This window comes from Bacillus sp. N5-665, from assembly GCF_022637375.2.
Lineage (GTDB): Bacteria > Bacillota > Bacilli > Bacillales > Bacillaceae_G > Bacillus_A > Bacillus_A wiedmannii.
On the sequence record NZ_CP093325.1, the window covers coordinates 2,479,405 to 2,537,075 of the forward strand.

The following is a 57,671-nucleotide window of genomic DNA, read 5'->3' on the forward strand; positions in this document are numbered from 1 at the left end:
TATTTCTTATATTTGCTGTCATAGCAGTGGGGTGCTATGGGGTTTCATGGATATTATCTATTCGTATCTATCAGAACAAGGCTCTTTAATAGCAAGTTCTAAAAGGAGGGTGGTTTAAATGACATCAAAAAAAGAGCGTCCTAGTCGAATACGAAATTGGCTGAAAACTATTGGAGCATTTTTCGTTATGCAACTAATTTTTATCATCCTTGATATGAATTCGTGGATACCGAACTTCAAGGAAGGAGGAGTTGGGGATCGTCTCGTTAATTCAGAGTTCTTTACGGAATGGTTCGCTCCTTATAAAACAAAGCAATTTAATGTACTAACGGCAGTTATGGCTATTTTATTATTCCTAAATGTATTAACAAGTGCAATAAAAGACGCTTTTTCTAGAAAAAGAATTAATTAGCACATAAGTTGACCTTGCGTCTTTTTAATAATGTCTTAACTATATTTAAAAACAACAGGAAAAAGATAAAAACTCCACTTATTGATGTTTCACTTTATCTTTTACAATGATTCCTTGAAAATTATTTGATTTTTCAGTTTTGTATATTGATAGAGATGCATTCGTCCCCCATAATGCTTCCAAAGTGTGCGCAGTAATTGTGACATATGTATTTATACTTGTGATGACAAATGATGTGTATCGTTTTTGGAAAGTTCGAAAATTATTGAACGAACTAGAGAAATTTAGTAATCTTATTTGTACAGCACATACATAATAGTTTTATAGCGATTTTTAAATAAAGTATAGGGGGCAATCGGTGTGGATCTAACATTTAAAGTTGAAGAAACATGTTTTAACTACCGCGTCGGAGCAATTTGTAAATATGATAATAAAATACTCATTCTGCAAGGTGACGGTGAAGATTTTTGGTACGTACCAGGCGGAAGAGTGAAAATGTTAGAAAATAGTGAAGATGCGTTAAAACGAGAACTTGCTGAAGAGTTAGCGGTTCCTATTGAGGTAAAGAGATTAATATGGTCGGTAGAAAATTTCTTTACACTTTCTGAACGAAAGTTTCATGAAATTAGTTTTTACTATAAAGTAGAGCTGAAACAATTACCTGCAAATGGGGCAGAGGAATATATTTTGGAAGAAGAAGGTAGAACATATTTCTTTAAGTGGGTACCTGTAGAAGAGTTAGATACATATAACTTGCAGCCAGCGTTTATAAAAGAGAAAGTAAAGGATGTATTAGTTCATACAGAGCATATCGTTTTACAAAAGTAAATGTATGCGGAGGAGAAAAGGGTGAAGGGGACTAAAAAAGAGGTACATATAAATGACAAAGTAATTCGTTACACACATATCGAAAAAGGTTCTAATACGGTTTGCTTTATGTTTTCAGGTTCAGGATACAATTATGATAAGCCGTTATTTTATTACGCGACAATGTTAATGCTTGAACATAAAATAGATGTTGTACATATTCATTATTCTTATGATGGACAATTAATGAATAAACCAATGGAAGAAGTAACGAAAGTAATGATGGATGATATTAATCCTGTAATAAATGAAGTATTAAAAGATGAGCAATACAACTATATTATGTTTTTAGGGAAATCACTCGGAACAATTCCGATTGCAAATGATTTAATGAAGAGAGAAGAGTTTTTACAGTCAAAAATGATACTACTTACACCTTTACTAACGTTTAGTTCCATTTTTGATTCGATTTTACATAGTCGTCACGAAGGGCTATTAGTAATTGGAGATAAAGATCACCAATATAATGCAGATCAAATCGATCGGTTACATAAAACGAATTTACAGATTGAAGTTGTCAAAAATGCAAATCATTCTGTAAATGTTGGGGAATATGAAACAGAGAATTCAATTGAAGCGATAGCAACAATAATAGAAAAACTTAAAGAAGTTGTTAGGACAAACTAACCTATCAATACATGCAAAAAGAGGTGCAATTTGCACCTCTTTTTTTACTTAATAAGCCCTAAGTACATGAAGCAAATAATCCTTACGATTCAGTGGATTATAATCAACACGCTTTCGAGTAGGGAAGGGGGCCTTCAGTTCTTTGTAACCAGATGACTTCGTTGTAAAAATGCCTTCTCCTTCAGTGAATGAATGAAGCATTCGCTTAAAATTATCTGTTTTCGCAACAGGTAATGAACCTGTTAAATGGTAGGAGTCATTATTGAATATAGGCTCGCTAAAAGTTGCTGGAATAGCAGCAAGCTTATACATTGCGGTACTAATTGCACGTTCTGGTACAGTTAATTCAAATGCGTTTACTGGTTCATATACACATGTTTCAGCTTGCTTTAAAGCATCCATTAAAACGAGTGGTGTTAAATTTCTAAAGTCACTCGCTGTTGTAACAGGGCTTGCATAACCAGTATGTGTTAACGTGACGATAATGTCCGTAACTTCCCATCCGTACAAACCTTGTTTTAACGTTTGAAATACTGTATCTTCAATCGCTTTATGAAATGCTAAAGGTAGTGAGCCGAGCTCAACACCTAATTTATATGTTATGCCAGAATTAAGTTCACCACGTTCGATTTTAAAGCCAATTGTTGCGTAAAATGGATTCGCTTTTTCGCCCATTACTTCAACGCTATTCCCTACACCAATTGGTTTCTCAATACATACAACTCGCGTATTTGAGAAAGTAACCTGCAAATTATATTTCTCAAAAAGTGTTGTTTCAATTACTTCTTTTTGTACTTCACCGAAAAGGCGAATATATAATTTATTATGAATATCATCTTTCCACACTTTAATGAGCGGATCTTCTTCACATAGTTCCATAAGAGCAGCGTATAAATCATGAATTTGCTCTTTTGGTAATGCTTCAATAGCAGCTTCCATTTGTGGTTCGGCAAAGTGAATGTCTTTTATATAATTCGTCCGTTCACCGATAATATCACCAATTTTAATATCATTCAGTCCCCACACTTTGCAAAATTCTCCGCTAGGAACGATAGAAGATTGAACAACATTCCCGTTATGAAATAGGCATGTTTTCTTAATCTTTTCTTTATGCCCCAGAACGTCCCCGCGCTGTATATCAACATATTTTCTTACGTGTAAACGACCAGAAAAAACTCTTACATAAGCAATCTTTTCTCCAGAAGGTTCACGTTCAATTTTAAACACAACACCGGATAATGTTTCGTTTTCTGCCGACTTATTAGCTGGAAATAAGGTTGAAGTATTTTCGAGCAGTTCAGTTACACCTATACCTGTCATGGCTGAACCGAAAAAGATTGGGTACACATTTGCTTGCTGTATTTGTTTTTCGAGTTCTTCTCTTAATAATACGTCCGGTACGATTTCATCATTTACATATGACGCAAGTAACGATTCATTATATGGTGCTAACAGTTCCATACAATCGTCATATGATTTGTATGGAATAATCCGGGCTTCTTTCGTTCCTTCGTTTTGGGCAGAGTAGAAAGGGAATGCTTCATTTGAAAGAATCTCTTTTATTTGTTTCATAACTTTTTCAGTATTTGCGCCATTACGATCAATTTTATTTACGAATAATATTGTTGGTATGTTTAGTTTCTGCAATGTCCGCATTAAAATTTTTGTTTGTGCTTGCACACCTTCAACGGCAGAAATAACTAAAATTGCACCGTCTAAAACGCGGAATGATCGCTCTACTTCAGCGATAAAATCAGCGTGTCCAGGTGTATCAATGACATTTACTTTTACATCATCAATAAAGAAAGATACAACAGATGCTTTAATCGTAATTCCGCGTTGTCTCTCTAATTCCATTGAGTCAGTTTGCGTACTTCCACTATCAACTCTGCCAATTTCTTTAATTACATTCGTTTCATAAAGAATACGCTCAGTCAAACTCGTCTTGCCAGCGTCTACGTGCGCGACAATCCCTATATTTATTGTTGTCATTTGTGAATATCCTCATTTCATTTTCCATTTTTAATTCCTCATTTCTATTTGTGTATTGCCGCATTACAATCACTCTCCAGTCATTTAAATTAGTACTATTATAGTGCAATTAACATTATTTGTAACGCGACAAAGCGCCTTAATTTGGAAAAAATAAAATGAAAACAAAATGCTTGCATTCTAAATCGATATAGATTATATTAATTGACATATCAACTATTGATACATCAAACGTTTTTGAATTGGATGTAAAGGAGGGGTAATTTGACAAGTTCATGCTCAAAAGAAGCGATTATTTTATATAAATTACACTTTCTAAATAAAGAAGTAAGTTCGAAGTTTGAAGGGTGTACGGGTATGAGCCAGTCTCGATTAGAGCTTATACTTCAGTTATATGAAGTAGGTGAAATTAGTCAAAAAGCACTTCAGCAAGAAGTGAATATTGATAATGCTGCGATAACAAGGCATTTAAAGCAGCTTGAGGCCAATGAAATGATTGTAAGACGTAAAAATCCAGATGATAACAGAATTACGTTAGTTTCTCTTACTGAAGAGGGAAGAAATAAAATTCAAGCGTTTCAAGAGGAAAAAGAACGTTTTGCAGCTTCTGCATTTAAAGGATTAAGTGAGGAAGAACGCGATAATCTTTTAAATATGTTAAATCACATTCAAGAAAACATAAAAGAATTATAAAAAAGGGAGAATACAACTATGACTAACTCAGTAAAAACAAATGATTTTAACGAAATTTTAACAGGACGCCGTTCTATTCGTAAGTACGACACGTCAGTGAAAATTAGCAAAGAAGAAATGACAGAAATTCTTACAGAAGCAACACTAGCACCATCATCTGTAAACATGCAACCATGGAGATTTTTAGTGATTGAAAGTGACGAAGCGAAAGCAACACTTGCGCCACTAGCGAAATTCAATCAATCTCAAGTAGAAACATCTTCAGCAATGATTGCTGTATTTGGTGATTTAAACAACTTTGATAACGCAGAAGAAATTTACGGTACAGCTGTAGAGCGCGGTTTAATGCCAGCAGAAGTAAAAGAAGATCAAATGAAAAAACTTTCAGCTTACTTCTCAATGGTTACACCAGAAGTCATGAAAGATACAGTACTAATTGACGGTGGTCTTGTAGCAATGCAATTTATGCTAGCAGCTCGTGCTCACGGCTATGATACTTGTCCAATTGGCGGATTTGAAAAAGACCAAATCGCAGAAGCATTCGGATTAGATAAAGAACGTCACGTACCAGTTATGTTAATCTCAATCGGAAAAGCTGCTGACAGTGGTTACCAATCAGTTCGTCTTCCAATTGAAAAAGTTGCTGAGTGGAAGTAATTTCAAAGAAATAAGTGGAATATGAGAGGGGAAACACCATGATTATTATTCACGCAATATTTCAAGTAGATCCAGCAAAACAACAATCATTTTTAGAAGAAATTCGTCCGCTGATTCATAGTTCAAGAGAAGAAAGTGGAAATGTATCTTATGACTTATATAAAGATACAGAAAATGAAAATGTATATACGATGGTAGAAGTATGGAAAGATGAAGAGGCAGTTGCGAGTCATAATACGAGTGAACACTTTACATCTTTCGTTAGTAAAGCAGCACAGTTTTTAACTGCTCCACTTAATATAAAAGCTTATAATGGAGAGTTAGTGAAATAATAAGGTAGAAAAAGATGACTTTAGCGTATAGCTGAGGTCATCTTTTTTGTATAAGTAGAACCTACTTCCGACACAGTTATGTTGAAAGGTAAGTGTTGTTCTTACCTTTAGTAACGGTGATTAATTATGTGTTAAATTCGAACATTCGGTTTATTAGAATATTTTTCCGTGGTATAATTTCTTTGTAAATAAATGGTAGAGAGGAGTAAGTGATGGGAGAATTTCAGAGTAATTTGCATAGGGCAACGCAACTTGCAACGAAAATGAGAAATGCTTCAGATAGAATGCAAAGCGCCACTAGTCGCTCTATAAATAAGGCAACGCGTACGACACTGTCTGTGAACTTTAAAGCACAAGAAGCAAATCAACAAAATATACAGATTACGAAACAATTTTGTGCGGCTTTTCAACAAACAATTGATAATATCCATTCCGTAGCAAATGAATTTGAGAAAATGGATACCGGACTTCAAAAGACTTTTCAATAATGTAACAGCCTACGTAAAGGGGAAAAGGTAGGGGGAAAAGATGAGTCAAGAAATTGAAACGAGAATCAGTCAATGTAATCAAAAATTACGAATTATATTTGAAGAACAAAATGAAAACCGAATGGCGCTGCAAAATCAAGAACGAGCTGAGGCTAGTTTTCATGAATGGAAAAATAGAAATAATCGTTTATTTAACAGAATACTAGAAACTTGGTATGGTGACAAAGAAGCATTTCACCTTTTTACGAATATGCGGCAAGAGATCGGACAGTATGAAAGAAAACTTACATTCGAATTAGAAAACGAAAAAGAGACGTTGCTTAAAGAAAAACGGCATCTCAGTGAGAAAGAAAACGACCTTTCCTATGAACAGCAGCAACTACAAAGGGAGGCCAATACATGAGTTTAAACATGTATTTGGGAGAAGTACAAAGTCAAACTCAAAGTATGAACGCTATATGTAATGCTACGATTCAAAGTATGGAACAAGCTATTCAATCTATTGATGCCTTTGCGATAGACACAGTATTACAAGGACAAACATACAGTAGTGCAAAAGCCTACCTTGTCCAAACATTTCGGCCATTAGCACAAGGAATCATATGCTTATGTGAAGAATTAATACGCCAAAACGAAGCATTTCCAAACGATTTTCAAGCAAAAGTTGCTTCAACAGATGTTATCGAACATGAAATAAGACAACAAATACAAGAAATCAATCAATCCATTGCAAGTATAGAAGCAATAGAAGTACTTACACCAATGCCTGGAGTAGACGCAATTATTGCAGTCTTAATTGCAATGAGAAAAAAACTAGAAGAAAAGCTAGAGCGTCTATATGAATTCAATCATTCATCCAGCAACAACTACAGCACCGCCCTCCAATTAGCCGCTAGCATCACAGCCGGACTCGCTGAAGTACAAAGCGGGAAAGGATTTAGTCCTGTGAGTGGGACGTTTCATAGTGAAAAGTTAAATATGGAATGGGCAAAGCAAATTCAAATAATTATAGAAGAGAAAATACGGAAATCTGACAATGGTATTGGAAAAAGTGTAGACTTAGAGCACAATGTGTATAACGACATTGAAGGAATAAGTAGCGAAAGTAAATCTATCAACAATAGATTTACAAAAGAAGAGATAGAAGCGACACAAAAATACCTTGAAGGAATTAAAAATGGTACAATAAAAGGGAATATAGGTGAGGATTTCCAAGTTGAAACCGATGATTATGAAATGGAGCATAACATTTTTGGCCAGCCAGTCGGTGGTAAAAGACCAGTACTCGATCCTTTTTTAATCGGTGTGGCGAAGTTTGGGTTCGATTTTCTATTTGGTGATCTTTTCACACTCTTTGACCCAGAAGCTACCTATGGTGAAAAACTCCTAGCAGTTGGGATGATGACTCCATATGGGAAAGGTGTAAAAATAGTTGATAAACTTCATGATTTAAAAAAGGTTGGAGATGTGAAGAAAGCAACGTCTGGGAGTGCGGGGGTTGCTAAGGGTACGGGTGATCTAGGAATATCTAAAATAACTCAAAATTCGCCTAAAAATGTTATTTTTGGTGAATTGGATAACCTGGGTCGACCAACTGGAGTAACAGCTACAATTACACAGGACATGATTGGTACTGGTAGTAAAGCTAGCCAATCAATTAAACCTCCTGGTTTCTTAGGTGGTGGACCAGGGAGTCCAGGTCATGCCCGAGGGCATTTATTAGGTAACCAGTTAGGTGGATCTGGAAAAGATGCTCGAAATTTAGTCACGCTTTATCAGACACCTGTAAACTCACCTGTTATGAGAGATTTTGAGAGTTCTGTCCGAGCAGCTGTTGAAAAAGGTGAAGTTGTAAGATATCAATCAATTCCGATCTATGGGGGCAATAATTTAATGCCTAAAGGTGTTACGTTAAAAGCAAGGGGAACAAATGATTTTTCTTTAGATGTTACAATAATAAATAAAAAATAGGAGTCGATTTATTTGGATAAATTAATTAAAATACTCCCTCCTCCAAAATTTCCACAAAAAACTGGGGATAAAGAACAATGGGGGGAATTTTTCGGTATTCTTGGTACGGGTCTGCCTACAGACTATGTAAAATTTATTGAAACTTATGGTACAGGTGGTATTGACAATTTCTTGTGGATATTAACTCCTTTTGTAAACGATGAAAATGTAAATTATCTTGGTAGGCAGAAGGAAATGATGAATTCATATATACAATCTAAGAAAAGTTTTCCACAATATTATAAACATAATGTTTACCCTTCAAGTGGGGGGATACTTCCATGGGCATACACTGATAATGGTGACGAATTGTACTGGTTAACAGATGGAAAACCTGACGAGTGGAAAATTGTGGTATATGAATCGAGATCACCAGAGAATTATACTTACTCACTTACGATGGTAGAATTTTTATATCAAATAATAACGAAAGAATTAATATGCAATGCATTTCCTGATGATTTTCCAAGTGATGAAACTACATTTGTTTCAGTAAATGTTGAGTAGTTATTTAACCTTGATTGGCTATGTGCCTTTCAAGGTTTTTTAGTAAACTAAAAGGTTTTATTCTTTGAGAAATTTCACGTGTGAATCAAAAAATTATGATAGTAAATTGATATTCAAATATAGCGACAAACCTTACAGGAAAATAGTTATCTGTTAAAAGAAATCACAATTCATAAGTGTTGATTTCTTTTTATGGATTTGAATAACAAATATTATATCTCTCCTTGGATCAAGGCAAATAGCTACCACAATATTAGGCGATAAGGCACTAAATAAAAATAGGCCATATCGTAAAAGGAGCAAAAGCATCAAGTGGAGTAAGTACAATTGCTAATGCAGTAACACTAGCAAAAGAATTGAAGCCAATGCTTGAAATGTTACAATCATTTAAGAGGGATGCGTCCTATGCATTCTCTAGTGTTGGTGGAACTATTGTAACCAAAATACCTCAAGGTGAATTGATAGAAGCTTATTATAAGTTTGCGAAGTCAAAAGATGGTGCTAAGGGTACGGGTAATTCTATACAATATGCTGAAACTGGTGGAAGAAATATATCCCCAGAGCAGTTCTTTAAGGAAGAAGCTATTGCAGAAGAAATGTATGAAAAATTTAGAAATCTAGGAACAGAAGATGTGAATGCAATTGCTAAAAATACAGGCTTTTCTGTTGCTAGAATACAAAGGATTAAAGATCATGTTTTTAATAACTCTCATATAAAGGATCATGGAGTTGGGAGATTTGATCCGGACTACGAACTAGCTCAAGCATGGCAAAGATTGATAGATGGGAAACAAGTAGATTCTGATATACAATTATTACATCACGAAATTTTCGAGTCAAAATTTGAGGGTATATTCCAGACTAATTATAGAACAGCTCATGACAAAACTATAGAATCTGGAAGACCATGGAATTGGGAGAAAAACTATGAGGAGTGAAGATTCATGGCAGTTTTTGTTTTAATGTTGAAGGAATTTGAGGATGAAGAGAGGGTGGTTTATCAATATGGACCGAATGAAGATTTAATGGGACGAATTGAATATGATAAAATAAATGGAGTTATCAACCAACTATCGCAAATTGATTCACAAGAGTTCGCTGATGAATTCTTCTTTAAGAGAGCAGGAAGACGACTTTCAAGAATGATTATTAAAGAAAATCAAAATTTTGTTGATCGAACAACTATTGAATCTTAATTGCCTGCTCATGATTTTATAAATTTTTTATTAGATATAGGTATTTAAGAGATATAGCACAATATAAGGACCTTGATTGGCTAAATGCCTCTCAAGGTTTTTTACTTTAATTTATATTAAAACAGTTGATAATTGAGTGAGACAATAAGAAAATGTTTTGCTTGAGAATCGAGAGCTCATGATGGTAGTACCATCATGGAGTTTGGTTTTAATACTCGGATAGAGTGATAAGTACGATAAATAGGCGAGATGACATTTTACAAGGCAGGGGTAGTTTATTATATGGAGTGGGTAAAAAACTAACGAGATTGACAAAGCTCGTGGCGATAAACAATGGATAACGTGAAAGTGTTTGCTTGTGCTACCTTGGCTTAAAGTTTTGGGTTGTATTTTTACAAGAGAAGGTCGTATAATACTCGCTATTCGTTAAAAAGCGTTACGAAAATGACAATTTATGTAACGGGAGGGTGAAAAGTTGAACGTTGTTGGGTATATACGAGTCTCAACTCAAGGGCAGGCAAGAGATGGATATAGCTTGAAATATCAAGAAGAGGAAATTAAAGCATATTGTAAGGAACAAGGCTTAAACTTGATACATATTTTTAGAGATGAAGGAATTAGTGGCGCAAAACTAAATGAAGAAGCATTCGAAATAGACAGGGTGGGCTTACAGGAGATGTTGGCTCACCTTTCGTCTGTTCAAATTGATTATGTGGTGGTGCTGAACACAAGCCGATTATGGCGGTCAGATATTGTGAAGGTACTGATACAACGAGAGCTGAAGAAATATAGCTGTGACATTAAAAGCATTGAACAGCCATTTTACAGCATTCACAAAAAAGACCCAAACGATTTTTTGGTCAATGGCTTAATGGAGTTATTAGACCAATACCAACGGCTTGAAATAGCGCTGAAGCTAACGAAAGGAAGAAATAAAAAGGCAAAAGAAGGTGGATATGCAGGGGGAAGGGTAACATTTGGCTATATGAAACAAAAAGGTGAAAAGGAACTAAAGATACATAACAATCATGCAGAAGCATTGAATAAAGAAGGCTATCAAACAACCCAAGGGAAAGCATTTACGAAAGTGCAAGTGAAACGCATTTTAGACCGAGAAAGTTTTTATCAAGGGATATATACATACGGACAAATACAGGCAAATGGAAAACATGAAGCAATAATTTAAAAGGTTACTTAAAAAAGGGACACATTTTCTTATATATCCCTATGTAAAGGTGAAAATGGATAGGCTTTCGTACCAATGCGCATCGGATGGTGAACGCTCGAACTAAGGTTGCCGGCATTTTCATTCAATAATTGACAGCTGAATAGGAGGATGAACCATGCATGAAAAACAGAAACACATTTATGTGGGTGTAGACTTACATAAACATCAGCATGTGGCAGTGATTATTAATTGTTGGCAGGAGAAGCTTGATGAAATAAAGGTTGAAAATAAACCGTCCGCTTTCTCAACATTTTTACTAGATATTGATAAAAATGGTTAGTATCTGAAGAAAAAGCTGTAGAACAACTAAAAAGGTTATTTAAGAAAATGGATATTGATATAGAAGTGAAGTATTATCCAGAATAGAAAGGGGTAGCACTATGAAAATAATAAGTGAATTAGAATTGAAGAAAATGATTGAACTAGAAAAAGATAACTTAGTCGTTAGAAAGGATATTAGTGATGAAAAATTAAAGAGATTTTTAAGTTATTATGAGTTCTTTACTAATAATGTAATAGATTTAGTGGAAAAAGAAGATAAAAATACCATATTGTACAGTAAATATTATTGGTATACAAAATATAAGAAAAGATATTTTGAAGTTTATGGATATGATGCTGGTATTGAACAAGAAGGGTTTAAGTTGTTAGAAGAACTTGAAAATGAGTTGGAAGATGGTATTGATTGGGTAATAATACAGGACATTGAAGAGAGAGGAAAATAAAACTAACTGTTTGTCTTTATATATGAGAACGACTAAGCTTGTGATGCTAAAATTAAATGTGCATAAGCACATATACAGAAACGAATACTGAAGTATATTTGCATTTAACTTAAAAATAATAAGGTATTTGAAAATACGTACTTCATGAAGGGAATACCATCATAGAGTATTATGTGCAATAATAGAATAGAAAACGAAGTACGAGCTTAGGCGAGATGACATTTTACTGGGTGATGAATATAAACACATGGAATGGACAAAAAACTAGCGAACTCGTACAAACTCGTAAGTTTTAACGTAGTAGTTGTCATGATATACAAAAGGTGTCATACTGTTACTACAAAACTTACAAATTTATGCTACTTAAAAACATATGAACTTAAAGCACTTTGTTGTCTATTTGAGGCAATAAAGTGCTTTTTTAATCGAAAGGTATGCTATAAATTTATAGAAATTATTTTTATGAATTAAAGCTAACAGTATATGCACATAGGCTTCAATTGCAGTTATATAGTATGCTTTTCAATGTCAAAAAACATTAGAAAAAGCAGGACAATATTATTAAATAGCCGGTTCCATTGTAGAAATGTTTGAAGCTATTTCGCTCATAGGCGGATCGAATTTCTTAACTATTGTGGCAGAAGTAGGAACTGGTGGGTTAGCATCACCAATTGTTATTCCATTAGATATAGCAGCAACAGCTGCTGGGGCTAGTCTTTTTGCACATGGTGGATTTGTATGGGATAAATCGATTCAAAATACTAAGGATACTATTCAAAAAATCCAGTCTTCTGGTGGGGGTAAGGGTACAGGTGTTGATGGTCAGGGAGCCAGTGTAGCAGGGAACATTGGAAAAAATGATAAACTAGCAAGTCAAGGGCATGTTGATGCTGGCGTTTCAGGTGCTCCAAAAGTTGATGCAGGAAAACAGGGTAAACATGTTCCTGGTCATGGGAATAATGTCTCAACCAAATCGTAGTGGGGAGCAGGGAAAAATGGAGTAGTAGAGACACAAGAAGCATGGGTGAAAGGAACACCAGTAAAGCCAGACGGAAGTGTTAGAGTGCATGATTTTGGAAAGCCAATAGGTCCAAATGGAGAAACGAGGGTAAAGGTTCATATGGATGGTAAAGGAAATATACATGGGTACCCTGTACAATAAAGGAGAATAATTATGAGTGATGAGATACTAAAAGTTGTTAATAAATTATATAAACAAGGTGATTTCCAATATGTTTTGGGGAAATTTGTTGATAAACATTTTTGGGATGGAGAAATTAATAAAATATCAAATATAAACGTTGATAATATTACTGATTTTAGTTATTCAACATGTTTTTCTTACATTCTTCAACCACTAGATGTGAAATTTCGTTTTGGTAGTGTAGAATTCAGTGAGTACGTTCGGAAGCAATCAGAAATTAATTGTGTAATGCTAATGATTTCGGCAATCGCGCCATATGCAGTGGTTAAATATTTAAGATATAGATATACTAATGGTACAATCGAGCTAGTTGAAGAGTCCTCGCCATACAATGATGAATCTAAGAAAATAGGAAGTAGTATTTTAAAATTATTAGATAGTAACGGAATAAAGAATCTTGATAAAGAAACGTTAAGTATTGAAGTGGAGGATGTTTCGTTAGAGTTAAAGGAAACAGGTGTTACTATATATAATTGTCTATTTGAAGATGAGTATTAAAAAAGAGGCATTAATAATTGTGCAGAACTTAAAGGGATACAAATAATAGAGGTAGATTAGTAGTTATTAAGAAGTGATTACAGTTCGAAAATGTAGCCTCATTGAAAAGAGAGGCCCTCGTTAGTAAACGGTTATAACTTACCCTATGGGGTGAATTTTCCCTGTGGGGTGTGCTTGTGGGAGTTTAAGAGGGTGGAGGTAAGGGAGCCAGCGTTGCCGAGGATATTAAGATACAATATTTATAGGAGGATAAAATGAATAGTAATTATGAATTTATTGAAGATAAAGAGAAAAATGATGAATTGATGTCAATATATTTTAACTTTATAAACGGTAAGTACTTGGAAAGAGCTTTGAGTTTTTTGTAAAAAAGGAGGGGTTTGGACAAGAAATAGTATTCGTTCATTTTCAATCTGATTTAGATGAATTTGATATGTCACAGCTACCTACACCTTTAGATGATAAACATGTGTTAGTTGAATTAGATTCTCCAGCTGTTGAGTCTGAACAACAATTGTATTTGGACTTTGAAACTTTTTGTAATTATTTGGAAGAACATGTGAAAAAGGAAGTGGAAAAAAATCCAGAAAGAAATGGATTAATAGACTTATTAGTGCAAGTTAAGCGTAGCTTAAATTTGTAATAGCTTATAGCTATTTTGCTAAATTCTGAGGGCAGAAAAGAACTTTTTCAAAAATATGTTTTCATTAGTATTGTAGTATATTTCAATAAGGCAGATTGTCTGGTATTGAATTAGTAAAGAGGAAGTTATAGATGAAGAAGAGTCAACAAAAGAGACCTCATATTTGAGGTCTCTTTTGTTGAGTGTATTGAAAAAATCCCCAATTAAACATTAGCATGAGATAACAACTATAAGGGTATGGATAAAACACTATCTAAAAAGAAATCAATACCCGATTTTGTGAAAAAACAATGGGAAGCAGGGAATAGATTTAATAAGGAAAAGCGCTCTCGATATCCTTATAATGAAGTAGAGTTAGAGAAAAAGGAAATCAATAGGAAGAAATATGTTGTGGATTCTTATATTCCGGGTGAAGAAATTGTCTCGAGGAAATTTATCCAATTGGCTGAAGTAAAAGAAAAGACGGCATTAAGTTATTTAAGTGAGTTTACTAAAAAGTATTCTTCCGGTTCAGAAATTTCTTCAGGTAAATTTAATCCTAATGCTTTAAAAGGTGGTCGACTAGATGGAGAATTAATTTTGGAAGTCCCTGTACAAACAAAACCAGTTCCACAAAAAATTATTGAAGAGGCGAATGAGAAAGGGATTATTATTCGTGATATTAATGGGAAGGTGTATAATTAATGGAAATTTATTATTGTGATAAGTGGTCTAATATAAAGAAGAAGCCTTGGAATATTATTGATGAGAATGCAGCCAAGATACTTCATGGAAATCGACATTCTTATACTGCTGTTCTCAATGATGGAGAGCAGCCAAAGTATTTAGTAAATGTCACTGATAAATGGGTATCGGTAAGTTTTTTGGATGATTTTCTTCGTAAATATTTACACTACGATTTTATTGTTAAAGAAGATAATAGAATATTCCTAAGGACAATAATGTATTGGGAATATGACGGGGATACACAGTTAAAAAATATGATTTTGGGGTATCAAGAAAATGGTCATATTGCTATGGAGCAAAAAGATTCTAAAACTGGAGAAGTAGAAGAGCGAGAGACAAAAGATGATGTATCTAGAAATTGGGATACATTCCCTGAGTTTGGCCAATACTTATATTTGTGCAAAGAAGAGAGGTAATTCTTTTGAATATAAGAACAATAACTAGGCGAGATAGCTATTAGTGGGCTAAGAATATAAATAAATGGAATAAACATGAAACTAATGAATTCGTAAGTTTTAAAGATATTGTAAAGTTAATTGAAAATTCCCTGAAATAATCCTACTTAATAAGCAGATAAACTTAAAGCACTTGATTGCCAACTAAAAGCAACAAGTGCTTTTTGTTTCGGAATTACAATATTTGGTACGGTGAATTATATATCCCAAAATACAAAAACAAAATTTTCAAATGCTGAAGTGCTTCCACAATTCTCTTTCATGATATAAAGAAGTTTTCAACGACTGGATTATCGTAGCAGTTTACTCTACGAGACATGCCAATCAATCGATCGCTAGTATAGAAGCAGTAGAAGTACTTACACCAATGCCCGGAGTAGGTGCAATTGTAACGGTATTAGGTGCAATGAGAAAAAAACTAGAAGAAAAACTAGAGCATTTATATGAATTCAATCATTCATCCAGCAACAACTACAGCACCGCCCTCCAATTAGCGGCTAGCATCACAGCCGGACTCGCTGAAGTGCAAAGCGGGAAAGGATTTAGTCCTGTGAGTGGGACGTTTAGTACACAAGGGTTGAATATGGATTGGGTGAGTTCGATTCAGGGGATTATAGAAGAACAAGCTTGTCAAACCGAGATGAAACAAATTACTTTGCAAAAACAACAATTTAACTTACAAGAGCAGGAAGACAATAGATCATGGCATGAAAAAACAGCCATTTATGCGCAAACATTTTTGCATGGAGTTATCGAATTTTTTCAAGGTGCTGGTGATGCAGCACTAGAAAACTTTTTTGGACTACAACCACATGAGAATGATAAATTAGAAAGTAAGACAACTTACCAAGCTGGAAGGTTGGCTGGAAATGTTATATCAATAGCCGGGTCCATTGTAGAAATGTTTGAAGGTATCTCGCTCATAGGCGGATCTAATTTCTTAACTATCGTGGCAGAAGTAGGAACTGGTGGGTTAGCATCACCAATTGTTATTCCATTAGATATAGCAGCAACAGCTACTGGGGCAAGTCTTTTTGTACATGGTGGATTTGTTTGGAATAAATCGATTCAAAATACTAAGGATACTATTCAAAAAATCCAGTCTTCTGGTGGAGGTGCGGCTAACGGTAAACATAGCAGTAACAAAAACACAACTGTAGATAATTTTGATGCAAAAACAGCTACCAATAAGCAAAAAGGGAATTATGGTGAAATAAAATCTAGTGACAATTTATTGAATAATCAAAGTTTAAAAGAAGCTGGATTTGATTTAAAGCCAGTCGGAAAAAGTACACCATCAGGCATAAATGATAAAATAGTAAAAGGGATTGATGGATTATACGAAAATGCAAATGCAGAATCAAAGATCAAATACGTTATAGATGAGGCTAAGTTTGGTAGTTCACAATTGGGGAAAACTAAAGATGGACGACAAATGTCAAATGATTGGTTGAAAGGTTCTGAAACTGGAAAAAGTAGAATATTAAAAGCTGTTGAGGGAGATGAAGTATTAGCTGAACAGATTACGAAAGCCTTGAAAAGAGGTAAAGTTGAAAGAGTATTATCAAAAGTTGATAGTAGTGGAAAGGTTAAAACATTTAAGATAGATGCAAAGGGTAACATCGTTGGAGAGTGGCCATAATCTAGAAGCGAGGAGGAATTAAAAAGAATGAGAGATCATTTATGTATAGAAGAAAAATGTAAAAGGGGAATAGAATATCATAAAGAGTTTATCGAAGAAAATAGAGAAGAGATTAAAAGTTTAGAAGAAGATGAAAAAAATGGTATTCAAAGATATCCTAATGATAACAAAAGTATTGTATTAGAAAATTATTTGTCGAATTTTATACATGAGATGAACGACATTAGGGCAATGTATTCTTTAGGAGAAGACATTAGTAAAATGGAAGTATATTTTTATAATGCGATAGATGATTTAGAGCATACAGGGACTAGCAAAGTGGGTTATATATATATGCTTTGGATAATTTCTTTAGGAATTTTGTTAGAGACGGATAAAAAGAATATAGAAAGATTAAAAAAGATAGTTGATAAAAAAAATGTGAATGATGCAGTAATCGATTTCCTCTTATGCGCTAGTGATATCGGATACACAAAAATGACGAATGTTTATTTTAAAGAAAATCCATATGCAAAAACGAGAGAGATTATAGAACTTGCACAAACAGATAAAAAAGAAGCGTCTAAAAGATTGCAAACGTACATGGAGAAAGAATGGTTTAGAGGCCATTATGATTATGAATGGAAAAATGCGCATAAAGAACCTGGATATGTAGGATATTGGAGTTTTGAAACAGCGGCGCTTGCGAAAATTTTGGAACTTGATGATACAAGTTTAAAAGGTAATAACCATTATCCATATGATTTGGCACATTATAAAAATGAAATGAAATTTAAGCATATAGACCTAAGTGAATATCACTATGAAGATGAGACAGAAGAAATCGAGGATATAGTAGAAGGAATTGAACATAATCCTACATTGGAAAATATTATTCCTCCAAGATGGCATTCATTGGTCAATGAATTAATACATGATTATGAGAATATGGATGATAGTAGTTTTTATGAAAAATACAAAAAAACGATAGGAATAGGTCAAGTGTGGTTCTTACCACAAGAGTATGAAGAAGAAAATGAGCAAAAAAATCTATTAGGAAGTTTAATTGTGTTTGCTCTGACGGTAAGAGATTATATATTACAATTGGACTATAAAGAAGATTTAGAGGACTACATTGATAATCTTAAAAATTTCTGGAATGGATCAGAAACAAAGTTAATTCAATTTATTTTAGAGAATGATCAAAATTATTATGCATGGGTACCAAAAGAAGCAAACATCCCAAATATGTATGAAGTGAAGATTAAGAGTGTCGATGTAGAGGAAGTTCTATAACGAACAAATTGAAATGGTTGTCATCATATGTAATGTTAGAATACATTTTACTAGTTAATTGAAAAAAATGCATGCGTTGGAGAAAAAAGAGCGTATAGTTACTAAAAAGTAAAGGGAAAGAAGGCTGTTGAATTGAGATTGGCAGATTTTATTAAACTAGATAAAAATGAAGTAATTCACTTTGATATTAAAAACCTTTCACCATCATTTGAAGTGCAAAAAGAATTACATCCTGTAAAAAAATTTATTTTGTACAAAAAAGATTATCAAGAAAGAATTTTAAACAGAGTAAAAGAAAAATTTGACTGTGATAGATGTGATCTTGTTTTAGAGATATATTCTAAAATATATGTAAATAAAAACTTGAACAATGTAGATTTAGATACTATGAATTCTTTTTATCAAACGTACCGGCTTTTATTGCTATCAAGTGATAAGTCATTTTGGGAAAATGATTTTAATACATTCTGTAATAATCGTGGTGTAAAGCCTAAATCAATTAAAAAAAATGCCTTAAAGCTGTTAAGGTATGAATGGTTATTGTCTGAAAAAGTGTTTAATCATTATGAAAATATTAATAATCATCCCGATGTTATGCGTTTTGCTACAGTGACACATACAATAGGAAATATGACATTATTGCCTAAAGGATTTAACGTTGGGCGTGCTATTGCAACTAGAGATTATTGGGATTTAACATTAATGTCACTACAAAGTTTTTTAGGCCGTTCTTTCGATACTTTCGTAACAGATTATTATATGCAAGACTTTATTGATGATAAATTAGAGTTATGGAAGGGACATTGTTTTGAATACCCATTGCCAAATTCATTTAATAAAGTAAAGGCTCGCAAACTATCGGAAATTCAAAAAAATCAAATTGTTCAAAGCAGAATTTTTGAATTTATGGTAAATGCAAATAATAAAATCGAGAAACGTTCTGAACGATTATATAAAGCGTTACTAGTTAAATAGAGGGACAATTAATAAAATTTAACGATAAGATTGTGATAGCGAAAAATGTGTTGCAACAAGAAGAGGTGTATTTACAAAGATCTATTGGTTGTGATGAAGGTGATTCAGGTTGGTATATAGGTCCTAACAATGAAGAAGTATCAGGAGAATTGGAAATCATATATGCCCATGAATTATTAAAAATGAAACCTAAAATTATTTAAGTGCTAGCCTTACCGTATAATTATTTAGTAGTATTTGAGAAGGATGAAATGAAAGTGATTTTAAATGAATGTGATGTTGATATTTGGGGTGACATAGATAAGAAATGAAGTGAATATCAATTGAGACTATTAACGATCATGGTAAGTCTATAAGTGTTGACTTACAGTATTTATTTTATAGAATATGATGAAAAAAATAGAAAAGAGGCATATTTTTAAGAGGTTTATAAGGTAGGAGGTAGGGACTATTAACTATGAAAATTTATTATTGTGACGAGTGGTCAGATATTAGAAAGAAACCTTGGAATATGATTGATGAGTGTAAAGCATATTTGTGTCATCAAAATAACGAACCATATACGGCCTTGTTAATTGAAGGTGAAAGGATTAAGTATGTTATTAATATTACAAAAGATTGGATTTCAGTTGGGTTTTATGATGAATTAGTTCGTAAGTATTTAAATTATGATTTTGAAGTTATAAATGATAATAGAATTTTCTTAAGAACAGCTATGTATTGGGAATATAATGATACGAATGAAAAAGAAAAAACTAGCATGATTTTCAATTTCCACGAAAATGGTTATATAATAATGGAAAAGGTGGATGTGAATAGAGGGTTAGTTGAGGAACGAGAGAATCATGATGATCTTGAAAATAAATGGGATGTGTTTCCTGATTTTGGTCATTATATTCATTTGTGCAGAGAGGAAAGATAATGTATTTATATAAGGTGTCAAATGCCCAATATGAAAATCACGTGAGTTAAGCACTTCATTGTCAACAGAGGACAATAGGTGCTTTTTTTACGTGAAGTAAAGTAAAAATATAAGTTTGCTTGTTGCTCTGTTTCAACTTTGTGCTATATGTTATAATTTGGAAAGTATATATTCTTAATTTTTAGAAAATTTAAAGGTGGTAGGTTAATATATGAGTACATTAAAGAAAATTACTAACAATATTTCGAAGGTTATTATAGGTAAGGATGAATCGATTGAACTGGCAGCTATAGCTCTTATAGCAAGGGGGCATATTTTATTAGAAGATGTACCTGGGACAGGAAAAACATCATTAGCGAAAAGTTTGGCTAAAAGTGTGGACGCTAAATTTCAAAGAATACAATTTACAGCGGATACTTTGCCTGGAGATGTTATTGGTCTTGAATATTTTGATGTGAAGGAATCGGAATTTAAAACGAGGTTAGGTCCTATTTTTGCAAATATAGTAGTAGTGGATGAAATTAATCGAGCTGTACCGAGAACGCAATCTTCGTTACTCGAAGTTATGGAAGAACGTACTGTTACGATTGCGAAACAGACACATTCATTACCAGAACCTTTTTTAGTTATTGCAACGCAAAATCCTCTTGAATCGGCCGGTACATTTCCTTTACCTGATGCTCAGCTAGACCGTTTTTTACTAACTATACGTCAAGGTTATCCTACGAGAGAAGCAGAAAAGGAGATGATGAATCGTCTTCAAACGAATGATCCGTTAGAAACGTTACAATCAATTATTTCAAGTGAAGAAATTATTACAGTACAAAAACGTGCAAGAGAAGTGCTAGTAGGAAATGATGTGCAAGATTATCTTCTTGAAATTATTGAGGCAACACGAAAGCATGAGCTAATTGAAATTGGTGTAAGCCCGCGGGGGACATTGGCGTTTATGAGAGCGATTCAAGCACGGGCAATATTAAATGAAAGAGATTATTGTACGCCAGATGATATTAAGACGCTTACTGCATCCGTTTGTGCTCATCGTTTAACGTTAACGATTGAAGGGGAGATGAAAACGACGAAAGAACAAATCATGAAAGAAATTCTTCATACGATTAATGTACCAGTGGAGAATATACGATGAATCAACAGCTTGTGTATACACCATTAGCGGAGCCTTTCGTAATGGGAGTTATGTCAGTTGTAGCCATTATTTTATGTGTATTTTCAAGCAATCTGCTGTTTTTATCTCTCATATTTTTGTATGTAATTTTAATAGGTGCTATGCATGTGTACATACGTAAAGCGTCTCGTGTTGAATGGGAATACAGTCAAGGGAATTCAAATATTTTTATAGGTGAAGCGAATGTGTGCAAAATGAAAATTTCAAACAAGTCGTTATTTCCTATTTTCAATATCGTATTTCGATTTAAATGTGAAAATAAGCTAACTTGGAATCATGATGAAATAAACAAAAATACGAATACAGGTTCAAATTATTATATGAATTTTAATTTAAAAGGAAGGGAGTCAGCTTCATTTGATTTGCAAGCTGTAGCTGTAAAAAGAGGAATTGCGAAATGGGAAGAAGTAGAAATTGTCATTACGGATCTCTTTGGATTCATAACGAACCATATAACATATAAACAAGTTAAAACGCCGTCCTATTTAGTTTTACCAGCTGTTCCGAAAATGCAAGTTCCTGAATTACGAGAATGGTCACGAGGATTTCGAAAAGCGATGTCATCACCCTTATATGATGAAACGAAAGTAATGGGAGTGAAATCGTATGAAAATGAAGATTTTCGTTCTATACACTGGAGTGCGACAGCGAAAACAGGGACGATAACTGCGAAAAAGTACGAACGAACACAATCAGATAAATATGCGATATATCTCAACTTGCAAAATAAAAGCGGAATTTCTTTGCGAAATGATACAGAGGAACTCATTGAATTAACGGCAGGCATATGTAAACAATTGCTCATACAAAACTGCTCATTTGAAGTATGGATCAATAGCGTAAAAGATAACGGTTTGTTACATATAAAGAACGGTCATAACCGAAAACATTTGCAAAATGTATTAAAAGTACTTGCCTCAATATCGGACCAAGATACTCCTGTATCGTCTACTTATTTTTACACAGCAGGCTTTCGTCGAAAAGAATTGGATGCAGTTCCTTTAATTCTTGGTACTTCCCCAAGGAAATACAGTAGAACGAATAAATGGGTCGTAATTAAAGAATAAGAAGGGGTTTATGTCATGGCTAATAAAGAGAGACATGTGAAAGTAAAGTTGTGGAGTGCTAGAGTATTCATACTACTTTTCTTTACGGTTAGTGCGATAACGTTATCACAAGGTGTTGTGCATATACAAGACATAGTAAAAGAGCGTTTTTTTAGTGAAAAGAAACCTGAAAAAATATATAAAGAAACGATAGACACCGAAAAGGTTGAAGATTATGGAACACCTTTGGAAAAGGAAAAAGTGGGAGATAATGGTGAGAGAACAACAACGGGTAAAAAATTTAAAGGTTTCGAAAAGAAAAGTTCATGGGGAGACATATTCTCTGTTCTTTCAAATGCATGGATTAGTGTCGTTTTTTATGTAATTATTGCAGTAGTTATTCTATATGCTTTTTATAAATTAACGAGGAAAAAGGCAAAGAAATCAGAAATAGAACAGGATAAACAATCGATAACAAAGGAAAATACGGATAGAACCGAAAAGAACAAGAAAGTGAAGCATCAGTTTGAACAGCCGTTACCTAAAGATACGATTAGGAAAACGTTAGTTGAATGGGAAAGAGCTTTACCATTTCACGAACAGAGAAGGTCCTATGAAACGATGCAACAATGGTTAAGTAGAATTTGTAGAACGAGAGATATTATTCCGATATATGAGTCTGTCCGTTATGGAGAAAAGACGTATACGAAGTTAGATGTAGAGAAGACTGTACGATGGATAGAGCGAGACGGGAAAGGGTGACGTTAATATAAGTAAATAAAATTAACTGTAAATTAATTTTATTTACTTATATTTAATTACGTGGTAATGTATACTTACTTTTTTATATCGCTACCAATGGAAAAAGGTTGCCTTAGTAGAGTATTGCTCGTTAAATTTTTTATGAGTTTATCTTCACTTCATCAATATAGAATGAAAAAGGGATAAATCAATTACGGGTATCATGTAAATAAAAAACTATAATTTATTTTTAAATTTTTGTAAGGGTGTGAAAATAGAATGAAACCGGTATTGAAAAACATACTTCTTTCCTTTATTTTTTCTGCAGTAGGGATGTGTTGGTTTCTATTTATGTTAGTTAGAGGAGGCGGAGACTGGTTATTGTCTTGGGTAGGTGTATTAATGGCATTTTTATCTTTATACACGTTAATAGATTTATATTGTAAGTATACATACGATAAAAAATTAAGTAAATGGTTTATCAAAGCAACCGTTACTACCTTTAGTTTTGCCGTATTGGGAATCATCTTTGGTATTGTACACGAGCTATTACAGCCATGGAGTCTCAGTTTAATGGTTTGGTATTGGTTGTTAGTGTTACTTTTATTTTTAGCGACCATAATATTACTAGTTTTTGTAGTATTTGTTAATCGTAAAAATTATAATATCCCTAGAAGATATAGAATACTTATACTGCTAAATCTATTTCTTACGTTAGGGCCAGTACTATGGCCACTACTTCTTACTATTATCGGAAATGGCATGAACGCTAGTGCAGGATGGTAAAAGTGAATGAAATGACAAGTTGATATAGGGTTTTAAGTATGTAAGAGAACGTGTTTTCATAAATTGAAAACACGTTCTTTTTTATTTTCATACATTACTTTTTCCATCTGGTCATCAAATTTTGAAAGTAAGTATTTCGTAAGGAATGGATAAGAAAAAAGAAAGTTTTATCATTTAGGATTAAGGTATAACTTGAATCAATACGATTTTAAAAGAGGAGAGAACCTTATGAAAAAATGTACTTCAATAAAGTTAGGAAGTTTGGCAGTGTTAATAGCGAGTACTACTCTATTCACACCAGGTTTTACTGTGAAAGCAGAGTCTACTCAAAATATTTCTAGTTCGTCAGAAGCACAGGATCAAAAGAATCGGAATGGTTGGAAACAAGTCATGCAGGAAACGGTGCAGCTTGGAACACCAGGTATATTAGCTAAGGCTTTTAAAAACGGAAAAACTAGTAGCTACACTGCTGGCGTGGCGGATTTAAGTACAAAGAAATCGATGAAATCGGATTATCGTTTTCGGATTGGTAGTGTGACGAAAACTTTTACTGCTACGACTGTTCTTCAATTAGTAGGAGAAAATCGTGTGCAACTTGACGATCCAATTGAAAAGTGGCTACCGGGTCTCATTCAAGGAAATGGGTATGATGGGAATCAAATTACGATACGTCAACTTTTGAACCATACAAGTGGTATAGCTGAATATTTAAAGTCAAAAGACGCTAACATTATGAATTCGAAAAAAACGTATACAGCAGAAGAAATAGTGAAAATAGGACTTGCTCTACCACCAGATTTTTCGCCAGGTAAAGGTTGGTCGTATTCAAACACAGGATACGTAATACTAGGAATGCTTATTGAAAAAATAACTGGTAATAGTTACGCGGAAGAAATTGAAAAGCGCATTATTGAGCCTTTGGACCTATCAAATACGTTTTTACCAGGTAATTCACCCGTCATCCCAGGAAAGAATCATGCTCGAGGGTATATGAAAATTGACGAAACAAGTGAATTGAAAGACATGACGTATTATAATCCGAGTTTAGCTAATTCAGCGGGAGATATGATTTCAGATGCGGACGATTTAAATAAGTTCTTTTCATCTTTACTTGGTGGCAAGTTACTAAAGGAAACTCAGTTAAAAGAAATGATGACAACAGTTCCTACAGAAAGAGAAGACATTGGTCATGGATATGGTCTTGGGATCTATGAAACTAAACTTCCAAACGGTGCATCAGTTTGGGGGCATACAGGAGGAATTCCTGGATTTACTACTTTTGCTGGTGGAGTAATGGGTGGCAAACATACATTGGCTGTCAGTACTAATTCTTTAGGTGTGATTGATATTGGTACACAGTTTAATAAAATGATGCAAATTGAATTTAAGAAATAGATGAATAGAATGCGAATAGGCTCCTGCTTTAAAGGACAGTATTAGCATTCCTAGTATGACATCAAGTGTATTTCAATCGTATAGTTTAGTATAAAAAAGGATGTCGGTTACACGACATCTTTTTTTATTGAGAATCAAAGAAGTATGTTTTGAATTTTGAAAATTGTTATTTTTGCAATCGTTCCATATAATGAAGGGTATAGGGGTTATACAGGGGAGTTATGGATAGAGAATACTTTAGTTAGTTAATTGTTTTTATTTTAATAAATAAAAGTAAATTGATGTGGAGTGAAATTCATTGGGAGAAAATCAGTTTAGATGGAGTAACAAGCAATTAAGAGAACATGTTGAAGTAATAGATGGCAAAAGAAGTCCGCACATTTTATTGAAGAATGCAACATATTTAAATTCCTATATGCGCGAGTGGGTACAAGCAAATATTTGGATCTATGATGACCGGATTGTTTATGTAGGAGAAAAGCTGCCAGCGCAATTGCATGAATGTGAAGTCATTGATTGTGATGGAAAGTATGTAGTTCCAAGTTACATAGAACCTCATGCACATCCATATCAATTATATAATCCTGAGACTTTAGCGAATTATGCGATGCAATTTGGGACGACGACTTTTATTAATGATAATTTAACTTTATTTTTCACATTACAACGTGAAGAAGCATTTCGTTTATTAGATGAATTTGAAAAGATTCCAGCAAGTATGTATTGGTGGTGTCGTTTTGATGGGCAAACTGAATTGCAAAACGGGGAATCTTTATTTAATCGTGAAGAAATAATAGAGTGGCTTAAGCATAAAGCAGTTCTTCAAGGTGGCGAGCTAACAGCGTGGCCAAAGTTATTACATGGCGATGATGAAATGTTACATTGGGTGCAGGAAACGAAACGATTACATAAAAAAGTGGAAGGACATTTTCCAGGAGCATCTGAAACGACTTTAGCGAAGTTAAAATTGTTAGGTACAGATTGTGATCATGAAGCTATGACAGGGCAGGAAGCTTTTGCTCGTCTTATGCAAGGTTACACTGTTTCTCTAAGAAATTCTTCCATACGACCAGATTTAGAAGTTTTACTGAAAGAATTGCTGGAACTAGGAGTAAAGCAGTTTGATAGATTTATTCTTACTACAGACGGCTCACATCCTTCGTTTTATGAAAATGGAATGACGAACGTAATGATAGCTATCGCGATAAAACAAGGAGTGCCAATAATAGATGCTTATCATATGGCAAGTTATAATATCGCTCGTTATTATAATATGGAACATGTACATGGATCGATTGCGACAGGTAGAATAGCTAATATTAATATTTTGGAAAGTAAAGAAAACCCGGTTCCAATAAGTGTCATTGCAAAGGGGAAATGGGTGAAGCGCAACGGAGTAAATAAAAATGAATCAGTACAAATAGACTGGAGTAAATTCAAAGTAACTCCATTATTATTAGACTGGTCTATAGAAAAAGAGGATATGATTCTTTCTCATAAAGCGGGTATACATTTATTGAATAACGTTATAACAAAACTATATACGACTGAAATTGATTTAAACTGTGATGAACTTTCTTTAGATCATGATGAGTGTTTTCTTATGATGATTGCTCGTAACGGTACATGGCGAGTAAATACAGTTGTAAAAGGATTCGCAAATAAATTAGGAGGTCTTGCTAGCTCTTATTCTGGTACAGGTGACATCATTCTTATCGGGAAGAATAAAGAAGATATGCTTACAGCTTTTCATAGAGTAAAAGAGCTTGGCGGGGGAATGGTAATAGCTGAAAAGAATGAAGTATTACACGAAATCGCATTACCATTGCTCGGGATTATGTCTAATTTAAAAATGAGTGAATTAATACAGGAAGAGAAACAGTTGGTGAAATTATTGCAAGAGCGTGGCTACGCGTATGATGATCCGGCATTTACCATTTTATTCTTTTCCGCGACGCACTTGCCTTTTATACGGGTAACGCCTATAGGACTATATGATGTGAAAAATAGTAAGGTAGTGGCTTCACCGGTGAATTTGATAAGGCAATGTTAATATGAAAGGCCCTATAAAAGTCCAATTTATAGGGCCTTTCACATTGTTAGCATAAGAATATTGTGAGCCTCAAATAATAAAGTATCTAAATTACTTGAGGTGAAACGTAAGTATGAAAAAAATATTGTATATTTTAAGTGTATTTATATTATGTGTATCTATTCAACAAGTTGTACATTCTCAAACAGATGCACCAGAGCTATCTTCTGATTGTCTTGAAAAAAGGAAAATTCGAGATGAGAAGTATGTGAAAAATATTATGAGGGACATTCAATCTACGTTTGATTTAAATATTGATGAACATAGTTTTTTGGAAGTTAGCCAAAGAGACCTGGATGCTGCACATTTAATGTATGGCGGAAGAGAAAATGATTCTTATTATAATTCGCTAACTAAAATTTATGATAGTGGTGGATTTAGAGAGCAGCCTAGTTTATTTGTGGCATTGCAAGAAGCATTTTTACTTTATAAAGAAAAAGATAATATCAATGTAATGAAACACTTAAACCTAGATGTTGAAAAAGGGGAATGGATCGTTATAGAAACGAAAAAGAAGAAAGGGAAAAAAGTGAAATTCAAGCCGTTACAATGTGAAAAAGATTATATAAAAAAGAGAAATGAGTACCATAATCTAAAATGAAATAACGGAAATTTTGAAGGGGAAAAATTTCGTTAAGAATTGTAAATGAGGCGGTAGAAATTACTAGTAATTTCGCCATAAAAAAACGTCATTTTAATGTTTAAAATGACGTTTTTTTATATCATTAAACCTTTTGCATCGCACTCTCAATCCTCTTCACCAAATCAGCAGACACTTTATGAAAATACCCTAAAACGACCTTTCTAATATCATCAGAGATAACTTTCAAATCACTAGCTAAGTTTTTAGCAAGATGTTCTTTTTCAATCGGTTTTAACTTCGCATAAAATTCACTAGGCTGCGTAAAGTCATCCTGTTTCGTAATAGAAGTTCTTTCAAGTTTACCTTCAACGTATCTTCCGTCACCGCTCGTTATTTGATTAGCAGGTGTCCAATTTTGTTGTTGGTTAATGGTCAATTTGCGAAATTCGGAACCAATTCTTCTTCTTTGAGAATCACTATAAATGTTAGCGCGTCCTTGCAACATTTTATCATCTGATAATTCAGCGCCGTCTAGTAAATTAGAAGGGGAGAAAGCGACTTTTTCTACTTCTTCCATATAATTTTCAGGATTTTTATTTAATACCATTTTGCCGACTGGTATAAGAGGATACGACTTTTCATCCCATACTTTTGTATCATCTAAAGGGTCATAAGAAAGATGTGCTTCATCTTTCGGATCCATGAGCTGGACATATAAACCGTATTCTACTGATTTACCATTTGCAATTGCATCATATAAATCTTTCCCACTATAATCAGGGTTTTCAGCAGCCAGTTTATTCGCTTCCTCACTAGTAATGTATTGTACACCTTCAAAGGGGTACCAATGATACTTTACATACTTTCGATTACCTTCTGCATTTCTCCATACATATGTATTAACACTATGTCCTGGGATGTGGCGAAGACTTTTGGCCGTACCAGCATCAGAATATAAATGGACAACGAAATGAATGGATTCAGGTGCTCTAGCGACAAAGCTCCAAAATCTATTAGGGTCTATTAAGTTATTTATAGGTGAAGGTAACAACGCTTGAATCGTTTCAGGGAAACGCATCGGATCACGAACAGAAAAGACAGGAATGTGATTACATAAAAGATCAAAAATGCCTTCTTCTGTATAAAACTTTGTAGAAAAACCGCGTACATTTCTAGAAGTGTCAGGTGTTCCTTTCGTACTAACAGCTAAAGAAAATCGAACCATAACAGGAACTTTCTCATTAGAATTTTGTAGAAAACTTAACTTTGTATGTTCTGACATCGGATAGATCGTTTGAAAATAACCGAACGCACCAAATCCTTTTACATGAACAGGTCTTTCTAAAATTTTTTCGTGAATAAATTCTTGTAACGTCTCGTGAAGTACACTATCTTGCTCTAGAGCCGGTCCACGTGAACCAACTGTTTGTGAGTGAAGTATAGCTTGTTCATTACGTTCTCCATTTTCATTAAAGTCATTCCCTAGTAAAGATTGCCCCTGTTTATCATAATTTTCATCCATCTATATAGCCTCCAAATCTTTTTTGTCCATTGTTACTAAATATGATTTCATAGCCTTGATTATGTATGATACGCAAAGTCCAAAATGGTAACAGACCGCTAGATGAAAAAAATGCACATGTAGTGGACCTGTTGAAATAGAAGAAATTATGGAAAAATGAATATCGGGAAGAAAATTACTATTAAAATATTAATCTTAAAAATGAATTTATAGAGAATGAACATAAATAAACAGGGAAAGTAACTAGGAGGAATTTAAAATGTCGGATTGGTTTCAATTAGATAAAGAATATATGATGCCTACTTACTGTCGTACGAAGGTTGCGATAGAAAGAGGAGAAGGGTGCAAGCTTTATGATGTGGATGGTAAAGAGTATGTAGACTTATTTTCTGGTGTCGGAGTGAACGTATTAGGGTATAATCATCCGAAAATCGTGCAAACGACAATGGAGCAAGTTACGAAATCGTTGCATCTTCCATTTCATTTTTTAAACCCAGTTGCGATTGAGTATGCAAAGAAATTAGTTGATTGCTCTTTAAAAAACGGAAAAGTCTTTTTTACAAACTCTGGTACGGAAGCGACAGAAACGACATTAAAATTAATTGATAAATATAGAGCTAATACGGGTGAAGAACGTGAAGGAATCATAGTGCTGAAGAATAGTTTCCATGGGCGTACGTTAGGAGCACTTCATTTTACGAGACAAGAAAGTGTATATCAAAATTTCCCTAAAACATCGATTCCGGTATATGAAGTAGCGCGTGAGAATATAGAGCAATTAGAAGAAACAATCGTTAAAGAACATCCAATTGCGATTATGCTAGAGCCTGTATTAGGAAGCGGGGGGATATACCCTTTATCAAGTGAATATTTACATGGTGTTCAAAACTTATGTGATAAATATAACGTCATTCTTATCGTTGATGAAGTTCAAAGTGGTATGGGGAGAACTGGTAAACTATTCGCTTATCAAAATTTCAATATTACTCCGGATATTATTCAAATTGGTAAGGGAGCAGGAGGCGGGTTACCGCTTGGCGGAATTATTGTAGGTGAAAAGTTATGTGATGTATTTGCACCAGGAGATCACGGCACAACGTTTGCTCATTCTTCAATGGGAACCGCTTTAGGGTTAACGGTTTTAAATACATTGATTGACGATGATTTAATGCAAGAAGCGTATGAAACGTCACACTATCTAAATGATAAATTGCAAGAAATTCAGAAAGAAAATTCTTATTATATTCAGGAAGTACGCCATGCTGGTATGATGTTTGGAATTAGTTTGAATGATACGAATGAAAATGTGAAGAAATTACAGGTAGAGCTAATGGAGAAAGGGATGTTAGTTGATGTTACACAAGGGAACATCATCCGTTTACTTCCGCCATATATAATTAAAAAAGAAGAAATTGATGCATTTATTTATGAGTTTATCTCCTGTATTCATAGCTTATCCGCTATTGCAAGTGTTTAAAAATCCTTTATGAAAAATCACCTTATTTTTAATGCAAATAGGAAGAAAATAGTGGTAAAAAAATAAATTTACGTAAAAAAATAAAAAGCTGAAAAAGGTACTCATATAGCGCCTTCTTCAGCTTTTTAAAATACTAAATTACTTAACTTAGGGAGCATCTCATTGGACAAATAATTAATTATGTGAAACAATAATAACAGATAAGGAGACATTAATTTTCCTTAAGTGCTTCGAATTAATTTATTCAATAAGAGAAGGTGTGCTTAAAGAAGTTAAATTAAATAAGGAGCTGTTTTATTATATGCAACAAAATAATGATTTAAATTTTGAACCTCAAGACGTTAATATTGTCAATCCTAAACAAGCCAGGAAAGCAGTAATTGCTACTGGTATAGGGAATGCAATGGAGTGGTTTGACTTCGGATTATACGCGTATTTAGCGGTTATCTTAAGTCAATTATTCTTCTCAGGTGTTGATAATAGTGGATTGCAACTTGTACTTACATTCGGTACATTTGCAGCAGCCTTTCTCGTTCGACCAATCGGAGGTGTATTCTTTGGTAGAATAGGAGATAAGTACGGCCGAAAAATCGTGTTAAGTACTACTATTATTTTAATGGCACTTTCTACATTATTCATCGCATTACTACCAACCTATGAACAAATTGGTGTATGGGCACCAATACTACTTTTAGTTGCCCGAATGATTCAAGGCTTCTCTACAGGCGGCGAATATTCAGGAGCAATGGTTTATATCGCAGAATCTTCTCCAGATAAAAAGCGTGGTATACTCGGTAGTGGTCTTGAAATTGGAACACTCTCAGGTTACATTGCTGCATCGGTAATTGTTACCATTTTGACGTTATTGTTAACAGATGAGCAAATGCTCAGCTGGGGCTGGCGTATTCCTTTCTTAGTAGCTGCACCAATTGGTTTGGTCGGTTTATATTTACGCCGTCATTTAGATGAATCTCCCATCTTTGAAGAGATGGAAAAAGCACAAGAGGAATCTGAAGAAAACGAACAATTTTCATTTATGGATATATTAAAATATCACAAAAAAGACTTCTTATTAAGCACAGTAATTGTTGCCTTCTTTAACATTACAAACTATATGATTCTTTCGTATATTCCTTCTTATCTAACTCAAGTATTAAAAGTCAAAGAAACAACTGGCTTATTAATTATTTCTATTACGATGGCACTTATGATTCCACTGGCACTTTATTTCGGTAAATTAAGTGATAAAATTGGTAATAAACGTGTTGTGCAAATTGGTTTACTTGGTTTAACAGTATTTGCAATTCCAGCATTTTTACTAATAGGTAACGGACATATTGCTGCTATATTTGCAGGTATTTTCGTATTAGGATTCTTCCTAAGTGTGTATGAGGGAACATTACCTTCATTATTACCATCACTATTCTTCACCGATGTACGTTATCGAGCACTTTCGATCTCATTTAATATTTCTGTATCTATATTCGGTGGAACAACACCGCTCGTATGTTCATACTTAGTTCATGCAACCGGTAACCCACTTGCACCGGCATTTTATTTAGCAGGTGTAAGTATTATTGGATTAGTCGTATTTAGTGTATTATTCGTTACAACTTCAGGACGTGCGCTTAAAGGTTCATATCCTACAGTTGAAACGAAAAAGGAAGCACACCTAATCGCTAAAGAAGACCCTGAAGAAACACTTTGGTGGCATGAAGAGTCGTTAGAAATTGAAGCAGGGAAAAACGCTTCAATTTAAAAAGTAATGTAGAAGTATAAAAAGACTCCTATGAAAATAGGAGTCTTTTTTGTTATGTTATTTCTTTCTTTTCTTCAAACTCTTCTGATACAAGTAAAGTTTATGAGTCTCTTCCTTAAATTCACGCAAAAGTACAGTGTTTTCCTCATTTGAATAACGCACTGTATTATAAGCATTTACAATAATATGACTCTCAATATTTACATCTTCTTCACTATTTATTCTTTCTAACCATGCTTCAATAGTTTCTCCTCGTTTTCTGTTTAAAGGAGGAGTTAATTTACTCTCCAGCTTAAAAATTTCTTTTCGAATTTCGTTATGTGGTGGTTTGTTTCGTTTAAAATGTTTTAAACTCATTCCTTCTTTGTCAGTAATAATAGTAGATTCGAAGGCAGGCATATTTGGTAAACTTAAATATTTTCGTTTTTTTATTATTTTCCAAACGACGTAAATAGCAATGGTTGTACATACTATTATTGTAATGCTATTTATGAGTGTTGGATCAAAAGCACGCTGTCCAAAGTCATCCTTAATTTGAGGATCCTTTAAATTCCCTTTATTCGACCAAAAATCGTCTGTTTCTTTTGATTCAGCTGCCGAAAATAACGGATTAATGGCGTATCCAAATCCTAAAGCAACTACTTGTACGGCATAAGAAAAAAGAAGCCGAATGTATGGGAAAATAGGAATGAGGAAAGCACTAATTATTCCAATTGTAATAAGAGAAGCGAAACGTAATAACTGCTGATTACGATTAGCCCCAGTTAACCAAAATGTAATCATAATGTGTATTACTAACAGCAACAGTTTCCACAAAGGTGGAAAGGGCGCATAAAATATAGCTGAAACACCAAACCAAACAATACCGCTTAATGATTTTTGAACTGGATATCCTGGTCCGACTACATGTACGATAAAGAAGAAAAGTGGTAACATTATTGTGCCAAATAGAGAGAAAGAGAGAAAGAGAGAACAACCGATTATTTGACTAAGTAACAGTATGAGAAAACCTGTTGTTTTTTTCTTCATTAGTTTATGGATAAGAAATACTCCCATATAGCCTGTTGCTAAAAATATAGCAATACCGATGAGTTCATCTCTTTCCGTTAATAACGAAAGGAGGAGCAGCAGAATAAAGTCATTAACGTGATAAAGCCAAGTTTTCAAGCTTTTCCACCATCCCTTCGTTATTAATGAGAAACGTAGGCTGAGAGAGAAGAGGGAGTTCATTTCTCTGTAAACCAATGTATATCATTGTAGACGATCGTTCTCTTTTTCTCGTTACATAATGAAGAAATCCTTGTTTCGGAAGTAACGTACTATCATCTGAAATACGCGCTAATTCCTCTAAAGATATTCCGTAATGGGTTTGCCCTTCGTTTAATGGTAAGTGCAGAGGACCACCTTCAGCTAATACACTAATAAATAGTTCAAACGGTATTTGATGCTTCGTTGCGTATTGACAAATGTATGTTGCAAATGAAATAAGGTCTTCTATATTATCTTTCCAACCAAACCCGCGATCAGCAGCTAATGAAAGACAAATCGTCCAACTATAATTTTTTACAGGCTCATATTGCTTCGCCTGTAATGATTGCATTTTAGCAGATGCTTTCCAATGAATAGAACGGAAAGACTCACGTTCATATCGTTTAACTCCAATAATAGATGTTTCATCATTGTAAAAAGAAAAATTCGTTCGATAAGATCCGTTTAAAAGTTGCTGTAGTTCTTGTAGGCCTGCTACTTTTTTAGGAGAAGGGTACACAATAATTTCAGTCCTTAATTTATCAAAAATGGGCAAATGCACAGTTAAAAGATGAAAAGGATCTTTCAAGACACATTCGAACTGTTCAATTTGAAACACACCACGTTTCGTTGCGGTTAATGTTAAATCCCACTTTTGCGATGAATGAGCAGGTTGTGAAAACGGGAAAGAGAATAGTGTTTTTGATATTTGTTCAATTCCTTGATCATTTTGTGGTAGTAGTGACGGATTTAAATGAAAATAACAAACACCGTTAACGAGTGGTATATTTGCTCCATTTTTTAAATGAATAAAAAACTGCCCAGATTCATTAGGAAAAAGCCGAGTAGTTTGTTTCTCATTTACGACTTCAAATGTTTTCTCTATGTAAGCGACATATTTATAAATGAAAATCGCAAATAAATAATAGAAGAAAAAGAGAAACATAATGATTTGTTGTGGCATAAAAAATGTAAATAGTATAGCGCCTGGGACAGTTAGTTGAATAATATGGAGTTGGAAAAATAAAGGTACAGTTACAACGCGCTGTCCATTCATGTTTGTTCAATCTCCACTGGTACGTCAACCTCTTTAAAAATCCTTTGCATAATTTCATTTTTTGTCGTACGTAATGCACCTTCCATTGATAAGACGATACGGTGATTCCAAACAGAAGGAACTAAAAATTGTATATCTTCTGGCGTGCAATATTCTCTGTCGCGTAAAAAGGCTAGTGCTTGAACTGCGCGTACTAAAGCTAATGTGGCACGCGGGCTTACACCATTGGCGATGTAATCATGATTTCTTGTAGCGTGAGCAAGTTTAATAATGTAATGTTCTAACGGTTCTGATACGAAAATTTCTTTTACTCGTTTCTGTGCTTCTAAAATATCATCTAAAGAAATAACAGATGTGACACTTTCTAGTGGTACATCGCTACGAAAACGTCGCATCATTTGTAGTTCATCCTCTGGAGACGGATAACCAATTGAAATTGTCATTAAAAAACGATCAAGCTGTGCATCTGGTAGAGGGAACGTTCCTTGTGATTCAATTGGATTTTGCGTTGCAATAACAAAGAACGGTTTCGGAAGAGGAGTAGATTGCTTTTCAAGCGTTACTTGTCGTTCTTCCATCGATTCTAATAAACTAGACTGTGTTCTAGGCATAGCGCGGTTAATTTCATCGGCAAGCAAAATATTGGTCATGACTGGCCCAAGTCTTAACTCGAATTCACTCGTTTTCGGATTGAAATATTCAATACCTGTTACATCACTCGGTAGTACATCCGGTGTAAATTGGACGCGAGAAAAATTACCACCAATACTTTTAGAAAGTGTTTTCGCAAGTAACGTTTTCCCCGTACCAGGCACATCCTCAAGCAGTACATGTCCATCAGCAAGCAATGAAACGAGTAATAAATCTATAACATTTTCTTTGCCTACAAAAACCGATCCTATGTTTTCTTTCAATTTATTTATCATATGTATCATTCCTTTCAAAATATAAGCGGATATTTCTGTATTTTAACAAATTATTCAGAAAATTGATACGATTTTTTGATTTAAAGAAATAGATATTAAGTTATTAAATTACCTTGCATATTTTGGAATATGATTATATAATATCGATATACGATGTATCGTTAGTCGATATATCAGGTAACGATGTATCGGAGGTGGTTATAATGAATGCGAAAGCGAAAAAATATATTCCGTTAACAGAGGCGACATATTACATATTGTTATCACTAGTGAAACCAATGCATGGTTACGGAATTATGCAAATGGTAGAAGAGATGACAAATGGAGAAGTAAAGCTCGGTCCAGGTACTTTATATGGGAATACGACAAAGTTACTAAAAGAGAAGTTAATAGTTGAAGTGGCCTCTACAGATAGAAAGAAGTGCTATGAGTTAACGCTACTTGGTAAAGAAGTATTAGAGCTAGAGTATAACAGGTTGCAGAGATCTGTAAGGAATGGGAATAGTATTTTAGGGGAGTGAATGGAAGATGGAGACTAAAAGGGTATTTAAGTTTTTTACGGCATGGAATTTAGAAAAAGAAGAAGCTTTTTTACGAAAGATGCATCAGCAAGGTTGGGCATTACAAAAATATAATTTAATGTATACGTTTAAGAAAACTGAGCCAAAAGATGTAATATACAAAGCTGATTTTAGATTAGTTTATAGAGATTCGAAAGAACAACAACAGGAGTATTTCGAAATATATGAAATGTCAGGTTGGGAACGTGTAACAAGTTTCACAAGATGGAATTATTTTTGTAAAGAAGTAGAAGAAGTAAATGAATTGCCTGATATTTACTCAGAAAAGGAGACGAGGATACAAAAACTAAATGAGTTATTAGTATTCTTTGTTATTATGTTAGCAGCTATATTACCATCAATGTACAATCTATTTATAAGCCCGATGGAATCAAGAGTGCCAATGTGGGCGAAAGCTATGACGGGTCTTACAGGTTGTATGTGGATATACTTCTTTATAAGACTCACTTGGAAAATTAAGAAATTAAAAAGTGAAATATTATAATAAAAAGTAGAGTTAAAAAGAAGTTGATGTTGTAGGGAAATACCGGGATCAACTTCTTTTGTTTCTATATAATTGTATTTTTGTTCACTCTTTTTTATATAATAAAAATCTATATAAAGGCACAGAATTAACAGTTACGAAGAACCACAAATAACCCAAAAATAATAAATGAAGAAAAAATGATTCATATCGAAGATCAAAAAAATAAAAGATGACTAAAGAGGTGTGGGGTGTAACTTATAATAAGGAAGAAAAACATTTTTTGATTAACATATTAAATCGAAAAACCCCCTACAGAAAATTGGTAGGGGGTAATAAAAATGTTTAAGAAAAAGACTGATTTTGAGCAGGTTTAATAAATTGTTCTGGATTTTCAACGAGTCCGCATACAGCGCATTGGACTCTGTATGTTGGTCCTTGATAAGCCATATGAAAAGCATTCATATTTTCATTTGTGTATTCCTCTTCTACTTGACCAGTTTGTGGATTTAACTTGACTGGTTTTACTTGTTGCTCAAGAATATTAAAGCGAGTACGGTTCGTTTTGCAGCTTGGACATAGCATTGGTTCCATATGTATACACCTCCATTTGTAGCATTTCTTAAACTCATTAATTTTATGCAAGCAAAAAAACTTTCTCAATATAAATGGGTGTTTAAAGTATTCAAAATTCAGAAAAAATAAAATATAATAAGAGTACGAACTGGTTATGTCCAAATCAAATCTCCTGTTTTATGCCAATAAGCTGGGGGGCCGAGAAATCGGCCTCATTTTTTTGTGCTCGTTGCTATACGAAACAAGGTTTTTATGAGACATTTGTCGAAATTTTAGGGATGGATATAAAGGAGGATGTAAAATGAATTTAAAAATGAAGTACATCATTTTATATGTAGAAAAGCTTGAAGAATGTTTAAGATTTTATAAAGATATTTTACAGTTACCTATAAAAGCAGAGCATGGTACATATATTGAGTTTAATACTGGTTCTACAATTTTAGCGATGAACACGAGGCAAGATGTGAAAGAATTAACAGGGCTACCACTTACAGAAGGCGAGTTACAATCTTCTCATTTTGAATTGGGATTCGTTGTTGATCATGTACAAGAAACAATCGAACAATTTAGAGAGCAAGGAATTAAGATCTTAGTTGAACCAATTGTGAAACCGTGGGGACAAACAATTGCATACATTGCCGATCCAGATGGGAATTATATTGAAATTTGCAGTTCATTAGAATAGAAGGAGAAAAAGAGATGGAGTTTCCGAAACTAGAAACAGAACGTTTATTATTAAGAGAATTAACACTGTTAGATGCAGAAACAATGTTCCGTTATTTCTCAAAAGAATCTGTTATACGTTATTTCGGGATGGATTCTTTCGAAAATATTGAGCAAGCGAAAACAACGATTCAAACGTTTAAAAATCGTTATGAAGAGGGAAGTGTATTTCGCTGGGGAATTGAGAAAAAAGGCACGGGCCAATTAATCGGAACGTGCGGATTTCATTTAATAAACAAGCATCATAAGCGAGCTGAAATTGGTTATGAATTAGACGATACATATTGGGGACAAGGGTATGCAACGGAAGCGTTACAGGCGATTTTAGGTTACGGGTTTGAAACGTTACAACTTATAAGAATTGCAGCTGTTGTATATGTAGAAAATAAAGCTTCTCAAAAATTATTAAGTAAAGCAGGGTTTCAAGAAGAAGGATTACTTCGAAAACATATGATTCAAAATGGAGTTGCTCATGATACAATTTTATACTCGTTATTAAAAGAAGAGTGGAAGAAGTAATGAATACAAACGAGCTTATAAATATTATGAAGAAGCATAAAGAAAATAGATTCATTTTAGGTATAGATGGTTTAAGTCGATCGGGAAAGACAACATTTGTAACAAACTTAAAGGAAAATATGAAACAAGAAAGCATCCCGTTTCATATTTTTCATATTGATGATCATATAGTAGAGCGTAATAAACGATATCATACTGGCTATGAAGAATGGTATGAGTATTATTATTTGCAATGGGATATTGAGTCGCTTCGGCAGAAGTTTTTTCAGAAGTTACAAAATGAAACAAAACTGAAATTACCGTTCTATAATAATGAGACAGACTCAAGTGAGATGAAAAAAGTACAGATACCCATAGTAGGTGTAATTGTAATTGAAGGTGTTTTTCTACAGCGAAAAGAGTGGAGAGATTTCTTTCATTATATGGTGTATTTAGATTGTCCAAGAGAGACACGTTTTCTTCGGGAGAGTCCGGAAACGCAGAAGAACCTTTCAAAGTTTGAGAATAGGTATTGGAAAGCAGAGGGTTTTTACTTAGAAACGGAATTGCCGAAGGATCGGGCGGATTTAGTCATACAATGATTGGAAAATAGAAGGAGAACAGAATGAATATTTTATGGGATTTTGATGGGACGTTATTTGATACGTATCCAGTTTATACAAAAATTCTTTCTCAAGTTTTAGGGAAGGAAATAAGTGAAGAGGAAATCTATACAAAGTTAAAGGTTTCATTTTCTCACGCAATTGATTATTATAAAATATCTAAAAAACAATTAAGTGAAATTGATGTATTAGAGAGTCGTATTATGATAGAAGATATAAAACCATTTGAAAAAGTGGAAGAGGTATTAAAGTTTGCCGATAAAAATTTCATTATGACTCATAAAGATAGAGCGGGGGTATTATCTATATTAAATCATTACGGCTGGAACAAATACTTCGTAGACATGGTTACAATTGACGATGGTTTCCCCCGAAAACCGAACGCTTTATCTTATGATCATTTGCATAAAAAGCACAATATTGATTTAGCTATTGGTGATAGAGAATTAGATTTATTACCTGCAAAAGAATTAGGTATCTCAACATGTATGTTTCAAGGGAACTGTGATGTAGCGAATTATTCTTTATCGCATTACTCGGAATTTTTTAACGTAGTGATTGATAGAGAGGTTATTTTATAAATAATTCAAATAAAACCTTTACTTTTTGCTTGAAAGTAGAGGTTATTTTCTATGCTTTATAAAAACTATAGAAAATTAATACTTTCTAGTAATTAGGAGGAGATTGGTATAACGATTTGAATTATATAGTTATAGATAAATCTATAGATGAAAAGATTTCAATAAAGCGAGTGATCACATGAGTATTTTCATTTTAGAAGATGATGTCATACAAGCACAGCAAATGAAGCGGCTAGTTGAAGAGATTTGTGAGGAGTATATGTTGCCTTTTGATTTTATAGAGGTAACTAGTAAAAGTGAAAACATTATTACAAACATTCCTAAGGCGAAGTATATCCCAATCTATTTTTTAGATATAGAGATAAAAAGAGAAGAGCGTAAAGGGTTACAAGTGGCACAAGAGATACGAAAGTATGATACACAAGGAATTATTGTGTTTGTAACGACGCATTCTGAATTTGCACCTATTTCATATCAATATATGGTATCAGCTTTAACTTTTATTGATAAAGGGTTGCCATACGAGGAGAGGCGTAACGTTTTTGAACAATGTTTACTACAGTATGAAGCGCGTAATAAGCAAATTATTCCGTCCGATGACTTTATCGTTGAAAATAGTAATGCGACTGTACGGGTTCCATTTCATGAAGTTGAATATGTTATGACTGATGAACCGCACCGTTTAGCATTAGTGACGTTAGATCGAATCGTTTATTTTTACGGGACTTTAAAAGAAATTGAATTAGTAGATGAACGTTTATTTCGTTGTCATCAATCATATATCGTGAATACGAAGCAACTGTCTTCTTATGATGCGAAGCAAAAAATGATAGTTTTAAAAAGCGGGAAACGTATTCCAGTATCACGTCGTTTATTGAGTAAAGTACGTAACATATTAAAGGGTGAGATGTAATGTATATTTATGATTTATTTGCAATACTGCTTACTAGTATAAGCCATACGTTTTTATACATTCAATTAATCCGGTACAACAGATTGTCAGTTAGAATGTTAATAGCTTTAAGTGCAGTATTCATTATTTTACTGGCTATTGTCGTAACAGTAACGAGATACCCAGAGTTGAATAGTACTATTGTGTTATTTTTAATAAGTTTAGGATTAATGCAAAATGAATTGAAATTTAAGCATAATGTATATTTTGCACTAGTGAGTATGGTAATTATAACGTTAGTGAAAATGTTGCTATTTGATTTAGGAATGAAAACCTTTATGTTAACGCCATTCAATTTATATTTATGGACAGGTAGCATGATTCATCTTATCGTATCAACCCTTACTTTTATCGGTATTTTTGTAGCTCGGAAAAGAATCCGAAAAATTGCTCAATATATAGTAGGTAGTCGGCTATACTATGTAACTTATATATTATTAATTGCCGGATTTATTATTGAATTAATCTTAACTCAGCCATCTACTGCGTTTTTAGCACAATTAAATCGACAATACAGTGAATTAAGTTATATTTCAGCGATTATTGTATTTTTATTATTAGTCATTATAGTACTTATAAGTTCACATTTATCGAAAGCAAAGTTACAAGAAGAGCATGAAAAACGCTTAGATAAAGAGTTATTAGATTATGTGGAGAAATTGGAGGATATGCATGACGAGCTTGCTAGTTTTCGTCATGATTATATGAATGTATTACTATCGTTAGAAGAGGGAATACGTATGAAAAATGTGAAAGAAATTGAGCAAGTGTATTATGACGTTATAGCTCCTACGTTAAAAACAATAAATGATCATGAACTTGATATTGCGAAATTATCTCGCATACATATTCCTGAAGTAAGAAGTGTATTAAGGGTGAAAGTTGGCACTGCTCAGCAGCATCAAATAAAAGTAATGCTCGATATACCAGAGAACATTGAAAGTGTTTCGATGACGATCATTTCATTTATTCGAATCATTTCAGTTTTAGTAGACAATGCAATTGAAGAGGCAGTACATAGTGAGGAAAAGATATTGCAAATCGCATTTTTTGAATTGGATTCACGACAATATTTTATCGTACGTAATAGTTCAAAGAGTGAAGCGATTGATTTGCAAAAAATTTATGAGAAAAACCATTCAAGTAAAGCAGGAGCGAGAGGATACGGGCTATTTTCGTTAAAACGGATTATGAATAAAACAAATAACGCGACGTTAGAAACAACTTATGTAAGTCCTTATTTCACGCAAACATTCATATTAAAAGAGATGAAATGACCATCTATGATGAAAATGAAACCGAATAGGAAAGAACTACATACTTCCTTCACTCGTTTATATACACTTTAAGTAAGAGGTGAAGCGAGATGAATGGTCTTATTTTTACAACAATGATTAGCTTTGGTTTACCGCTTGTAGCACTTTTATATGCTGTTTGGAAGAAACGCTATATTCCTTATATGTTAGGTGTATTGGCTTTTGTTGTATCACAAATATTGATTCGCATACCAATACTGAATTATGTAAATGGAACTAGCATAGATTTTCAAATGTTTTCAGTAATGCAGCCTGTATTATTTGTACTTTTGCTTAGTTTATCAGCTGGAATTTTTGAAGAGATAGCTCGTTTTATTGCAATGCGTTATTTTATGAAGCAACGAGATTGGCAGTCTGGTTTTTTATTTGGAGCAGGGCATGGTGGTATTGAGGCAGTGTTGATAGTTGGTATCCCGGTAATATCTCTATTATTGTCACAAACAGTCATTCAAAATGGTGACAGTTACTATTTCGGCGGTATTGAGCGCATCTTCGCGATGATATTGCATATTGGACTTTCCTTCATTGTATTACAAGCTGTCGTCCAAAAGAAATTCCGTTATGTTGTATATGCAATTCTCATCCATGGGACCGCAAATGCATTAGCTGGCATTATATCTCTATATGTACAAGGGAAAAACGGGATCATTATGTCAGAAGTTTCAATAGCAATTTGTGCTTTACTCGTTTTTAGTTATAGTTTTATTTTAAAAAGAAAGGGTGTATGAAAATGAGAAGAATGTTACTTATTATTATAAGTGCTATCGCGGCGTTCGCGCTTGCAGCATGTACCGGTAATAAAGTAGATGAAAGTACGTCAAAAAAATTTATTCCAAAGGCGGAAGAAATTGTATCATTATTAAATGAGGCGAAGTATAAAGACGTGCATGAAAAATTTGATAGTAAAATGAAAGCTGGATTGCCAGAAGAAAAAATGAAAGATCTTACACCTGTAATTGAGAAAGCTGGAACGTTCGAAAAAATTGAGAAAAAATCGATTGAAGAAAAAGATGGTCTTTATACTGTTATTCTTGTAGCAAAGTATAGCAAGGAACAACGGACATATATTATAACTTATAATGATAAAGAAGAAATAGTAGGTTTATTTATTAAATAAAAACAGCTACAGTGGAAGTCTCCGCTGTAGCTGTTTTTATTGTTTTAACCAAATTATGGTTATTTGTGCTAATATGAACTCATAGCTATAGAGAAGGGGGTGGGTTAGTATGAAAACTGAAATAGTCCCTAAAAAGAAGTACAGTATAATAAGCTACATATCTTTACTCATCGGTGTTTTATGTTTTCTGTTCGTTTTTATAACACCGACAAGGATAGCCAATGCAGGAAATATAGTGGGAGATTATATTACAGTTGCCCTCACAGTTGCAGGTATCATACTTTCTGTCATTACGATGACGAAAAAAACGAGAAGAAGGGAATTGCTATTCTTTCGTTAATACTGTCCTTATCATTCTTTATATTTTGGATCATCGCGATTATTTTAGTTTTGACTGGTCGAGTTAGTTTTGCACCATAATGCCGAATAAAAAGAGTCCTTCATACGAGAAGGACTCTTTTTATTCCTTGTCTTCCGGTTGATATTCTAAAATATCCCCTGGTTGGCATTCTAACGCTTTACAAATAGCATCTAAAGTTGTAATTCTAATTGCTTTTGCTTTTCCATTTTTTAATATAGAAAGGTTAGCCATTGTAATTCCAACCTTCTCTGAAAGTTCAGTTACACTCATTTTACGTTTCGCTAACATTACATCAATATTAATTATTATTGCCATGTTATTCACCTCAGACCGTTAAATCATTTTCTGATTTTATATCTATCGCATCTTTTAAAAGTCTTTGGAGAACGGCAGCAAAGACTGCGATAACCATTGAAGCAAAGATAAGGATCATGCCAATTATTATAATACCTGGTGCATCATCTCTCTCTGCTACAAGATAGAAAAGCGGCATACCTACTACATATAATACACTAATTGTAATAGCACATTGTTTTATCTTTTTTAAAGCTCTAACAGATAATTTCGAGAAGGCGTTCCCCTTATCAATGTAGCTTACAAGTTTAAAGGCTTGATATAGAGCAAAATAAAAAGGTATCACCGTTGCATATAGATTGATTAAAACAAGATATTTTATATATGCAATATCCGGGTATAAGTCCGCTGTGTAATTCCCGATATTAGGAATTAAAAATATACACAAAGCAAAAACAGGAATACCGATAAGGATAATTGCTGTCTTTAAAAAGAGTGTTGATCCTTGTTTCATATAAAGCACCTCATTTTTAAATTATCATTTTAATTTAACATAAATTTTATCGTTTAACAATAAATTCTTATTTATTTCAATCGGATTTTTATTGAGAAACAAATTTTAGTGAAGAGAATGATAAGACGTTTTTATAAAAAAAGGTGTGGTCTCTAGTTATTTGAACATAAAAAGCTATGATATGTACCGTTCGTTGCTTTACTAATAAAAGAAAATGAAGGTAATGATTGTTAGCTTCATGAAAATTGGGGACTAATAAAACATATATAGGTTGTGGAAATCTTTTTGTATATAAATGAATGTGAAACATACGGAGGAACAACAATGTCGAATTTGGGTTTATTGATGAAGAGGTTACTGTTAGTAGGAACAATCACACTAAGTATGTTATGTACGGAAAGCATGATGAATTATCATACGGTGGAAGCTAAGGTGAAACAAGTAGAACGGCAACCGAAAAATGTAATCATAATGGTTATGGACGGAACGAGTTCTTCAGCAACGACATTAGCTCGCTTGTATAAAGGGAAACCACTTGCACTAGATGAAATTGTAACAGGAGGAGTTCGTACCTATTCGGCGGAATCAGCTATAACAGACTCAGCCCCAGCAGCTACAGCTTTAGCGACGGGGAATAAATCGAATTCAGGATATGTAGGTATATTACCTTCTATTGTAAGTTCACCTGGCTTAAAATCAATAAAAGAAGAGGACAAGTTACGTCCAGTTGCCAATGTTCTAGAAGGTGCTAAACGCACTGGTCGCGCAACTGGAATAGTTGCTACAGCTGAAATTCAGCATGCTACTCCCGCTGGATTTTCTGCTCACCATATTAACCGTAAGCGTTTTGACGTAATTGCGGAGCAGCAAGTGTATCAAAATATAGATGTCGTATTAGGTGGGGGAAAAGTGGCACTGCTACCTATAAAAAGAAAAGATGGTGAAGATTTAGTAAAGGTGATTCAAGACAAAGGATACGACTTTGTTGAAACGAAAGATGCATTATTGAACTCTAAATCTAAGAAAATTTGGGGCTCTTTCTCACATAATGCTTTAGCATTTGATATGGATCGTGAAGCAACAAATCCGGAGCAACCAACACTTTCTCAAATGACGGAAAAAGCAATTCAAACACTATCAAAAGATAAAGATGGTTTCTTTTTATTTGTAGAGGGAAGTAAGCCAGACTGGGCAGCTCATGTGAACGATCCAATAGGGATGATTAGTGATGTATTAGCATTTGATAACGCAGTTGCAGAAGCATTGGAATTTGCAAAAAAAGATGGTAATACGATGTTAATAGCTGTAACTGATCATGGTAACAGCGGTATTTCTATTGGGAATGCGAATACGACAAAAGGCTATAATATTACGCCGGTCTCTGCATACATTGGTCCATTAAAAAAATCGAAAATGACACTTGAAGGTGCTACAAATAAACTAAAATCTGATTTATCAAATGTAGAAGATGTAGCTAAATTATACGGTTTGGACAATTTAACTTATGATGAAAAAGAAAGAGTAAAAGCAGCAAAAAAGAAATCGGATGTAGGTCCAATACTTACTACATTATTGGCCAATCGTGCGAACATAGGCTTCACAACAGGAGGCCATACAGGTGAGGATGTGTTTTTGTATTCTTACGGTCCTCAAAAGCCAAACGGTTTGATCCAAAACACAGACATTGCGAAGACGATGGCGAAAGCAATGGGCTTTAACTTAGAAGAAGTAACAAACAAATTATTTGTAGAGAGTGAATTAGCCTTTAAACGAAAAGGTGCAACAGTAACAATAGATAATACTGATGCAGAAAACCCGGTGCTCATAGTAAAACGTAATAATGTAAAAGCTCAATTATTTGTAAATAAAAATATAATTCGTATTAAGAATAAAGAATATGAATTAGGTAGTGTCGTTGTAGAAAGCAATGGCAAGTTCTATATACTAGAAGAAGCAATCCATTTATTCATAAAATATTCTCATAAAAAAAAGCCAATTCCTTAGCTAGTACTTAGGAATTGGCTTTTTTTTAATGAGATTTTACTCGAAAAAAAGAGGAAAGCGAATCATAACTTCTAGAGTAGACTTCCTGTAAATATACCTATTTTATGTTTTTCACCCTCCAAAAAATATTTCTCAACATTTTAGTCTTCTAAAAATATTGAATATTCGTATTATAACGAATATTATGTTCCTATCGGCAAAAAAACGATAATTTGCAGACACTGGGGAGGAAAAGCATTGAAAAAGAATAAGAAGTTAAAACCATTATCAGTTTTAGCAACAGCGGCAGTGCTAAGTAGTACGTTTGCTTTTGGAAGTCATGCAGCGTATGCTGATACGCCACCATCTCTACCAATTGATGAGCATTTAATACCAGATGAGCGTTTGGCAGAAGCGCTGAAACAAAGGGGAGTAATTGATCAATCTGCATCACAAGCTGAGACATCAAAGGCTGTCGAAAATTATGTTGAGAAAAAGAAAGGGGAAAACCCTGGGAAAGAAATCTTGACAGGAGATAGTCTTACGCAAGAAGCTTCTGATTTTATGAAAAAAGTAAAAGATACAAAAATGAAGGAAAATGAACAAGCGCAGCAACCTGAAGTAGGACCAGTGGCTGGACAAGATGCAGGATTGAATTCTAGAAAACTAAATGGAAAAGTACCTACTACACCAGCGAAGCAAGAAGAGTACAATGGAGCTGTTCGAAAAGATAAAGTGCTTGTTTTACTCGTAGAATTTAGCGATTTTAAGCATAATAATATTGATCAAGAACCGGGTTACATGTATTCTAAGGACTTTAATCGTGAACATTATCAAAAAATGTTATTTGGTGATGAGCAATTTACGTTATTTGATGGATCGAAGATTAACACTTTTAAACAATATTATGAAGAGCAATCTGGCGGAAGCTACACAGTTGATGGCACTGTAACCGAATGGCTTACTGTTCCAGGAAAAGCTTCAGATTATGGTGCGGATGCGGGGACTGGTCATGATAATAAAGGTCCTTTAGGGCCACGCGATTTTGTGAAAGAAGCATTAAAAGCAGCTGTAGCAAAAGGCATTAATTTAGCTGATTATGATCAATTTGATCAATACGATCAAGATGGTGATGGAAATAAAAACGAGCCAGATGGAATTATTGATCATTTAATGGTTGTACATGCGGGCGTAGGTCAAGAAGCTGGCGGCGGCAAATTGAAAGATGATGCGATTTGGTCTCATCGTTCAAAACTAGGCTCAAAGCCATATGCAATTGATGGTACAAAATCTTCTGTTTCAAATTGGGGCGGAAAGATGGCTGCATATGATTATACAATTGAGCCTGAAGACGGAGCAGTTGGTGTGTTTGCACATGAGTACGGTCATGATTTAGGCTTACCAGATGAATATGATACAAAGTATTCAGGGCAAGGTGAACCTGTTGAATCATGGTCCCTTATGAGCGGCGGTAGCTGGGCTGGAAAAATTGCGGGAACAGAGCCAACAAGTTTCTCGCCACAAAATAAAGAGTTTTTCCAAAAGAATATGAAGGGTAACTGGGCGAATATCGTTGAGGTAGATTATGATAAACTTCGCACGGGAATTGGTACTGCAACATATTTAGATCAAAGTGTTACAAAATCAAAACGACCAGGAATCGTTCGTGTTAACTTGCCAGACAAAGATATAAAGAATATCGAATCAGCATTTGGTAAGAAGTTTTATTACAGCACAAAAGGAAATGACATTCATACAACACTTGAGACACCAGTATTTGACTTAACGACTGCAACGGATGCTAAGTTTGATTATAAGGCATTTTATGAATTGGAAGCGAAGTATGATTTCCTTGACGTAAATGCGATTGCAGAAGATGGAACGAAGACACGTATTGATAGAATGGGCGAAAAAGATGTAAAAGGCGGCGTAGATACAACAGATGGTAAGTGGGTTGATAAATCATACGATTTAAGCCAATTTAAAGGAAAGAAAGTAAAACTGCAATTTGAGTATGTAACAGATATTGCAGTAGCTTATAAAGGATTTGCGTTAGACAATGCAGCATTAACTGTAGATGGAAAAGTTGTTTTCTCTGATGATGCAGAAGGCCAGCCAGCAATGACGCTAAAAGGATTTACTGTGTCTAACGGATTTGAACAGAAAAAACATAACTACTATATCGAGTGGCGAAATTACGCTGGGTCTGACACGGCGCTACAACATGCACGTGGTCCAGTATTTAATACAGGAATGGTTGTATGGTATGCGGATCAAAGCTTTACAGATAACTGGGTAGGCGTTCATCCAGGCGAAGGATTCCTTGGGGTAGTAGATTCTCATCCAGAGGCAATCGTAGGAACATTAAATGGACAACCAACTGTGAAGAGCAGTACGCGTTATCAAATTGCCGATGCGGCATTCTCATTTGATCAAACGCCAGCATGGAAAGTAAATTCGCCAACCCGCGGTATCTTTGATTATAAAGGATTGCCAGGCGTTGCGAAATTTGATGATTCTAAGCAATACATCAACAGTGTTATTCCAGATGCCGGACGTAAGTTGCCGAAACTTGGATTGAAGTTTGAAGTAGTAGGTCAAGCTGAAGACAAGTCTGCAGGTGCAGTTTGGATCCACCGCTAAAATAAAATGAAAAGGAGCTGCCATAAGTCGGTGAAACCTGACTTATGGCAGCTCTTTTCTTCTTGTGAGAAAAAACTGTTACATAAATACAAATCGAAAAAAATTACCATTTAAAGAAATGAAAAGATGTGCAGAAGTGAAAAAGTCCTCTGCTTTTATATATATTTATTGGAAAAAATAGATGTTTCTTTTATAATTGAAATGCTCCATCAGTCCGATTATATAAGGTTTTTTGACCGTAAGTAATTTGTAAGTAATGAGTAAGAAAAAAGAGATTTTTATATTATATAATATTTATTACAGCTACTTTTAACACCTGATACTAATAGTATGCTATAATGTGAAATAGCAACATAAAGGAAAGGAATTAGACCAATGACATTAGAAAATACTAAAAATTTAAAAAAACAAGTTGCTCCGTATGAAAAATCAACGATTAAAAAAAGTGTGTGGCAACTTATTAACACAATTGTGCCGTTCATTATTTTATGGTACCTTGCTTATAAAAGTTTGTCCGTTTCTTATTGGTTATCGTTAGTTCCATCTCTGTTAGCCGCTGGTTTTATGACACGGATTTTCATTATTTTTCATGATTGTACCCATTATTCATTCTTTAAAAGTCGACCTGCAAATAGAATCGTAGGGACATGTATGGGTGTGTTAACTTTATTCCCGTTTGATCAATGGGGACATGAGCATTCTATTCATCACGCTACAAGTGGTAATTTGGATAAGAGAGGTACAGGAGATATTTGGACGCTTACAGTTGATGAATATGTAGCTGCTCCATTTAGACTGCGTTTAGCATATCGCTTATATCGCAATCCATTCGTTATGTTTGGATTAGGTCCGATTTATGTTTTCTTACTTAAAAATAGATTTAACCGAAAAGGTGCTAGACAGAAAGAACGTATGAATACGTATTTGACGAATATTATAATCGTTGCTTTAATAGCTATACTTTGCTGGGCAATTGGGTTGCAATCGTTTCTGTTAGTGCATGGCACTATATTCTTAATAGCAGGTTCAGTAGGAATTTGGCTGTTTTACGTACAGCACACATTCGAAGATTCTTATTTTGAAGAGGATAAAGATTGGGAATATGTGAAAGCGGCAGTGGAAGGAAGTTCATTTTATAAACTTCCAAAAATCTTGCAATTTCTAACTGGTAATATTGGATTCCATCATGTTCACCATTTAAGTCCAAGAGTACCTAACTATAAACTAGAAGAGGCACACAATAATACGCTTCCGTTAAAAAATGTACCAACGATTACACTTGCTACAAGCTTACGATCACTCCGTTTTCGTCTTTGGGATGAGAAAAGTAACAATTTTGTTACCTTTAAAGAATTCAAAAAAATAATTAAAAACAATGTTTCTGTTCGAGTGAAATCTGAACTATAATTTCATCGTATATAAAAAACTCTCCTTAATCATTTTCGATTTAAGGGGAGTTTTTGTTTAATTATTATATGATCGATATTGAGGAGGAGGAATGCTTATGTGTAGGTATAAATATAAAGAGACAGTAATTATATTATGTAAACAAAATGAATCATTATAATTTTTTATTATAGTGAAGGATATAGTACATATATAATGGAAAGCAGAAGGTGGATGATAGTAATTATAAGAACACATACAACGTAATAAAATAATTCTTTCAAAAGGAAGGGGACATAAAAGATGTTGAAATTACAAGGAAAATACAATGAAGCAAAAGTATTTACGAATAACGTTGATGAGACTGCAACTGGGCAGATTATTGATCTTTGTAACCAAGAATTTGTAAAGGATAGTCAAATTCGTATTATGCCAGATACACATGCAGGAGCAGGTTGCACGATTGGAACAACGATGACAATACAAGATAAAATTGTTCCTAATCTTGTAGGGGTAGACATTGGTTGTGGTATGGAAGTTGTTGTGATTGATAAGAAAAAAGAAGAAATTAATTTCGATTACTTAGACGAAACGATTCGTAAATTTGTTCCAAGTGGTTTTCGTATCCGAGATAAAGAACATCGATTCTCAAAAATGATTGATTTTCATGGTGTGAAGGCCCCATATACATTACAACGAGCTCAAAAAAGTATAGGTACTCTTGGAGGAGGAAATCATTTCATTGAATTAAATGAAGATGATAAAGGAAATGTATATATTGTCATTCATAGTGGTTCTCGTAATTTAGGTAAACAAATAGCAGAGTATTACCAGAACTTCGCGTATGAACAACTAATTCATGTTACATCAATGAAGGATGAGATTATTAAGAGATTAACTAAAGAGGGGAGAGAGAAAGAAATACAAGAAACTTTACGTGGAATTAAGAAGCCACAGATTCGTAAAGAACTAGCTTATTTAGAAGGAGAAGGATTCAAAGATTATATGAATGACATGAATATAGCCCAAAAGTATGCTGAGTTCAATCGTAAAGCAATGATTGAAGAAATTGTCACTAAAATGGATTGGAAAGTAACTGATCAATTTACTACAATACATAACTATATTGACATGGAAAATATGATTCTACGAAAAGGTGCTATTTCAGCTCAGAAAGATGAACGAGTAATTATTCCAATTAACATGAGAGATGGTTCAATTATTGCATTTGGTAAAGGTAATCCAGACTGGAACTTTTCTGGTCCGCACGGGGCAGGACGTATCATGAGTCGTAAGAAGGCTAAAGAATTATTGAGTCTAGAGGACTTCCAAAATACGATGAAAGAGGTTTGGACTACATCGGTAGTAGAGAGCACAATTGATGAGGCACCAATGGTATACAAGCCAATGGATGAAATTATAACAAATACAAAAGAAACGATAGATATAAAGCACATTATTAAGCCATTATATAATTTTAAAGCGAATTAGAAGGGATAAATAAGCAGCCAGAAAAAACTATTTTTCGTATTTTTTGTTTGGAAACAATCTAATCAAGGGAAGTAGTTTCATTTTATGGTGGATGTGATAGAAAAAAAGTCGATTTCCAGTGGAGTAAAGAAATCGACTTTTATATTTGTTTTGTTGAATGAAAGCAACCGTTAGCTTAATAGCAAAGGATTATAACCGTCTATTTCTCCCAAAGCTCAATTAGACGACCTTCAGGATCTTTAATCCAAATAAACTTTCCGAACTCACTAATTTCTTCTTTCTTTTCAAGAGGTACACCAATATGTTCAAGATGCTGAATAGTCTCATTTAAATTATGTACTTCAAAATTTAACATCACTTGCTGTTCTATTGGAAAATAATTGTCATTTTCGGTAAAGAAAGAAAAAATAGTCTCATTTCCTAATTGGGGTTTAATCACAGTCCCATTCCAATCTTCTATTTCAATTTTCAACACTTCACTGTACCATTTTTTTATAACATCAAGATTGTTAGTTCTCCAAAATATTCCCCCGAAACCTTTTATCATTGTAGATAACTCCTGTCTTTTTTAAAATTTTTAAGTATTATATATTCAATATATCAAAACAGTAATAGTAAGGAAAATCAATAACGTATAAAAAGTGAAAAATTCCAATTACTAGTATTTTAGTATTTACCGCATTATGGAAATCGGTATCACTTTTCAAAGAACTTACAATCCAAGTAAAGGTATATAGTAATACTGACTCGTATGAGGTAATGAATGAAAAGGGAATAGAACAAATGCCAATGATAAAAGACCGCATATGAAATGAAAGCCATGTGCGGTCTTTTATATATAAGTATAGTATTACATAGTCTCGCTAATTTTAGTTTCACTTTGAGTGTTAGTAGAAATTCTTTTCTTCACTTTAAAGTGATAGTAAGTGTAGCAAAAGATGATAAACGGTACAGTGCAATAGATTCCAAGTCGTTGTTCAGGGATAAAGATAAGACTGATTAATATAATGCCATACAATCCAAAACCAAGAATTGGTACAAGTGGATAAAGTGGAGTTTTAAATTTTAAGTCTTCTAATTTTCCACCGTCTGCTAAATAATGTTTACGGAAAAAGAATTGAGAGACACAAATTGACATCCAAACAATGATTGTTATGACGCCAGAAATTGAAATTAACCATAAGTAAACTGTTTCAGCAGCTACGACGCTTGTTAAAAGAGAAAAAGCAGAAATAGAAATTGTCAAAATTAAAGCGTTTAAAGGTATTCCTCGTGAAGATAATTTCTTTAAAAAGGCCGGAGCCATTTCATTTTTTGATAATGACCAAAGCATGCGAGTTGCAGCGTACAGTCCAGAGTTTGCGACAGAAAGAACAGCAGTAAGAATAACAAAATTCATAATATCAGCTGCATATGGAATACCGATATTATCAAATACAGCAACGAATGGGCTCTTTGTTAATCCTGCTTCTTCCCAAGGAATTAAAGCAACAAGAACAAAGATTGCTAAGACGAAGAAAAACATCGTGCGCCATATAATATTTCTAATAGAACGAGGTAAAGTTTTTGCTGGATCTTCACTTTCACCTGCTGCGATTCCGACAAGTTCTGTACCTTGGAAGGAATAATTGACTGTAACCATTGTTAATAGAATAGCTGCAAGTCCATTTGGGAATAAACCGCCATGATTTACGAAATTTGATAATAGCGGGGCTGGTTCGTCGCCTTTTAAGTCAATAAAACCGAACATAGCGGCACCGCCAAGGATAATAAAAGCTATAATGGCAGATACTTTTATACTTGAAAACCAAAATTCTGTTTCTGCATAACTACGAGCAGATAATGCGTTAATAGTGAAGATTGTAACGCCAAATATTAAACACCAAACCCAGACGGGAATATCAGGAAACCAGCGTTGCATTGTAATGCCGGCAGTTGTAAATTCAAGACCGGTCGTATTCGCCCAGCTTAACCAATACAACCATCCGATCGTAAAGCCAGTTGCAGGATTGATGAACTTAGTGGCATATTCCTGGAACGAACCTGAAACAGGCATAGCTACAGCAAGTTCACCAAGACAAAGCATAACGAAATACATTAATAATCCACCAGCCATAAAGGCAAGTACGGATCCACCAGGTCCAGCTTGACTTATAATAAAGCCAGATCCATTAAATAACCCCGTTCCAATCACACCACCGAGTGCAATCATGAATAAGTGTCTACTTTTCATCGTACGTTTTAATTCATTGTTTGTATTACTTACTTGCGTCATTGTTTTCCTCACTTTCGTAGTTGATAGAATGAAGTTCGATATTTTTCCGTATTATGGAATGTATTCCGTGATGTGAAATCTTGTTATAATTTTCAGATAATTAAAAAGAAAAGTCAATGTTTTTTTGATTACGCTTTCAAATTATTGTCGGTGGCATATTTTTATTTTTAGAAAATTGAATAAATAGATTGATTTCATTTTGAATTTTTGTTAAATTGATAGGTAATTGAGCGTACTAGCATATTACAAGTCAAGCTGAGGTGAGTTATTATGGTACAGTCCATTGATCGAGCGATAAGTATTATAAAGTTGTTAAATTCTACCGATGAAAAAGAGTATTGGGCTATTTCTGATATAGCGGACAGAACACATCTCCCAGTAAGTACAGTACATAGATTACTTAATTCTCTAATCGAGCATGGGTTAGTTACGCAAATTTCAGAAACGAAACAGTACAAAATTGGGCCAATGTGGATGGAAATAGGATTACGTCAATTGGAGAAAGTAGACTACAGATCAGTTGCAAGAGAAGTGATGAAGCGGTTAGCCTCTGAAGTGGAAGAAAGTGTTTATTTGAACATTCCAAATGGAACACATTCTATTATCATTGAAAGAATGGATAGCCCTTTAAAAATTCGAGTTATTGATAACTTAGGGGAACAAATTCCACTTTCAATTGGTGCGGCAAATAAAACGATGCTTGCCAATATGAAAACGAATGAAATGGAACATATTGTAGAACATTTACTTTCTTCATTACCAGAACAAAAGCACATTCTTTTAGATCAAATAAAGCAAATAAAAACTGAAGGATATGCGGTAAGTTATGGTGAAAAAACAGAAGGGACAGCTTCAGTAGCTGCACCTATTATCGGATTTAATCATAAAGTAGTAGGAGCATTAAGTGTTGGGTTAATTAGTCACCGCATTAATGATGATCGACTATCTTTTCTGATTAGTAAGGTAAAACAAGCAGCTCATGAAATATCAATAAAAATCGGCAGTACATCAGAGCTATAATTTTGATAACTGTCGTCATTTTTTATTCATATACTGGAATTCATTTTCATAATGCGGAAAAATAGGGGGATTTATATGTCAAAGTGGCAATCAAAAGAACAATTGATTCAATTATTAAACAGTCTTGTTGAAATTCCTAGTATTACAGGTACAGAAGCTGAAGTGATATTGCCAGACTTTGTAGTGGAACAATTATCTGATTTACAGTACTTCAAAGAAAACCCGTATCATTTGCAAAAAAATCCGACGGGGGACGGACGATATTTTGTTACAGCCCTAGTAAAGAAAAGCGATAGTACAAAAAATACAGTAATTCTAGTTAGTCACTTTGATGTTGTAGATGTGCAAGATTACGGAGTTTGGAAAGAAGATGCATTTAATCCTAAAAAGTTAACATCTATGTTTTATTCTCATAAAGATGAATTACCCGACCATGTACGTGAAGATATAGAACAAGGAGAATGGCTGTTTGGCAGAGGAACAATGGATATGAAATGTGGCCTCGCATTACAAATGGCAATGATTGAGCAAGCCTGTGAAGGAAGATTTGACGGGAATGTTCTTTTATTAGCTGTTCCAGATGAAGAAGTAAACTCTGTAGGGATGAGGGCTGCTGTTCCAAGACTACTAGAGTTAGCAAGAGAACACGATTTAGATTATAAAACGGTATTAAATTCAGAGCCTATGTTTTCACGACATCCTGGTGACCAAAATAAATATATTTACACTGGTTCTATTGGTAAAGTGTTACCTGGATTCCTTTGCTACGGAAAAGAGACACATGTAGGTGAACCATTTGCAGGCTTAAATGGGAGTTATATGGCTGCTTTATTAACAGCTGAATTAGAATTGAATACGGACCTTTGTGATGTTGTAGAAGGAGAAGCGAGTCCTCCCCCAACTAACTTACTTCAACGTGATTTAAAGGAGGATTATTCTGTACAAATTCCGCATCGTGCAGTCACATTATTCAATTTGTTTTTACTAGAAAAAACGATGACAGATGTCGTTTCATTGTTACGTCAAAAAGTAACGAAAGTAGCAGAGAAAATAGAGGAATCATATGAAAAGCAAGCGTATCGTTTTTCTAAATATAATCCGTTTATACCGCCTAATATGAAAGTGAATGTTTTAACGTATGAAGAGCTTATCGCTTATGCAATTGAACAACATGGGCAAGAGAAAATAGATGATATTCAATCTAGTATAATAAAAAATAGAGAAGATCAAGATGATCGTGCGGTAACAATTGATTTAGTGGATAAACTAGCTATTTTATGTAAAGAAAAGGCTCCGATGATTGTACTTTTCTTTGCTCCGCCATATTATCCAGCTGTAAGTTCACGCAACAACTCGTTAATTAAAGAAGTAGTTACAGAAATGGAAAAGTATGCTCACTACAATCATAACATTACATTTGAAAACCAAAACTATTTTGGAGGAATTTCAGATTTGAGCTATGTGGGCTTACAGAATCCACTAGATTCAATGCGTTCACTTGTAGACAATATGCCATTATGGGATAAAGGTTATTCGATTCCACTTCAGGAACTAGAAGAGTTTGACGTTCCAGTATTAAATATGGGACCAGTAGGAAAAGATGCACATCAATGGACAGAACGTTTAGATGTAAATTACGCATTTGAAACGCTATTAGATATGTTACCGAAATGCATTGAAAAATTATTAGTTTCTAATAAAATTACACAATCATAGTAGGGAATAAGGAAGGGATAAAACTAAAATCTCAAAAGAAGATACAAATAAAATTATTGTAGTATAACCAAAAGAACGGACAAACTCAAGTATCTATGAGTTTGTCCATTTATCATTTAGTGAAAGCGAGAGAGTATGTAATTCACCATTTTCTAATTAAATTCATGTGAATTCATAGCTAACGTGATCTCTTTTATAGTTTTACTTTTTCGTTTGACCAGATAATTCAACAGACTTTTGTGTACAACGCTGCATAGCTGAAATGATGGCTGTTCGTAAGCCTTTTTCCTCTAATGTTGCTACAGCTTCTATCGTTGTTCCGCCAGGAGAACAAACCATATCTTTCAATTCACCTGGATGTATTCCTGTTTCTAGTACCATTTTTGCAGAGCCTAACACAGCTTGAGCAGCGAATTTATATGCTTGATTTCTAGGCATACCATCTAGTACAGCTGCATCTGCCATCGCTTCTATAATCATATATACGTATGCTGGCGACGAACCACTTACAGATGTTACAACGTCCATTAATTTTTCGCTTACGATCTCTGTTTGACCAAAGCTATTGAAAATGTTTAGCACATCTTCTAAATCTGTTTCTGTCACCATTTCATTAGGGCATAATGCAGACATTCCTTCTCCAACCAGGGCAGGTGTATTAGGCATTAC

58 protein-coding genes and 7 pseudogenes (2 of these 65 only partly in view) are annotated in these 57,671 nt (G+C 34.0%); 54 read left to right on the top strand and 11 right to left on the bottom strand.

What is annotated here, in order from left to right; translation table 11 throughout:
- From MNO09_RS15295 to MNO09_RS15310, 4 genes are all read left to right on the top strand, one after another.
- A protein-coding gene (locus tag MNO09_RS15295) for an ABC-2 transporter permease (protein ID WP_000933341.1) crosses the window boundary here: on the top strand, positions 1-89 show its final stretch. 529 nt of this gene lie to the left of the window's left edge; only the last 89 of its 618 coding nucleotides appear in the window; its start codon lies off the left edge, out of view; its stop codon occupies positions 87-89.
- Between the two features lie 29 nt (positions 90-118).
- Positions 119-412, top strand: coding sequence for a YfzA family protein (locus tag MNO09_RS15300; protein WP_000202083.1), 294 nt, complete (start codon positions 119-121; stop codon positions 410-412).
- A 360-nt stretch (positions 413-772) separates the two neighbouring features.
- Entirely contained in the window at positions 773-1,240 is a 468-nt protein-coding gene (locus tag MNO09_RS15305; RefSeq protein WP_000366259.1) for an NUDIX hydrolase, read from the top strand.
- Complete coding sequence (locus MNO09_RS15310) at positions 1,241-1,906, top strand: alpha/beta hydrolase (protein WP_097860244.1); 666 nt, start codon at positions 1,241-1,243, stop codon at positions 1,904-1,906.
- Between the two features lie 48 nt (positions 1,907-1,954).
- Here MNO09_RS15310 and MNO09_RS15315 read toward each other — a convergent pair whose 3' ends face one another.
- Positions 1,955-3,898, bottom strand: coding sequence for an elongation factor G (locus MNO09_RS15315; protein ID WP_000207825.1), 1,944 nt, complete (start codon positions 3,896-3,898; stop codon positions 1,955-1,957).
- Positions 3,899-4,162: 264 nt separating this feature from the next.
- Between MNO09_RS15315 and MNO09_RS15320 the strand changes: the two genes are divergently transcribed.
- From MNO09_RS15320 to MNO09_RS15470, 31 genes and pseudogenes are all read left to right on the top strand, one after another.
- The gene (locus MNO09_RS15320) at positions 4,163-4,591 is read left to right on the top strand and encodes a MarR family winged helix-turn-helix transcriptional regulator (RefSeq protein WP_000204172.1); all 429 of its coding nucleotides are present in this window, start codon (positions 4,163-4,165) and stop codon (positions 4,589-4,591) included.
- 18 nt (positions 4,592-4,609) lie between these two features.
- On the top strand, positions 4,610-5,248 hold the full coding sequence (locus tag MNO09_RS15325) for a nitroreductase family protein (protein WP_000185402.1): 639 nt from the start codon (positions 4,610-4,612) through the stop codon (positions 5,246-5,248).
- A 38-nt stretch (positions 5,249-5,286) separates the two neighbouring features.
- A complete protein-coding gene (locus tag MNO09_RS15330) occupies positions 5,287-5,580 on the top strand; it encodes a putative quinol monooxygenase (protein WP_000583829.1) in 294 nt (97 codons plus the stop codon).
- Between the two features lie 212 nt (positions 5,581-5,792).
- Positions 5,793-6,068: a TIGR04197 family type VII secretion effector gene (locus tag MNO09_RS15335; RefSeq protein WP_000503627.1), complete on the top strand. Its 276-nt coding sequence runs from the start codon at positions 5,793-5,795 to the stop codon at positions 6,066-6,068.
- Between the two features lie 40 nt (positions 6,069-6,108).
- The gene (locus MNO09_RS15340) at positions 6,109-6,471 is read left to right on the top strand and encodes a DUF3958 family protein (RefSeq protein ID WP_000076599.1); all 363 of its coding nucleotides are present in this window, start codon (positions 6,109-6,111) and stop codon (positions 6,469-6,471) included.
- Positions 6,468-8,039 carry a DNA/RNA non-specific endonuclease gene (locus tag MNO09_RS15345; RefSeq protein ID WP_000056100.1) on the top strand — a complete coding sequence of 524 codons (1,572 nt, stop codon included), beginning with the start codon at positions 6,468-6,470 and terminating at the stop codon, positions 8,037-8,039. The genes MNO09_RS15340 and MNO09_RS15345 overlap by 4 nt, the downstream gene beginning before the upstream one ends.
- A 12-nt stretch (positions 8,040-8,051) precedes the next feature.
- Positions 8,052-8,585 (top strand): SMI1/KNR4 family protein, encoded by a 534-nt coding sequence (locus tag MNO09_RS15350; RefSeq protein ID WP_000359353.1) that lies wholly within the window; start codon positions 8,052-8,054, stop codon positions 8,583-8,585.
- A gap of 226 nt (positions 8,586-8,811) precedes the next feature.
- A pseudogene (locus MNO09_RS15355) lies at positions 8,812-9,101 on the top strand (cytoplasmic protein); the annotation flags it as partial.
- A 428-nt stretch (positions 9,102-9,529) separates the two neighbouring features.
- A complete protein-coding gene (locus MNO09_RS15360; RefSeq protein ID WP_000268085.1) occupies positions 9,530-9,781 on the top strand; it encodes a hypothetical protein in 252 nt (83 codons plus the stop codon).
- Positions 9,782-10,256: 475 nt separating this feature from the next.
- The gene (locus MNO09_RS15365; RefSeq protein WP_001103513.1) at positions 10,257-10,967 is read left to right on the top strand and encodes a recombinase family protein; all 711 of its coding nucleotides are present in this window, start codon (positions 10,257-10,259) and stop codon (positions 10,965-10,967) included.
- A gap of 157 nt (positions 10,968-11,124) precedes the next feature.
- Positions 11,125-11,277: pseudogene (locus tag MNO09_RS15370) on the top strand (IS110 family RNA-guided transposase); the annotation flags it as partial.
- 112 nt (positions 11,278-11,389) lie between these two features.
- Positions 11,390-11,734: a hypothetical protein gene (locus MNO09_RS15375; protein ID WP_000691896.1), complete on the top strand. Its 345-nt coding sequence runs from the start codon at positions 11,390-11,392 to the stop codon at positions 11,732-11,734.
- Between the two features lie 252 nt (positions 11,735-11,986).
- Positions 11,987-12,205 (top strand): hypothetical protein, encoded by a 219-nt coding sequence (locus MNO09_RS15380; protein ID WP_347280218.1) that lies wholly within the window; start codon positions 11,987-11,989, stop codon positions 12,203-12,205.
- Positions 12,206-12,299: 94 nt separating this feature from the next.
- Positions 12,300-12,542: pseudogene (locus MNO09_RS15385) on the top strand (hypothetical protein); the annotation flags it as partial.
- A gap of 216 nt (positions 12,543-12,758) precedes the next feature.
- Complete coding sequence (locus tag MNO09_RS15390) at positions 12,759-12,896, top strand: hypothetical protein (protein ID WP_000679167.1); 138 nt, start codon at positions 12,759-12,761, stop codon at positions 12,894-12,896.
- 12 nt (positions 12,897-12,908) lie between these two features.
- The gene (locus tag MNO09_RS15395; protein ID WP_001278749.1) at positions 12,909-13,436 is read left to right on the top strand and encodes a hypothetical protein; all 528 of its coding nucleotides are present in this window, start codon (positions 12,909-12,911) and stop codon (positions 13,434-13,436) included.
- Between the two features lie 254 nt (positions 13,437-13,690).
- Positions 13,691-14,079, top strand: a pseudogene (gene cdiI / locus MNO09_RS15400) (ribonuclease toxin immunity protein CdiI).
- Positions 14,080-14,316: 237 nt separating this feature from the next.
- Positions 14,317-14,763: a hypothetical protein gene (locus MNO09_RS15405; RefSeq protein ID WP_000361832.1), complete on the top strand. Its 447-nt coding sequence runs from the start codon at positions 14,317-14,319 to the stop codon at positions 14,761-14,763.
- The gene (locus MNO09_RS15410) at positions 14,763-15,221 is read left to right on the top strand and encodes a hypothetical protein (protein WP_000409333.1); all 459 of its coding nucleotides are present in this window, start codon (positions 14,763-14,765) and stop codon (positions 15,219-15,221) included. The genes MNO09_RS15405 and MNO09_RS15410 overlap by 1 nt, the downstream gene beginning before the upstream one ends.
- Before the next feature lie 352 nt (positions 15,222-15,573).
- A pseudogene (locus tag MNO09_RS15415) lies at positions 15,574-16,902 on the top strand (hypothetical protein); the annotation flags it as partial.
- Between the two features lie 27 nt (positions 16,903-16,929).
- The gene (locus MNO09_RS15420) at positions 16,930-18,177 is read left to right on the top strand and encodes a PoNi-like cognate immunity protein (protein ID WP_001204638.1); all 1,248 of its coding nucleotides are present in this window, start codon (positions 16,930-16,932) and stop codon (positions 18,175-18,177) included.
- A 132-nt stretch (positions 18,178-18,309) separates the two neighbouring features.
- The gene (locus MNO09_RS15425; RefSeq protein WP_001234187.1) at positions 18,310-19,152 is read left to right on the top strand and encodes a hypothetical protein; all 843 of its coding nucleotides are present in this window, start codon (positions 18,310-18,312) and stop codon (positions 19,150-19,152) included.
- A pseudogene (locus tag MNO09_RS15430) lies at positions 19,149-19,463 on the top strand (immunity protein Imm33 domain-containing protein); the annotation flags it as partial. The gene MNO09_RS15425 and the pseudogene MNO09_RS15430, both read left to right, overlap by 4 nt.
- Before the next feature lie 146 nt (positions 19,464-19,609).
- Positions 19,610-20,074: a hypothetical protein gene (locus tag MNO09_RS15435; RefSeq protein ID WP_000708801.1), complete on the top strand. Its 465-nt coding sequence runs from the start codon at positions 19,610-19,612 to the stop codon at positions 20,072-20,074.
- A gap of 211 nt (positions 20,075-20,285) precedes the next feature.
- Entirely contained in the window at positions 20,286-21,218 is a 933-nt protein-coding gene (locus MNO09_RS15440) for an AAA family ATPase (protein ID WP_000105656.1), read from the top strand.
- Positions 21,215-22,324, top strand: a complete 1,110-nt coding sequence (locus MNO09_RS15445) for a DUF58 domain-containing protein (RefSeq protein ID WP_001075922.1) — start codon at positions 21,215-21,217, stop codon at positions 22,322-22,324. Before MNO09_RS15440 ends, MNO09_RS15445 begins: the two co-directional genes overlap by 4 nt.
- A gap of 15 nt (positions 22,325-22,339) precedes the next feature.
- Complete coding sequence (locus MNO09_RS15450) at positions 22,340-23,065, top strand: hypothetical protein (RefSeq protein ID WP_001284446.1); 726 nt, start codon at positions 22,340-22,342, stop codon at positions 23,063-23,065.
- A 258-nt stretch (positions 23,066-23,323) separates the two neighbouring features.
- Positions 23,324-23,830 (top strand): DUF3902 family protein, encoded by a 507-nt coding sequence (locus MNO09_RS15455; protein WP_000805746.1) that lies wholly within the window; start codon positions 23,324-23,326, stop codon positions 23,828-23,830.
- A 228-nt stretch (positions 23,831-24,058) separates the two neighbouring features.
- Entirely contained in the window at positions 24,059-25,225 is a 1,167-nt protein-coding gene (locus MNO09_RS15460) for a serine hydrolase domain-containing protein (RefSeq protein WP_000710665.1), read from the top strand.
- Positions 25,226-25,523: 298 nt separating this feature from the next.
- Positions 25,524-27,278, top strand: coding sequence for an adenine deaminase C-terminal domain-containing protein (locus MNO09_RS15465; RefSeq protein ID WP_078183354.1), 1,755 nt, complete (start codon positions 25,524-25,526; stop codon positions 27,276-27,278).
- A gap of 112 nt (positions 27,279-27,390) precedes the next feature.
- A complete protein-coding gene (locus MNO09_RS15470) occupies positions 27,391-27,918 on the top strand; it encodes a hypothetical protein (protein ID WP_000723226.1) in 528 nt (175 codons plus the stop codon).
- 124 nt (positions 27,919-28,042) lie between these two features.
- On the opposite strand, the gene MNO09_RS15475 is transcribed toward MNO09_RS15470, so the two are convergent.
- Positions 28,043-29,422, bottom strand: a complete 1,380-nt coding sequence (locus MNO09_RS15475; RefSeq protein WP_088107308.1) for a catalase — start codon at positions 29,420-29,422, stop codon at positions 28,043-28,045.
- 259 nt (positions 29,423-29,681) lie between these two features.
- Here MNO09_RS15475 and MNO09_RS15480 point away from each other — a divergent pair, with 259 nt between their 5' ends.
- Together MNO09_RS15480 and MNO09_RS15485 are read left to right on the top strand one after the other, a co-directional pair.
- Positions 29,682-30,899 carry an aspartate aminotransferase family protein gene (locus MNO09_RS15480; protein ID WP_078183356.1) on the top strand — a complete coding sequence of 406 codons (1,218 nt, stop codon included), beginning with the start codon at positions 29,682-29,684 and terminating at the stop codon, positions 30,897-30,899.
- A gap of 301 nt (positions 30,900-31,200) precedes the next feature.
- Positions 31,201-32,658, top strand: a complete 1,458-nt coding sequence (locus MNO09_RS15485; protein ID WP_001186934.1) for an MFS transporter — start codon at positions 31,201-31,203, stop codon at positions 32,656-32,658.
- A gap of 57 nt (positions 32,659-32,715) precedes the next feature.
- On the opposite strand, the gene MNO09_RS15490 is transcribed toward MNO09_RS15485, so the two are convergent.
- The 3 genes from MNO09_RS15490 to MNO09_RS15500 are packed head-to-tail and all read right to left on the bottom strand — an operon-like array spanning position 32,716 to position 35,889.
- Positions 32,716-33,825, bottom strand: a complete 1,110-nt coding sequence (locus tag MNO09_RS15490) for a DUF4018 domain-containing protein (protein WP_088107307.1) — start codon at positions 33,823-33,825, stop codon at positions 32,716-32,718.
- Positions 33,800-34,963, bottom strand: a complete 1,164-nt coding sequence (locus MNO09_RS15495; protein ID WP_001014375.1) for a DUF58 domain-containing protein — start codon at positions 34,961-34,963, stop codon at positions 33,800-33,802. Before MNO09_RS15495 ends, MNO09_RS15490 begins: the two co-directional genes overlap by 26 nt.
- Entirely contained in the window at positions 34,960-35,889 is a 930-nt protein-coding gene (locus tag MNO09_RS15500; protein WP_000608793.1) for an AAA family ATPase, read from the bottom strand. Before MNO09_RS15500 ends, MNO09_RS15495 begins: the two co-directional genes overlap by 4 nt.
- Before the next feature lie 203 nt (positions 35,890-36,092).
- Between MNO09_RS15500 and MNO09_RS15505 the strand changes: the two genes are divergently transcribed.
- Together MNO09_RS15505 and MNO09_RS15510 are read left to right on the top strand one after the other, a co-directional pair.
- Positions 36,093-36,410, top strand: coding sequence for a PadR family transcriptional regulator (locus MNO09_RS15505; RefSeq protein ID WP_000991836.1), 318 nt, complete (start codon positions 36,093-36,095; stop codon positions 36,408-36,410).
- Positions 36,411-36,417: 7 nt separating this feature from the next.
- A complete protein-coding gene (locus tag MNO09_RS15510) occupies positions 36,418-36,954 on the top strand; it encodes a DUF2812 domain-containing protein (RefSeq protein WP_000448680.1) in 537 nt (178 codons plus the stop codon).
- Between the two features lie 324 nt (positions 36,955-37,278).
- On the opposite strand, the gene MNO09_RS15515 is transcribed toward MNO09_RS15510, so the two are convergent.
- Positions 37,279-37,527, bottom strand: coding sequence for a hypothetical protein (locus MNO09_RS15515; protein WP_000433607.1), 249 nt, complete (start codon positions 37,525-37,527; stop codon positions 37,279-37,281).
- Positions 37,528-37,810: 283 nt separating this feature from the next.
- Between MNO09_RS15515 and MNO09_RS15520 the strand changes: the two genes are divergently transcribed.
- From MNO09_RS15520 to MNO09_RS15560, 9 genes and pseudogenes are all read left to right on the top strand, one after another.
- Positions 37,811-38,194 (top strand): VOC family protein, encoded by a 384-nt coding sequence (locus tag MNO09_RS15520; RefSeq protein ID WP_001049874.1) that lies wholly within the window; start codon positions 37,811-37,813, stop codon positions 38,192-38,194.
- Between the two features lie 14 nt (positions 38,195-38,208).
- On the top strand, positions 38,209-38,751 hold the full coding sequence (locus MNO09_RS15525; protein ID WP_000395624.1) for a GNAT family N-acetyltransferase: 543 nt from the start codon (positions 38,209-38,211) through the stop codon (positions 38,749-38,751).
- The gene (locus MNO09_RS15530) at positions 38,751-39,332 is read left to right on the top strand and encodes a kinase (protein WP_064475647.1); all 582 of its coding nucleotides are present in this window, start codon (positions 38,751-38,753) and stop codon (positions 39,330-39,332) included. The genes MNO09_RS15525 and MNO09_RS15530 overlap by 1 nt, the downstream gene beginning before the upstream one ends.
- Positions 39,333-39,355: 23 nt before the next feature.
- A complete protein-coding gene (locus tag MNO09_RS15535) occupies positions 39,356-39,934 on the top strand; it encodes an HAD-IA family hydrolase (protein ID WP_001024258.1) in 579 nt (192 codons plus the stop codon).
- Positions 39,935-40,112: 178 nt separating this feature from the next.
- Positions 40,113-40,847, top strand: coding sequence for a LytR/AlgR family response regulator transcription factor (locus MNO09_RS15540; protein WP_000021622.1), 735 nt, complete (start codon positions 40,113-40,115; stop codon positions 40,845-40,847).
- Complete coding sequence (locus tag MNO09_RS15545) at positions 40,847-42,163, top strand: GHKL domain-containing protein (protein WP_000276073.1); 1,317 nt, start codon at positions 40,847-40,849, stop codon at positions 42,161-42,163. Before MNO09_RS15540 ends, MNO09_RS15545 begins: the two co-directional genes overlap by 1 nt.
- Before the next feature lie 89 nt (positions 42,164-42,252).
- Entirely contained in the window at positions 42,253-42,930 is a 678-nt protein-coding gene (locus MNO09_RS15550; protein WP_001013715.1) for a YhfC family glutamic-type intramembrane protease, read from the top strand.
- Positions 42,931-42,932: 2 nt separating this feature from the next.
- A complete protein-coding gene (locus MNO09_RS15555) occupies positions 42,933-43,319 on the top strand; it encodes a DUF3887 domain-containing protein (protein ID WP_001253790.1) in 387 nt (128 codons plus the stop codon).
- Between the two features lie 109 nt (positions 43,320-43,428).
- A pseudogene (locus tag MNO09_RS15560) lies at positions 43,429-43,739 on the top strand (hypothetical protein).
- A 40-nt stretch (positions 43,740-43,779) separates the two neighbouring features.
- Here the strand turns inward: MNO09_RS15560 and MNO09_RS15565 are convergent.
- Both MNO09_RS15565 and MNO09_RS15570 read right to left on the bottom strand, forming a co-directional pair.
- Entirely contained in the window at positions 43,780-43,995 is a 216-nt protein-coding gene (locus MNO09_RS15565; protein WP_000974614.1) for a helix-turn-helix domain-containing protein, read from the bottom strand.
- Positions 43,996-44,005: 10 nt separating this feature from the next.
- The gene (locus MNO09_RS15570; protein WP_000809089.1) at positions 44,006-44,488 is read right to left on the bottom strand and encodes a DUF2975 domain-containing protein; all 483 of its coding nucleotides are present in this window, start codon (positions 44,486-44,488) and stop codon (positions 44,006-44,008) included.
- A 324-nt stretch (positions 44,489-44,812) separates the two neighbouring features.
- On the opposite strand from MNO09_RS15570, the gene MNO09_RS15575 reads away from it, so the two are divergent.
- The 4 genes from MNO09_RS15575 to MNO09_RS15590 all read left to right on the top strand — a co-directional run bounded on the left by MNO09_RS15575 (position 44,813) and on the right by MNO09_RS15590 (position 51,991).
- On the top strand, positions 44,813-46,492 hold the full coding sequence (locus MNO09_RS15575) for an alkaline phosphatase (RefSeq protein ID WP_000067232.1): 1,680 nt from the start codon (positions 44,813-44,815) through the stop codon (positions 46,490-46,492).
- A 237-nt stretch (positions 46,493-46,729) separates the two neighbouring features.
- On the top strand, positions 46,730-49,114 hold the full coding sequence (locus MNO09_RS15580) for an immune inhibitor A domain-containing protein (protein WP_000739687.1): 2,385 nt from the start codon (positions 46,730-46,732) through the stop codon (positions 49,112-49,114).
- A gap of 375 nt (positions 49,115-49,489) precedes the next feature.
- A complete protein-coding gene (gene desA, locus MNO09_RS15585; protein WP_140399245.1) occupies positions 49,490-50,521 on the top strand; it encodes a Delta(5) desaturase DesA in 1,032 nt (343 codons plus the stop codon).
- 282 nt (positions 50,522-50,803) lie between these two features.
- Positions 50,804-51,991, top strand: a complete 1,188-nt coding sequence (locus tag MNO09_RS15590) for an RtcB family protein (protein WP_000916230.1) — start codon at positions 50,804-50,806, stop codon at positions 51,989-51,991.
- Between the two features lie 199 nt (positions 51,992-52,190).
- Here the strand turns inward: MNO09_RS15590 and MNO09_RS15595 are convergent, their stop codons facing one another.
- Together MNO09_RS15595 and MNO09_RS15600 are read right to left on the bottom strand one after the other, a co-directional pair.
- Positions 52,191-52,538 (bottom strand): VOC family protein, encoded by a 348-nt coding sequence (locus tag MNO09_RS15595; RefSeq protein ID WP_000589594.1) that lies wholly within the window; start codon positions 52,536-52,538, stop codon positions 52,191-52,193.
- Between the two features lie 303 nt (positions 52,539-52,841).
- The gene (locus tag MNO09_RS15600) at positions 52,842-54,266 is read right to left on the bottom strand and encodes an amino acid permease (protein ID WP_000195551.1); all 1,425 of its coding nucleotides are present in this window, start codon (positions 54,264-54,266) and stop codon (positions 52,842-52,844) included.
- 270 nt (positions 54,267-54,536) lie between these two features.
- Here MNO09_RS15600 and MNO09_RS15605 point away from each other — a divergent pair, with 270 nt between their 5' ends.
- Together MNO09_RS15605 and MNO09_RS15610 are read left to right on the top strand one after the other, a co-directional pair.
- The gene (locus MNO09_RS15605) at positions 54,537-55,286 is read left to right on the top strand and encodes an IclR family transcriptional regulator (protein ID WP_000250742.1); all 750 of its coding nucleotides are present in this window, start codon (positions 54,537-54,539) and stop codon (positions 55,284-55,286) included.
- Positions 55,287-55,337: 51 nt separating this feature from the next.
- Entirely contained in the window at positions 55,338-57,002 is a 1,665-nt protein-coding gene (locus MNO09_RS15610; RefSeq protein ID WP_116480655.1) for a M20/M25/M40 family metallo-hydrolase, read from the top strand.
- 201 nt (positions 57,003-57,203) lie between these two features.
- Here the strand turns inward: MNO09_RS15610 and proC are convergent, their stop codons facing one another.
- On the bottom strand, positions 57,204-57,671 hold the 3' portion of the coding sequence (gene proC / locus MNO09_RS15615; RefSeq protein WP_000360731.1) for a pyrroline-5-carboxylate reductase. Its footprint extends 351 nt past the window's final position; 468 of the gene's 819 nt are visible here — the last part of the coding sequence; its start codon lies off the right edge, out of view — the gene reads right to left on this strand; it ends in the stop codon at positions 57,204-57,206.

Bases quoted from the DNA above. Each gene is read 5' to 3' on its own strand.
- MNO09_RS15455 (WP_000805746.1), top strand. From the start codon at position 23,324: ATGAAACCGGTATTGAAAAACATACTTCTTTCCTTTATTTTTTCTGCA.
- MNO09_RS15530 (WP_064475647.1), top strand. From the start codon at position 38,751: ATGAATACAAACGAGCTTATAAATATTATGAAGAAGCATAAAGAAAAT.
- MNO09_RS15595 (WP_000589594.1), bottom strand. From the start codon at position 52,538: ATGATAAAAGGTTTCGGGGGAATATTTTGGAGAACTAACAATCTTGAT.
- MNO09_RS15435 (WP_000708801.1), top strand. From the start codon at position 19,610: ATGAAAATTTATTATTGTGACGAGTGGTCAGATATTAGAAAGAAACCT.
- MNO09_RS15525 (WP_000395624.1), top strand. From the start codon at position 38,209: ATGGAGTTTCCGAAACTAGAAACAGAACGTTTATTATTAAGAGAATTA.
- MNO09_RS15470 (WP_000723226.1), top strand. From the start codon at position 27,391: ATGAAAAAAATATTGTATATTTTAAGTGTATTTATATTATGTGTATCT.
- MNO09_RS15515 (WP_000433607.1), bottom strand. From the start codon at position 37,527: ATGGAACCAATGCTATGTCCAAGCTGCAAAACGAACCGTACTCGCTTT.
- MNO09_RS15605 (WP_000250742.1), top strand. From the start codon at position 54,537: ATGGTACAGTCCATTGATCGAGCGATAAGTATTATAAAGTTGTTAAAT.
- MNO09_RS15540 (WP_000021622.1), top strand. From the start codon at position 40,113: ATGAGTATTTTCATTTTAGAAGATGATGTCATACAAGCACAGCAAATG.
- MNO09_RS15505 (WP_000991836.1), top strand. From the start codon at position 36,093: ATGAATGCGAAAGCGAAAAAATATATTCCGTTAACAGAGGCGACATAT.
- MNO09_RS15340 (WP_000076599.1), top strand. From the start codon at position 6,109: ATGAGTCAAGAAATTGAAACGAGAATCAGTCAATGTAATCAAAAATTA.
- MNO09_RS15485 (WP_001186934.1), top strand. From the start codon at position 31,201: ATGCAACAAAATAATGATTTAAATTTTGAACCTCAAGACGTTAATATT.
- MNO09_RS15315 (WP_000207825.1), bottom strand. From the start codon at position 3,898: ATGACAACAATAAATATAGGGATTGTCGCGCACGTAGACGCTGGCAAG.
- MNO09_RS15420 (WP_001204638.1), top strand. From the start codon at position 16,930: ATGAGAGATCATTTATGTATAGAAGAAAAATGTAAAAGGGGAATAGAA.
- MNO09_RS15310 (WP_097860244.1), top strand. From the start codon at position 1,241: ATGTATGCGGAGGAGAAAAGGGTGAAGGGGACTAAAAAAGAGGTACAT.
- MNO09_RS15345 (WP_000056100.1), top strand. From the start codon at position 6,468: ATGAGTTTAAACATGTATTTGGGAGAAGTACAAAGTCAAACTCAAAGT.
- MNO09_RS15575 (WP_000067232.1), top strand. From the start codon at position 44,813: ATGTCGAATTTGGGTTTATTGATGAAGAGGTTACTGTTAGTAGGAACA.
- MNO09_RS15545 (WP_000276073.1), top strand. From the start codon at position 40,847: ATGTATATTTATGATTTATTTGCAATACTGCTTACTAGTATAAGCCAT.
- MNO09_RS15565 (WP_000974614.1), bottom strand. From the start codon at position 43,995: ATGGCAATAATAATTAATATTGATGTAATGTTAGCGAAACGTAAAATG.
- MNO09_RS15395 (WP_001278749.1), top strand. From the start codon at position 12,909: ATGAGTGATGAGATACTAAAAGTTGTTAATAAATTATATAAACAAGGT.
- MNO09_RS15570 (WP_000809089.1), bottom strand. From the start codon at position 44,488: ATGAAACAAGGATCAACACTCTTTTTAAAGACAGCAATTATCCTTATC.
- MNO09_RS15440 (WP_000105656.1), top strand. From the start codon at position 20,286: ATGAGTACATTAAAGAAAATTACTAACAATATTTCGAAGGTTATTATA.
- MNO09_RS15535 (WP_001024258.1), top strand. From the start codon at position 39,356: ATGAATATTTTATGGGATTTTGATGGGACGTTATTTGATACGTATCCA.
- MNO09_RS15550 (WP_001013715.1), top strand. From the start codon at position 42,253: ATGAATGGTCTTATTTTTACAACAATGATTAGCTTTGGTTTACCGCTT.
- MNO09_RS15500 (WP_000608793.1), bottom strand. From the start codon at position 35,889: ATGATAAATAAATTGAAAGAAAACATAGGATCGGTTTTTGTAGGCAAA.
- MNO09_RS15335 (WP_000503627.1), top strand. From the start codon at position 5,793: ATGGGAGAATTTCAGAGTAATTTGCATAGGGCAACGCAACTTGCAACG.
- MNO09_RS15555 (WP_001253790.1), top strand. From the start codon at position 42,933: ATGAGAAGAATGTTACTTATTATTATAAGTGCTATCGCGGCGTTCGCG.
- MNO09_RS15325 (WP_000185402.1), top strand. From the start codon at position 4,610: ATGACTAACTCAGTAAAAACAAATGATTTTAACGAAATTTTAACAGGA.
- MNO09_RS15410 (WP_000409333.1), top strand. From the start codon at position 14,763: ATGGAAATTTATTATTGTGATAAGTGGTCTAATATAAAGAAGAAGCCT.
- MNO09_RS15610 (WP_116480655.1), top strand. From the start codon at position 55,338: ATGCGGAAAAATAGGGGGATTTATATGTCAAAGTGGCAATCAAAAGAA.
- MNO09_RS15380 (WP_347280218.1), top strand. From the start codon at position 11,987: ATGGACAAAAAACTAGCGAACTCGTACAAACTCGTAAGTTTTAACGTA.
- MNO09_RS15495 (WP_001014375.1), bottom strand. From the start codon at position 34,963: ATGAATGGACAGCGCGTTGTAACTGTACCTTTATTTTTCCAACTCCAT.
- MNO09_RS15520 (WP_001049874.1), top strand. From the start codon at position 37,811: ATGAATTTAAAAATGAAGTACATCATTTTATATGTAGAAAAGCTTGAA.
- MNO09_RS15360 (WP_000268085.1), top strand. From the start codon at position 9,530: ATGGCAGTTTTTGTTTTAATGTTGAAGGAATTTGAGGATGAAGAGAGG.
- MNO09_RS15300 (WP_000202083.1), top strand. From the start codon at position 119: ATGACATCAAAAAAAGAGCGTCCTAGTCGAATACGAAATTGGCTGAAA.
- MNO09_RS15460 (WP_000710665.1), top strand. From the start codon at position 24,059: ATGAAAAAATGTACTTCAATAAAGTTAGGAAGTTTGGCAGTGTTAATA.
- MNO09_RS15375 (WP_000691896.1), top strand. From the start codon at position 11,390: ATGAAAATAATAAGTGAATTAGAATTGAAGAAAATGATTGAACTAGAA.
- desA (WP_140399245.1), top strand. From the start codon at position 49,490: ATGACATTAGAAAATACTAAAAATTTAAAAAAACAAGTTGCTCCGTAT.
- MNO09_RS15330 (WP_000583829.1), top strand. From the start codon at position 5,287: ATGATTATTATTCACGCAATATTTCAAGTAGATCCAGCAAAACAACAA.
- MNO09_RS15510 (WP_000448680.1), top strand. From the start codon at position 36,418: ATGGAGACTAAAAGGGTATTTAAGTTTTTTACGGCATGGAATTTAGAA.
- MNO09_RS15475 (WP_088107308.1), bottom strand. From the start codon at position 29,422: ATGGATGAAAATTATGATAAACAGGGGCAATCTTTACTAGGGAATGAC.
- MNO09_RS15600 (WP_000195551.1), bottom strand. From the start codon at position 54,266: ATGACGCAAGTAAGTAATACAAACAATGAATTAAAACGTACGATGAAA.
- MNO09_RS15480 (WP_078183356.1), top strand. From the start codon at position 29,682: ATGTCGGATTGGTTTCAATTAGATAAAGAATATATGATGCCTACTTAC.
- MNO09_RS15450 (WP_001284446.1), top strand. From the start codon at position 22,340: ATGGCTAATAAAGAGAGACATGTGAAAGTAAAGTTGTGGAGTGCTAGA.
- MNO09_RS15445 (WP_001075922.1), top strand. From the start codon at position 21,215: ATGAATCAACAGCTTGTGTATACACCATTAGCGGAGCCTTTCGTAATG.
- MNO09_RS15590 (WP_000916230.1), top strand. From the start codon at position 50,804: ATGTTGAAATTACAAGGAAAATACAATGAAGCAAAAGTATTTACGAAT.
- MNO09_RS15405 (WP_000361832.1), top strand. From the start codon at position 14,317: ATGGATAAAACACTATCTAAAAAGAAATCAATACCCGATTTTGTGAAA.